The following is a 55374-nucleotide window of genomic DNA, read 5'->3' as shown; positions in this document are numbered from 1 at the left end:
CTCTATCCCCACTTACGCGCACCATCTGCGCCGGGCGGGGTATCAGACCTGTCTGTCTGGGAAGATGCATTTTGTCGGCCCCGACCAACTGCACGGCTTTGAAGAGCGCCTGACCACAGATATCTATCCGCCGGATTTTGGCTGGACGCCGGACTACCGCAAGCCGGGCGAACGGATTGAGTGGTGGTATCACAATATGGGCAGCGTCACCGGTGCGGGGGTGGCGGAGATTTCCAACCAGATGGAGTATGACGACGAGGTGGCCTATCACGCCACACGCAAGGTCTATGATCTGGCGCGGGGGCATGATGAGCGGCCCTGGTGTCTGACAGTCAGCTTCACCCACCCGCATGATCCCTATGTGGCGCGCAAGAAATATTGGGACCTTTATGAGGATTGCGCGCATCTGCTGCCGGAGGTGGGGCCGATCCCCTATGAAGAGCAGGATGCGCATTCCAAGCGGATCTTTGATGCCAATGACTGGCGCAGCTTTGACATCACCGAAGAGGATGTGCGCCGGTCTCGTCGGGCCTATTTTGCCAATATCAGCTATCTGGACGACAAGATTGGCGAGGTGATGGAGGCGCTGGAGGCGACCCGTCAGGAGGCTATCATCCTCTTTGTGAGTGACCACGGCGATATGCTTGGGGCGCGCGGGCTGTGGTTCAAGATGAGCTTTTATGAAGGCTCAAGCCGGGTGCCGATGATGGTGGCGGCGCCGCAGATGCAGCCGGGGCTGGTGACAACGCCAGTAAGCAATATCGACGTTTGCCCCACGCTATGTGATCTGGCGGGGGTGAGCATGGAGGAGGTCATGCCCTGGACCACAGGTGAAAGCCTGGTGCATCTGGGGCAGGGTGGCACGCGGGATACGCCGGTGGCGATGGAATATGCGGCAGAGGCCTCTTATGCGCCGATGGTGTCGCTGCGCTATGGCAAGTGGAAATACAACCGCTGTGCGCTCGACCCTGATCAGCTGTTTGATCTGGAGGCCGATCCTCATGAGCTGACAAATCTGGCCGAAGTGGCGGCCCATCAGGGCACGGTGCAGACATTGCGCGCCAAATCAGAGGCGCGTTGGGATCTGGCGGCGTTTGATGCGGCGGTGCGGGAAAGTCAGGCGCGGCGCTGGGTGGTTTATGAGGCGCTGCGGGAAGGCGGCTATTATCCGTGGGATTATCAGCCGCTGCAAAAAGCCTCTGAGCGCTATATGCGCAATCACATGGACCTGAATGTGGTGGAAGAAAATCAGCGGTTCCCGCGCGGAGAGTGAGGTGCTTTGGGTATTTTTGACCTGTAAGAAGCGGATGTGTCTTTGGCTTCTTACAGGTTTTCGATGCCTCGAAGGTGAATTGGAGCAGCCTAGAGAGCGCTGGTAAAGTGCCGCCTTCGGGTGACAGGTCAGGCGTTTGAGCGCAGCATCAGATCGGCGACTTCACGCGCTTCCTGACGGGCTTGGGCCGGGTTGAGTGGCGCATCTGATTGCGCGGCCTCAAGCCAGACCCCATCCATGTAGCATTGGAGTGCTTCGCGCATGGTTTCGCGGCGAGAATCCGGCACCAGTGCGCGCAGCTCGGCGCGGAAATGTGCATTCACCCGGGCGCGGTTGATGCGGTGCAGCCGTTGCAGAGAGGGCGCATAAGGCGCATTCGCCCAGAACTGCATCCAGATTGAGCATTGCTCGATGGTGAAAAGTCGATCCGAAAAGTTGGCGTCAATCACCGCCATCAGGCGCTCATGCGGAGTTTTGGCGGTGGCGTAACGCTCCAGCATGGCATCTTTCAGCTTGGAAAGCAGGCGGCGCATGGTGGCCTCCATCAGCTTTTCCTTGGAGCCGAAATAATAGTTGATCGAGGCGGCGGAAGCCCCGGCTTCGGCAGCGATTTCCGCCATGGTGACAACAGCATAGCCGCGTTTGTGCACCGCCGTGATGGTGGCGGTGATGAGTTCCTCATGTCGGATGTCGCGGATACGTGTTCGGCCCATGGTGCCACTTTAACGTGCTGGTGGGCGGGAGCAATGTTGTTGTTTCAATAAAAAAATGAAATGACCATTTAAAAAATGATCGAGCGGTGCTACGGTCGCGTCCAATTGAGATTCCGCGTGCCTGTCTGATCTGCGGGTGTGCCACCAAAGGAGCCAGCCATGCAGCTGCAACCAACCGCCAGTCATTTCATCAATGGGGCCTATGTGGAGGACACCGCAGGGGCGCAGATCGATATCATTTACCCGGCTACCGGTGAAGTGATTGGCAAGGTGCATGCGGCGACGCCGGCGATCATTGATCAGGCGTTGGAGAGCGCCAAGGCGGGGCAGAAGATCTGGGCGGCGATGACCGGTCGGGAGCGCGGCCGCATCATGACCCGCGCTGCGGCGATGATCATGGAACGCAACCACGAGCTTTCCGTGCTGGAGACCTATGATACTGGCAAGCCTTATCAGGAGACCATCGCGGTGGATGCCACCAGCGGTGCCGATGCGCTGGAATACTTTGGTGGAATGGCCGCAACCCTGACCGGTGAGCATATTCCGCTGGGCGAAGATTGGGTCTATACCGTGCGCGAACCGCTGGGCGTTTGTGTGGGCATTGGCGCGTGGAACTATCCGACACAGATTGCCTGCTGGAAAGGCGCGCCTGCTTTGGCCTGTGGCAATGCGATGGTGTTCAAGCCATCAGAAACCACCCCGATGTGTGCTTTGAAGGTGGCGGAAATCCTGCATGAGGCCGGTGTGCCTGCGGGGGTTTACAATGTCGTTCAGGGCATGGGCGAAGTGGGCGGCGCGCTGGTGAATGATCCGCGCGTGGACAAGGTGAGCCTGACCGGCTCTGTGCCCACCGGTAAGAAGGTCTATGCCGCCGCCGCGAGCCATATGAAGCACGTGACCATGGAGCTGGGCGGCAAGTCTCCGTTGATCATTTTTGATGATGCAGATGTGGAAAACGCTGTGGGCGGGGCCATTCTGGGCAACTTCTACAGTTCCGGTCAGGTCTGCTCCAACGGCACACGGGTGTTTGTGCAAAAGGGCATCAAAGAGAAATTCCTCGCCCGTCTGGCAGAGCGTCTGGGCACGGCGGTGATCGGCGATCCGTTGGATGAGGCCACCAGCTTTGGCCCGATGGTGTCTGAGCGTCAGATGAACATTGTGCTTGGTTATATGGGGAAAGGCCAAGAGGAAGGCGCACGGCTGGTGTGCGGCGGCAAGCGGATGGATCGCGAGGGCTTCTACCTTGAGCCCACCGTCTTTGCTGATGTCACTGATGAGATGACCATCGCGCGCGAAGAGATCTTTGGCCCGGTGATGTCGGTGCTGGATTTTGACGACGAGGAAGAGGTGATTGCGCGCGCCAATGCGACCGAGTTTGGACTGTCTGCCGGTGTGTTCACCTCTGATCTGACCCGTGGACACCGTGTGATTGGTCTGCTGGATGCGGGCAGCTGTTTCATCAACTCCTACAACGACGCCCCTGTGGAAGCGCCGTTTGGCGGAGTGAAAAACTCCGGCGTTGGGCGGGAGAACAGCAAAGAAGCGATCAATCACTACAGCCAGGTGAAATCGGTCTACGTGCGCATGGGCGACGTGGAAGCGCCTTACTAAACGCGGCCCGCGCGGACGCCCCTCTGTCGGAGAAGAATGACTATGCAGGCTGATTATGTGATCGTTGGAGCGGGCTCTGCGGGCTGCGCCATGGCGTATCGTCTGAGCGAGGCCGGGAAATCGGTGCTGGTGATTGAGCATGGTGGCACGGACGCCGGGCCGCTGATCCAGATGCCAGCGGCGCTGAGCTATCCGATGAACATGAGCCTGTATGACTGGGGCTACAAAACCCTGCCGGAGCCGCATCTGGGCGGGCGGACATTGGTGTGCCCGCGCGGCAAGGTGATTGGCGGGTCAAGCTCGATCAACGGCATGGTCTATGTGCGCGGGCATGCGGGTGACTATGACCATTGGGCCGAGAGTGGCGCGGATGGCTGGTCTTATGCGGATGTGCTGCCCTACTTCAAGCGCATGGAAAGCTGGCATGAAAGCGGGCAGGGGGGCGATCCGGACTGGCGCGGGGCCAATGGGCCGCTGCACATCAGCCGCGGGCCGCGCAACAACCCGCTGCATGCGGCTTTTGTCGAGGCGGGGCGTCAGGCGGGCTATCCCGTCACCGATGATTACAACGGTCAGCAGCAAGAGGGCTTTGGCCCGATGGATATGACCGTTTACAAGGGGCAGCGCTGGTCGGCGGCCAATGCTTACCTCAAGCCTGCGCTGAAACGGGAAAACTGTGATCTGGTGCGCGGCCTGGCGCGCAAGGTGGTGATGGAAAATGGCCGCGCCGTGGGCGTGGAGATTGAGCGTGGCGGCAAGGTGCAGGTGATCCGCGCCAATATCGAGGTTATCCTCTCGGCCAGCTCGCTCAACTCGCCAAAGCTGTTGATGCTGTCGGGGATCGGTCCGGCGGCGCATCTGGCGGAGCATGGCATTGAGGTGGTCGCAGACCGTGCCGGTGTGGGCCAGAACCTGCAGGACCACCTTGAGGTCTATATGCAGATGGCCTGCAAACAGCCGATCACTTTGTTCAAATACTGGAACCTGATTGGCAAAGGCCTCATTGGGGCGCAGTGGCTGTTCACCAAGAAAGGCCTTGGGGCGTCCAACCAGTTTGAGACTGCCGGATTTATCCGCTCGCGCGCGGGGATTTCCTATCCGGATATCCAGTATCACTTCCTGCCGATTGCGGTGCGTTATGACGGGCAGGCGGCGGCCGAAGGACATGGATTTCAGGCGCATGTGGGGCCGATGCGCTCGCCGTCGCGCGGCGAAGTCACGTTGTCCTCCTCTGATCCGAAGGCAGCGCCCAATATCTTCTTCAATTACATGTCGACGGAGCAGGACTGGGAGGATTTCCGCGCCTGTATCCGCCTGACGCGGGAGATTTTTGCACAAGAGGCGATGCAGCCGTTTGTGAAACATGAGATCCAGCCGGGTGCGGATTTGCAGAGCGATGATGAGATCGACAGCTTCATTCGCGAGCACGCGGAAAGCGCCTATCACCCCTGTGGCACCTGCAAGATGGGCCGCGCGGATGATCCGATGGCGGTGGTGGACAATGAGTGCCGCGTGATCGGGGTTGAGGGGCTGCGCGTGGCCGATAGCTCGATTTTCCCGCGCATCACCAACGGCAACCTCAACGGGCCGTCAATCATGACGGGGGAGAAAGCCTCGGATCACATTCTGGGGCGTCAGCTTGCGTCCTCAAATGCGGCGCCTTGGTTCCACCCTGAGTGGCAGGTGGCGCAGCGCTGAGGCTCTGAAAGCCCGTACACGCGGCTCTACCTTAGGTGACATGGCACGCGCGCTAAAAACTGCATTTGTCGTGCGGATTTGATCGGGGTCAAAGTTGGCCCCGATTCTCGTTGGTATGGTGCTGTCGGACCTAAGAAAAAGGAGCGAACAGCATGTCTAACACCCCACATGAGCTGGCCGAAGAATTCCCTGATTTTGCAGAGAAAATGAGCGCGCTGAAAGTGAGCGACAAGCATTTTGCAAAGCTCGCGGCGGACTATCATGAGATCAACCGCAAGGTGCACACTGCAGAAACCAACGTGGCGCCGCGCGAAGAGCTGGCTGAAGTGGATCTGCGCAAGCGTCGCGGTGCGCTGAAAGATGAGATTTACGCCTATCTGAAAGCCAACTGAGTTTTGGCCATCGCATAAAAAGCTACGCTCCGCCGGAGGGGACTCGGGCGGAGCGTATCCGTGTTTCATGACATATTAGGGCGCATTTCATGAAACACTGTGAACAAGGTGCTTGCCTTAGAACTTGAAGCGCACACCCAGGTTCACGGAGGTGTTGGACAGGTCGTCAGACACGCTGGCGGTGCCACCCGGGGAGGTGCGGGTGCCTGTGACGTCAAAGCCGCGGGTGTAGCGCACATCACCAAACAGAGCGACCTGATCGTTGATGTCATAGGAGGTGCCTGCGATCAGCTGGGCGGTGAAGACTTCGTCGTCGCCGCGGATGGTCACGCCGTTGCCGTAAGAGATGTCCTGATCAAAGAAGCCAACACCCACACCGGCACCGAAGTACGGGGTGAATTTGGAGCTGGTTTCCACGTCAACGATCAGGTTGCCGAGCAGGTAGGTTGCGGAGATGTCGCCAGCGGGGTTGGCTTCTGCACCGGCGCCGTTGCCGCTGAAGTCTACGGCGGTGACATCGTTGGAGCGGTAGGAGAGTTCGACTTCGCCGCGCAGGGAAAGGCCGTTGCCAAAGCTGGTGATGCCGCGGCCCACTGAGATGCCGACTGCCAGATCATCATCAAGATCGGAGCGCACGTTCTGGGTGCCGCCGCCGATGATGCCGGAGTGGTTGGCGTCATCCGCGAAGGAGTAGCCGAGGGAGCCCTGCACATACCAATCGTTGGCGAAGGCTGGAGCTGCGAGGGTTGTGGAGGCGAGCAGCGCTGCGCCGAGGAGAGAGCGGGTGAACATGAGACTGGCCCTTTGTCTTGCTAATCGTGTTGTTGTGTCGTGGGGCCAAGCTGCACAGCGCGGGGGCAACTGTCATTTCACAAGCTCAAAAGAAAATGTGTGACCGCGCCATTGAACAATTTTCAAACAGGGCGCGAGTTTTGGGAAATGCAACCATTTCAGAGGGTTGTGTGGTGCGCACGCGGCGCGTGTGGCTCACAGCGGGCTGGGTCGCCCCCTTGGGGTGCAACATGGCTCACGCTTTGGTGAGCGATGCGGCGGGTTTGGGCTGTGCCTTGGGTCAGCCCACGTCGTAGGGGAGCACATCGCGGCGGTTCTCGTCAATCGTCAGGCGGCGCTCCAGCGGCGGCACAGAGCGCTGATGGCAGTGTGTGCGTTCACAAATCCGACAGGAGATGCCGATCGGCTCAAAGGCCTGCGGGTTGTCGAGCTCCATATGGTCGGCATAGACTAGGGCGTCGGCGTGGCGGATCTCGCACCCAAGCGCGATGGCGTAGCGGCGCACGGGCGCGCCGAAGTGGCCGCCGGATTTGGAGACATCCCGCGCAAGGGAAATATAGCGGACGCCGTCTGGGGTTTCGGCCAGCTGGCGCAGGAAGTGGCCGGGGGTCTCAAAGGCGCGGTGGACGTTCCAGAGCGGGCAGGCGCCGCCGAAGCGGGCAAATTGCAAGCGTGTTGCGGAGTGGCGCTTGGTGATGGTGCCGGCCTGATCCACGCGCACAAAGAAGAAGGGGATGCCCTTGTTGCCAGGGCGCTGCAGGGTGGAGAGCCGGTGGGCGATCTGTTCGATGGAAGCGCCAAAGCGGTTGGCCAGCAGTTCCAGATCGTGGCGGGTGTCGCGGGCAGCCTCAAGGAAGGTGCCGTAGGGCATGAGGGCTGCGCCAGCGAAATAGTTGGCAAGGCCGATCTTGGCGATGGAGCGGGCGGCGTCGCTTTGGAAGCGGGCGAAATCCAGCGTGGCTTCAAGCAATGTGCCGTGCTGGAGCAGGGCGACCTGCAACAGAAGCTGGAAGGTCTGGGTTTCAGGCTGGGCGTAGCGTGAGATCTGCAGACGCTGGGTGTCGGCGTCAAAGGCGCGCAGGTGGTCGACATCGGTGAAGGACACGGCGATGCCAGCCTCCCGCAGCGCGGCAAGGGCGGCGGCGCGGACGCCGCCGTGTTCGACCGCTTGTTGGGCAAAACGCTCGGCGGCGTGGTCTACTGCGTCGATGTAGTTGTCACAGTAGTGGAAGAAGTCGCGAACCTCATCCCAGGGGCTCGACTGCATCTGCACGTCCTGACGTCCGAGCGCTTCGTCCAGAGAGGCGAGGCGTTCGTGGGTCTGCCGGTAAGCGCGGTGCAGCTCCAGAAAGGCGCGAGCCAGTGCGGGCGCATTTGAGGCGGCGAGGCGCAGATCTGCCAGCGGAGCGGAGGTTTCGGCAAGGACCGGATCCGCCAGCGCTTCGCGCATGTCAGAGACAAGGCGCTCGCTGTCTCCGGTGCTGAGCTCTGTCACGTCCAGCCCGAATTCTTGTGCGAGCGCGAGCACAACCGTGGTGGAGACCGGGCGGTTGTTGTTTTCCATCTGGTTCAAATAGGGCAGGGAGACGCCGAGTTTCTGGGCGAAGTCCTTTTGTGTGAGCGTCAGCCGCGTGCGGATTTCGCGTAGCTTTGCGCCTGCGTATAGCTTTTGCGTTGGCACAGTGGTCCTCCCGTGGTCCTCCGGTTTGCATAGCTGCAAAGATAGCTTTGCAAACCGCGCTGCGCCAGCGGGATTTTGCAGGGTGCGACGATGGGGCGGTGCAGGTTTGACGCGCAGAGGTGTGGCGCGCGCTCAGAGGCGCAGTTGCTTTTCGCGCAGCATCACAAGGGCGATGGCCAGGACAGCGCAGCCTGCGGTGGCCACCATCAGCCAGAGCAGCGGGAAGGCGCCGGTTTCCGGTGTCAGCAATGTGCCTGCCAGCGCCGAAAGCGCAGCGCCGCCGCCAATCATGATTGCACCGGTGAGGCCGGAGGCGGTGCCTGCCAGCTGCGGGCGTACCGACAGGGCGCCTGCGGTGGCGTTGGGGATGGCAAGGCCGTTGCCGATGCCCACAAAGCTCATGAAGCCAAAGAACACCTCGGCGGAGCCATAGCCCATGTAGAAGATCGACAGTGAGGTGGCGATGCCAAGGCCGCAGATCAGGCAGCCCGCCATAACCATGCGGTTCACGCCGATGCGCGCAGAGTAGCGGCCTGCCAGAAAGTTGCCGATGAAATAGCCCACTGCGGGCGCGCCGAAATATATGCCCATTTGTGAGGAAGTCATGCCAAAAAGTTCTGTGGCCACATAAGGCGCGCCGCCAAGGTAGGCAAAGAAGGCGCCGGAGGTGAAGCCATTGGCCAGCGAGTAGCCCCAGAAACGCGGGCTGGTCAGCAGCTCGGGATATTGGCGGACCTGTTCCCCGAGGCTGAGACCGCTGGCGGATTTGGTTTCACCGAGATCGCGGTAGGCCAGCCAGAAGATCGCCAGCCCCACAAGAAAGAGCATCCAGAAGCTGGCCTGCCAGCCAAAGGCCGCATCCAGCACGCCGCCAAGGGCGGGGCCAAGCATGGGCACCACGGTCATGCCCATGGTGACATAGCCGATCATGGAGGCCGCCTCATCCGTGGAGACCATATCGCGCACCACGGCGCGGGTCAGGACCATGGCGACAACCACCGCAGCCTGAAGCATGCGGAAGGTCAGGAAGGTGGCAGCATTGGGGGCAAAGATGCAGCCCAAAGTGGCCAGCAGAAAGATCACCATGCCACAGAGTATCACCGGGCGGCGGCCAAATTTGTCAGATATCGGCCCGACCACAATCTGCAGCACGCCGTTCACCGCGAGATAGACCGCGATGGAAAGCTGCATCACCGCATAATCCGTGCCGTAGTAGGTCGCCATGGAGGGCAGGCTTGGCAGGAAAATGTTCATGCACAGCGCAGAGACACCTGCCAGCAGGATCAAGGTGATGATGTTTGGTGGCGTGGTGCGGTCCAGAAAAGTGCCGCGGGTCTGGCTGTTCATGGGCTAAGAGGTAGGGGGGCACCCTTTCAATGTCCATGAAGAAATTTCAGATGTGAAGGATTTGCGGGTTTGCAATTCGCACCTGCTGGGTTTCATCTGGTTTGCAAATTTGCCGAATAAAGCTTTTGCCGCGGGGATGTCCTTCTTATGGTATCGTTCAACCGAGGTGTGCGCCTGTGTTTTCCGGTGGTCTGGCGGCAAAAGCCAAGCAGTCGGGGTGGTGCGCAAGAGAGATCATGAGGGACTGCCATGAAAGATATTTTGCAGCAATTGGAAGAGCGTCGTGAGGTTGCACGCCTTGGCGGCGGTCAGCGCCGGATCGACAGTCAGCACGCCAAAGGCAAGCTGACCGCGCGGGAACGGATCGAGCTTCTGCTGGATGAAGACAGCTTTGAAGAGTTTGACATGTTCAAAACCCATCGCTGCACCGAGTTCGGCATGGAGAAAGACAAACCCGCAGGCGACGGTGTGATCACCGGCTGGGGGACTATTAACGGCCGTATGGTCTATGTCTTTTCTCAGGACTTCACGGTGTTTGGCGGCTCGCTGTCTGAAACCCACGCGCAGAAGATCTGCAAAATTCAGGACATGGCGGTGCAGAACGGTGCGCCGATCATTGGTCTGAACGATTCCGGCGGGGCGCGTATTCAGGAGGGGGTGGACTCTCTGGCGGGCTATGCCGAGGTGTTCCAGCGCAATGTGATGGCCTCCGGTGTGGTGCCGCAGATCAGCGTGATCATGGGCCCCTGTGCCGGTGGCGCGGTGTACTCGCCTGCGATGACCGACTTCATCTTTATGGTCAAAGACACCTCTTATATGTTTGTGACCGGCCCGGACGTGGTAAAAACCGTGACCAATGAGGTTGTGACCGCAGAAGAGCTGGGGGGCGCAAGCACCCACACTAAGAAATCCTCTGTTGCGGATGGCGCGTTTGAAAACGACGTGGAAGCGCTCGCCGAAGTGCGCCGTCTGGTCGACTTCCTGCCGCTCAACAACCGCGAAAAGCCGCCTGTGCGCCCGTTCTTTGACGAGCCGGGTCGGATCGAGAAAAGCCTTGATACGCTGATCCCGGACAATCCGAACACGCCTTATGACATGAAAGAGCTGATCCATAAGGTGGCGGACGAAGGCGATTTCTACGAGATTCAGGAAGACTACGCCAAGAACATCATCACGGGTTTCATGCGTCTGGAAGGTCAGACCGTGGGCGTGGTGGCGAACCAGCCGATGGTGCTGGCGGGCTGTCTAGACATCGACAGCTCCCGCAAGGCGGCACGGTTTGTGCGCTTCTGTGACTGCTTTGAAATTCCGATCCTGACGCTGGTGGACGTGCCGGGCTTCCTGCCGGGCACCACACAGGAATATGGCGGCGTGATCAAACACGGTGCAAAGCTGCTGTTTGCTTATGGTGAAGCGACCGTGCCGAAGGTGACTGTGATCACCCGTAAGGCCTATGGCGGTGCCTATGACGTGATGTCCTCCAAGCACCTGCGCGGCGATTTCAACTATGCCTGGCCCACGGCGGAAATCGCGGTGATGGGCGCGAAAGGCGCCACCGAGATCATCCATCGTGCGGATCTGAACGATCCGGAGAAGATCGCGGCGCACACCAAGGATTATGAAGACCGGTTTGCGACCCCGTTTGTGGCCGCAGAGCGTGGCTTTATTGACGAGGTGATCATGCCGCAGAGCACACGCAAACGCGTGAGCCGGGCCTTCGCGAGCCTGCGCAATAAGCAGCAGAAAAATCCTTGGAAAAAGCACGACAACATTCCGTTGTAATGCGCTAGAAGTGGATTCATTGAAAATCCATACAGGGAAAAGTTGAATATGAGATCGCTTATCTTTGCTTCTTGCGCATTGCTTTCATTGCCGGTTGCGGCGCAGAGCCAATCCTGCCGGGGCGTGCAGGCGTTTGATCTTGGCGGTGGCACCAAAGGCTGTGTCGTCACCATTGAGGAGAGCGCCATCGTCACCACGCGTTCGCGTGATGACGGTGCCAGCACCCAAACCCGTCGAGCGGCGCAACCTTTGGTGGCTGCGGCGATGACTGGGCCGGTGCCGGGCAAGCGAAGCGTTGTGAAAAAGCAGATGGTTGCGATGTGCAAAGCCACACAAGGCAAAGTACGTGAGCAATTCTCTGACGCAAAATACAACCGGGTCATCTTGTACATGGATTGGCGCGATGCTGGCGGCGAACTGTATGGCGGCTTTTCGACAGATACCTGCCGTGGTTTCAGGTTCTTTGATGGCTGATAGTGCGCGCGCATATCTCCCCAGTGTTGGGCAGGCCTCGGCAATGGAGTGCGCGCGCGCTCTTTGGGGGCGGGCACAATGTGTCCGTTCCTGCGAAGGGACGGTTTGATCATGACTGAGCTCTTCAAAAACCAAGCTTTCACCATTTCCCATGCCGATGACGGAAAGTTCGTCGGGCAGGGGCTGCGGGCGTTTTTTGAGTATCGGGATCTCGGAATCAAGGACGGCACCCAAGGCGAGTTTGGCGCGCATGTCATTCGGGCGGTGCCGGGGATGGAGAGCCCGGGGGCTTGGCACAGCCATGAGCTGGATTTCCAGATGGTTTATGTGACCAAAGGCTGGGTGGTGTTTGAGTATGAGGGGCAGGGCGAGCATGTGCTGCGCGAAGGCTCCTGCGTGCTGCAGCCGCCGGGCATCAAGCATCGCGAAGTGCGTCATAGCGATGATATTGAGCTGATCGAGATCATCAGCCCAGCAGACTTTGACACCTCTGATGAGGAGGCGCCCGCATGAGCAAGGCGCGCTGGCATATTCTGCGCGAGGGCGACCGGCTGACGGTTGCGCGGCGTGTGCCTGTGCGCTGGGATCTGGCGGTGCAGACCACGCTGCCGGATGCCGGTCGGCTGCGGATTGCCCAGCAGGTGCGTCAGGACATGTGGCGGGCGCTGCAGGATCTGCGCGGCTTTGCGCCGGTGGTGCAGGTGACGCGTGTGGATGGCATGCTGCAGGTCAAGGCTGGTGGTGCAGTGGCTGGTGCGGTGGCGCGCGAAAAGCTGGAAGCCGAGATTTCTGAGGTGCTGAACTGCCCCAAGCGCCGCGCGCGTTGGCTGCGCCACGCGCAACACAAAAGGGTGGCGGCATGACTGATTTCCACCCAAATCCTTGGATTGTGAAAAAAAGTTCCGCGTTGAGCGTATTTTTTGGAGCTTTTGTTAAAAAACTGTGTAAGCCTGCGACTCACGTTGTTTTTGCCGCATTTGGAGGGCCCCTTTTGGGTGCAGCGGCCACAGCTGGAGTTTTGGAGGAGGCTCCAGCTGTGCCCTCCGGCAACGTTGTTTCCCTACATGAAGTGCTGTTTGAGACCCGTGCGGACACCAGCCGTGTCGCGCGGTTTCGCTATGTCATGCCTGTGATGCAGCAGGGGGTGACCTTTGCGGAGATCGAAGGGGACTTCTTTCACCTGTGCAATGGCGTCGCGGTGCCGTATCTGGCGGTTTCCGAAGAAAAAGTCGATCAGGTGATCATATCCATGGCGGACAGAGAAACAGAATTCGGCGTGATGACCCATCTCGCCCAGCAATATTTTGAAGCTTTCAGCGTGCAAGACGGCATCTGTATCTGGGAGGGCTTCTGATGGCGCTACTAGATATTGTTGCGGATTTTACGGCACAGCGCGACGTTGCGGCAAAGTGGCCACATCGCATGAACGCCGACTGCTATCCCTATCTTTTTACAACGCAATCCCATAATCTCCGCGCATGTCGCAACAACGCGGCAGTGAGGCAGGCAGGGTGCACACGCCCTGTCCATACTGAAAACGATAAGTGGAGAAACAGATGTCCAAGAGCATCAAGTCATTCCTCGCGATTGGCCTTGTGGCCCTCGTGGCGGCCTGCGGCCAAGACGAACCGATTGAAGAGTTCGTTGTGGTTGATCCAGAGCCGATCTCAACCGAGCCAGCCTACACTGGCAAATACAAGTAAGGCGCACAGCCTTTCGATTCGCACGACTCGTGAGCAGGCCGCGCGGCCTGCTTGCACCACACAACAGGTGATGCGGATACCGCTCCCTCAGCAGAAGGGAGCGCTGGCATGATCAAGCATCGCGGCTTCCCCGGGCGTCTTCCGGGTTCAGATTTTCAATTCACCATCCGGCGCGCAAATCCACGTGGCGTGACTCCGATCACCCGCAGAGAGCGTTTCAAGGATCGCAAACCGGCTGACCGGCGCGCGGACACGGCCTTTATGGCCGCGCTTTGGGAGCATTTCGGAGATCAGCCCTTTGAGCGCGGCAATCTGGATGCCGGGCGTCTGAGCTGGCTTTTCGGGCGCGAGGTGATCGCGGTGGACGATCCGTTTGATCCGGAGAGCTATGACGCGCTTTTGGTGATTGATGAGGCCGTGGCACGGGCCTCTTTCCCGGACGCGTTTGAAGACGACTACTGATGCACCAGCCGGGCGCACATATCACGTTGCCCCCAATGGGTATGGCCCCACCTGCCGCTGTTGGCGGGCAGGGCCATGGCTTCGCTTTAGAAGTTCAGCTGCACAGCCAGCTGGATACGGTCGGAGTCAAATGTGCGCCCGGTGGCCACATCGTTGCGTTCCCCGATGAAGTATTCCGCGCTGAAGGTCAGATCATCCGTCACCTTGTAAAAGGCGTTGAGGTGGATGGTTTCCAGCTCGTCAAAGGCGAGGGTGCCTGTGGATGTGGCGAGGTCGTAATCCTCGCGGCCGTAGGCGATGCCCACGTTCCAGCGCTCGCCAATGTCCTGACGGAATTCCAGCGTGTAGCCGGAGACGTCATTGGCCTGCCCGCCGACAGCCGCGTTGCCTGCACCGATGAGCAGCGGGCCGAGGGCTTCGCCGTCAACATAGGTGGCCTGGAAGAGACCGCCCGCCCAGGGACGTACCGCGCCGGAGAGGGTGAAGCCGCTCTGGTCGATGTCCTGTCCACCGGTGCGCACGGTGCCAGCAAGGCCTGCCACGCGGGCGCTGAAGAGGTCGGTGTCATAAGACAGGGCCGAGGTGAAGGTCGGGTCATCAGAGGTGGTGTTGTTTTCCTCGATGGAGGCGCTGAAGGTCAGGGCGTCCCAGCTGTGGGTGTAGCGGATCTGCGGCACACGGGCGAAGGCGATGCCGACGGGGCCGTTGAATTCCACCGTGGTGGGGTATTGGCTCAGCGGCATGAAGTTGGTCCAGTCCTGACCGATCAGCCAGTTGTCGCCCAACTGAACGCTAGCGTGGCGCAGGCGCAGCTCTGCGGTGCCACCGGAGCCGAACAAGTCCAGCTCAAGGCGGCCAGAGACATTACCGATGCCGGTGTCAGTGTTGGTGCGGAAGCCGAGACGGGATTGCCGCGCGGTGGCGCCAAAGCTACCGTCGGTGGCGTTGGCTGGCTCCCCGATGGCATTCGGGAAGGCCGTGTCGCCCTGCCGGAAGTCGGTGTCATAGTAGAAGTCGGCTTTAAGGTAGCCGTAGATGTCGACGCTGGTGCCGCCAATGCTGAAGTCGCCGCCGCCGGTGCTGGCCGGTTCGCTGCCGGCCTCAAGCGCCTCGACGCGGGCGCGCAGCGCGTCAAGCTCGGACTGCGTGCCTTGATCCTGGGCCTGCGCGAGAGTGCCGGTCGTCCCTATGGTCAATGCCGCGACAGTCAAGAGTTTATGTCTGGGTTTGCTCATGTGGCTGGTCCTTTCAATGACGTGCAACACCCCATGCGTTTCACGGGTTTGCGAATTGTCGAAATGACGTCGCCGCGAGCCAGCGTGAGCAAAAATTCAGTGCTTTGTGACAGTTTTGTGAAGATGTGCTCTGCAGGGTCCTTACGTAAGGGTAAGGTATTGAAAATGCAGACCACGCTATTGTTGGCCCTTTGTGATCGCCGCCCTCTTGAAACTGCACTTGTGTACCAAATGGTTCCTAATTTTCGCGTGTTTGTGAAGGCAGTTGATCGCCAGTCCTCGCAGTGCCTGCCAAATACGGTCGGCGGGAAGTTGCCTTGGGGTGAGCGGATTGAGCAGGATGCGGCCTACGGTGGCACGTCGGGGCAGAATGCGCTTTGGTTCCCAAAATTTGGTGTCATCATGATTTCCGTGGGATGCGCCGTTCTGGCGGGTTCCTGTAACAGTGTATTCCGTTACCCTTCCCCTTCCGGGTGGTTCTGTCGTGTCCCTTCAGAATCACCCGTTTTTTCGGTTCAGACCTCGTCAGAGGCAGGCCAGAAAAACGCGGGACCGCAGGCTGTCAAAGAGCTGCGCAGCGGGCAGACGGATGCAGGCAGAAACGCAGAGGGCATAAGACCCTCACAGGTATCGGAAACTCAGCAATGCGTATCAAAGCAGCAATTCTCGGCGTCTGTGCGCTCACCGCGCTTGGCGCCTGTGGCGACACCCTTGGCGAACAGGCGCTCATCGGCGCGGGCGCAGGCACTGCGGCCTCTGCGGTCGTGGGCGGCAGCCTCGCCGCTGGCGCGGTCATCGGCAGCGCAGCCAACGTCGTTTATTGTAAAGAATTCTCCAACAAGTGCTGATGAAGCGCGGGCGGCGGCAGCTGTCGCAGCCCCGGCATCAGTTCTGAGATATTCGGCTGCCCGTCAGCCGAACCCGAAAACGAAGCCATCCACCCGTTTGCGCGGGCGGGTGGCTTTTTTGTTGCCAAACCAGACCGCGCAAGCGGCCTGACAAGACCAAAAGGACGAGACGATGTTCGACAAGATCCTGATTGCCAACCGGGGCGAGATTGCCTGCCGTGTGATCAAATCTGCCCGCAAGATGGGCATCAAGACGGTGGCGATTTACTCTGACGCCGACAAGCAGGCGCTGCATGTGCAGATGGCGGATGAAGCGGTGCATATTGGCCCGCCGCCCGCCAACCAATCCTACATCGTGATCGACAAGGTCATGGACGCCATCAAAAAGACCGGCGTGCAGGCGGTGCATCCTGGCTATGGCTTCCTGTCGGAAAACGCGAAATTTGCCGAGGCGCTGGAAGCGGCTGGCGTGGCCTTCATCGGCCCCCCTAAAGGGGCAATCGAGGCGATGGGGGACAAGATTACCTCCAAAAAGATCGCCCAAGACGCCAATGTGTCCACCGTGCCGGGCTATATGGGCCTGATCGAGGATGCGGATGAGGCCGTGAAGATCTCCAACGAGATCGGCTATCCAGTGATGATCAAAGCCTCCGCTGGTGGCGGCGGCAAAGGCATGCGGATCGCGTGGAACGATGAGGAAGCGCGCGAGGGGTTCCAATCGTCCAAGAACGAGGCGGCCAACAGCTTTGGTGATGACCGTATCTTCATCGAGAAGTTCGTGACCCAGCCGCGTCACATTGAAATTCAGGTGCTGTGTGATGCGCATGGCAACGGTGTGTATCTGGGCGAGCGCGAATGCTCGATCCAGCGCCGGAACCAGAAGGTTGTGGAAGAGGCGCCAAGCCCATTCCTTGATGAAGCCACCCGTAAGGCGATGGGCGAGCAATCTGTCGCGCTGGCCAAGGCGGTGGGCTATGCCTCTGCCGGGACCGTGGAATTCATCGTGGATGGCGACAAGAACTTCTACTTCCTTGAGATGAACACCCGTTTGCAGGTGGAACACCCTGTGACCGAGCTGATCACCGGTGTGGACCTTGTGGAACAGATGATCCGTGTCGCCAATGGTGAGCCGCTGACCATCACGCAAGAAGATGTGAAACTGCAGGGCTGGGCGATTGAGAACCGCCTTTATGCAGAAGATCCCTATCGCAACTTCCTGCCGTCCATTGGCCGTCTGACCCGCTACCGCCCACCGGCGGAGACCAAAGCCTATACCCCGGGCACCCAACCTGGGGATGCTGGGGATGAGGTCGTGCGCAATGATACTGGCGTCTATGAAGGCGGCGAGATCAGCATGTATTATGACCCGATGATCGCCAAGCTCTGCACATGGGCCCCGACCCGCGACGCGGCGATTGAGGCGATGCGTGTGGCGCTGGACAGCTTTGAAGTCGAAGGCATTGGCCACAACCTGCCGTTCCTGAGCGCGGTGATGGATCACCCGATCTTCATCAAAGGCGATATGACCACAGCCTTCATTGAAGAGCAGTATCCGGAAGGCTTTGACGGCGTGGAGCTGCCAGAGGCGCAGCTCAAGCGCGTGGCGGCGGCTGCGGCGGCGATGTATCGCGTGGCAGAGATCCGTCGCACCCGTGTGTCGGGCCGCATGGACAACCACGAGCGCCGTGTGGGCAAGAAGTGGGTTGTCTCTCTGCAGGGGCATGATTTTGCCGTGAAGGTGAAGGCCGACAAGGAAGGCTCCACCGTCAAGTTTGAGGATGGCAGCAAGCTGCGTGTGGCCTCTGACTGGACACCGGGTGACCAGCTGGCAGAGGTCGATGTGGATGGCCGTCTGGTGCTGAAGGTTGGCAAGATCTCCGGTGGGTTCCGTCTGCGGACCCGTGGCGCGGATCTGAAGGTGCATGTGCGCACGCCGCGTCAGGCCGAGCTGGCCAAGCTGATGCCGGAGAAGCTGCCGCCGGACACCTCCAAGATGCTCTTGTGCCCAATGCCGGGTCTGATCGTGAATGTCGACGTGGAAGTGGGTGACGAAGTGCAGGAAGGTCAGGCGCTGTGCACGGTGGAAGCCATGAAGATGGAAAACATCCTGCGGGCCGAGAAGAAGGCCGTGGTCAGCAAGATCAACGCAGCTGCGGGCGACAGCCTTGCGGTGGATGATGTGATCATCGAATTCGAATGATCTGATCCAGACAATGGCTCGTCCGGCTTGGATGTCGGGCGGGCTCTCACCGCCGAAACCATAGGAGCCCGCCATGACCGGAGACGCATTGCAGATTGCAAAGACGACCCAAATTGGCCCGTTTGACACCGGGCGGCTGGCCTATGGGTGCTGGCGGTTTGCAGGGTCTACAGCGGCAGAGGCGGCGCAGAAGGTGCACGCGGCGCTGGAGATTGGCGCCAACCTTGTGGACACGGCGGCGATTTATGGATTTGGCGCCGAAGGCTTTGGCGCTGCAGAAGAGGTGCTTGGTGCTGTCTACCGCGCGGAAAAAGATCTGCGCGCACGCACGGTGCTGGTGACCAAAGCGGGCATTCACCCGCCTGTGCCTTACGACAGCCGCGCGTCCAACCTGATTGCGAGCTGTGAAGGCTCACTCGCGCGGCTTGGCACCGACACCATCGACGTTTTCCTGATCCATCGTCCGGACCTGCTGGCCTCGTTTGAGGAGGTGGCGGACGCGCTGACGAAGCTGCGCCAGGCGGGCAAAATCCGGGAAGCGGGGGTGAGCAATTTCACCCACACACAGATCCGGGCGCTGCAGAGCAAGCTGGATTTTCCGCTGGTCGCGAGCCAGCCGGAGTTTTCACCGCTGGCGATTGATCCGCTGGAAGACGGCACACTGGATATTGCGCAAGAGCTGAACCTTGCGGTGATGGCTTGGTCGCCGCTTGGCGGAGGCCGTTTGACGGCGGCGCATCAGCCGGAAGCGGGCACGCAGGAGGCCCGCGTGCTGACTGTGCTGGAGGGGATTGCCATACGCGAATCCGTGGGCGTGGACCATGCGGCGCTGGCCTGGGTTCTGGCGCATCCGAGCAATCTTATCGCGCTGATCGGCACCCAGAATGTGGCGCGGATCAAAGACAGCGCCAAGGTGTTTGACGTGCGTCTGAGCCGTCAGGACTGGTATGATGTGCTGGTCGCCGCACGCGGGAAAGCGATGCCGTGAGACCGGCCGCCGGGCATATCACGCCGCGCGCAGAGGCGCACGTTCACGGCTGGCGACGGTCGCGGATTTCCTGCTGGCGCAGCGGGTTTTTGTCGATGCTGGCAGAGATTTCGCGCACCGACCACGGCAGCGGTTTGCGGAAATACACAATGCCGTCCTTGCCGACAAAGGCCATCATGAAGCCGCGCGGGCGCAGTTTCTGGCGCAGTGGGGATTTGGCCGCCGGATCGGTGTCGGTGAAGACAATCACGTCGCGCTCAAGCAAAGCTTCAGGGCGCGCATTGATGAGCTCCATCTGCTGGATGAAGCGCGGATCGCGCTCGGTGTCGGCAAATACGACGATCAGCCGATTCACCCAGCGGAAATCCTCGAGCTTTGCATCAAGGCCTGAGCGCACAAGTTGTGGTGCATTTTCGGTGTTTTCTGCGCCGGGGGCGGTTGGGGCTTCGGTGGCCTGTGCCGCAACGCCGGTGGCTGACAGAAAGGCAATTAGAACAAGGGCTAAGCGGTGTGTCATTCTCTCTCCTGCTGCGCCCAATATAAGCGTGCTGACCCACAATACGATCCCTAACCGTAAAATGGGTCAAATTTTACAGTCGATTAGCAAGATATCCATGGGTGTCTGTGCATGATGGCGGTCTCTGTATATCCGGCCGCCCCTGCGGGTATGGCCTTTAGCAAGGTGCGCGCAGCCATGGACGTCATCCTACATGTCGGGGCCCATCTCTCTGGGGTTTCCACACTCGCAAGCTATCTCAATCGCAACCGCCGGTCGCTTCAGGCCCGTGGTTTGGCGGTCTGGACTACAGAACACACCCGCAAGGGCCTGTTTGACGGGGTCACTCTGCGATCCGGTCTGCATGGCGTGGAACGACGCCGTGCACGTGGGGCCGGGCGGGTGCAATTGCGGTCTGCCATGCTTGAGCGTGACAAGGTCAAGGATCTGATGGTGCTTGAGCCGGACATGCTGGGCAGCATGGAAAACAACCTCGCCGCAGAGCGGCTCTACCCTGCGGCGGGGGAGCGGGTGGCGCGGGTTGTGCATGCTTTTGGCGGACGTGTGAAGCGCGTGATCATCGGCATTCGCGCGCTTGAAGACTATTGGGGAGGGGCTTTGGCGCACGGGTTGCGCTGGGGGCGGGACCTGCCGGATGAGGCAAAGCTGGAGCGACTGGTCACACAGCCGCGCAGTTGGCGCAAAGTGGTGCTGGATCTGGCCTGCGCCGCGCCGGATGCTGAAATTCTGGTGATCCCCTATGAGCGTTTGGGCGCACGGCCTGAGGTCGTGCTGGGATATGCGGTCAGCGGACGTTTTGAGGCGCCGACCAACTTCCGCCTGAACGGTCTGGCTCAGGTGCCGAAACTGCCTGAACTGAGAGAGATCCTGCGGGACCGCGGGGAGTCACCTGACGCACTGCCCAATGGGATGGGGCGCTGGCATCCGTTTGATGCCTTCAAGGTTGATATTTTGAGAGAAATTTACGTCGAAGATCTGGCCTGGCTGCGCGCCGGGGCGGATGGACTGGCGTATCTGATTGAAGACAGCGCACCGGAGAGGGCTGGCAGTGCCAGCCGCTTTGGCTAGCAAAAACGAAGACGAGGATGACGTCGATGACAGACACCAAGAAATGGGCCGAACTGGCGGAAAAAGAGCTGCGTGGAAAACCGCTTGAGGATTTGACGTGGAAAACGCTCGAAGGCATTGATGTCAAACCGCTCTACACGGAAGAAGACACGCAGGATCTGCCGCATATGGGCAGCCTACCGGGCTTTGGACCATTCACACGCGGCCCCAAGGCGACCATGTATGCCGGCCGCCCCTGGACCATCCGCCAATATGCGGGCTTCTCCACGGCAGAAGAATCCAACGCCTTTTACCGCCGTAACCTCGCCGCTGGTCAGCAGGGTGTGTCTGTGGCTTTTGATCTGGCGACACACCGCGGCTATGACAGCGACCATGAGCGCGTGGTGGGTGACGTGGGTAAGGCCGGTGTGGCGATTGATTCCGTTGAGGACATGAAGATCCTGTTTGACGGCATTCCGCTGGACAAGGTCTCTGTGTCGATGACCATGAACGGCGCTGTTATTCCGATCCTTGCGAACTTCATTGTGGCCGGTGAAGAGCAGGGCCATGACAAGAGCCTGCTGGCGGGCACCATTCAGAACGACATTCTGAAAGAGTTCATGGTGCGCAACACCTATATCTATCCGCCTGAGCCAAGCATGCGGATCATCTCTGACATCATCGAATACACCTCCAACGAGATGCCGAAGTTCAACAGCATTTCGATTTCCGGCTACCACATGCAGGAAGCGGGTGCGAACCTCGTGCAGGAGCTGGCCTACACGCTGGCGGACGGGCGCGAATATGTGCGCGCGGCGATGGATGCGGGCATGGATGTGGACAAATTCGCAGGCCGCCTGAGCTTCTTCTTTGCGATTGGCATGAACTTCTTCATGGAGATCGCCAAGCTGCGTGCGGCACGCACGATCTGGCACAAGATCATGACCGAGTTTGGTGCGAAATCCGAACGCTCCAAGATGCTGCGGACCCATTGCCAGACCTCTGGTGTGAGCCTGCAGGAGCAGGATCCTTACAACAACGTGATCCGCACCGCCTATGAGGCGATGAGCGCGGTTCTGGGCGGCACCCAGTCGCTGCACACCAACGCGCTGGATGAAGCCATCGCGCTGCCGACCGATTTCTCCGCACGCATTGCGCGCAACACCCAGCTGGTGCTGCAGGAAGAGACCGGCGTGACCAATGTGGTCGATCCGCTGGCGGGTTCTTACTACATCGAGAGCCTGACCAATGAGCTGATCGAGAAGGCCTGGGCGCTGATCGAAGAGGTCGAGGAGATGGGCGGCATGACCAAGGCGGTGGCCAGCGGTATGCCGAAGCTGCGCATCGAGGAAAGCGCTGCGACCCGTCAGGCGATGATCGACAAGGGCGACGAGGTGATCGTTGGGGTCAACAAATACCGCAAGGAGCAGGAAGACCCGATCGACATTCTCGATGTGGACAACGTTGCGGTGCGCGAAAGCCAGATCGCCCGTCTGGAGCGCATCCGGGCAGAGCGTGACAGCGCCGCTTGTGACGCCGCACTTGAGAACCTGACAAAAGTGGCGAAGGAAGGCGGCAACCTCTTGGCCGCAGCAGTGGAAGCCGCGCGTGCCCGCGCCTCGGTAGGAGAGATCAGCATGGCAATGGAGAAGGAATTCGGCCGTCACCGCGCTGAAGTGAAGACGCTCGCCGGTGTCTACGGCGCGGCCTATGAGGGCGATGAAGGCTTTGCGGCCATTCAGAAATCCATCGAGGATTTTGCCGAAGAAGAGGGCCGCCGTCCGCGTCTGCTGGTGGTGAAGATGGGGCAGGATGGCCATGACCGTGGTGCAAAAGTGATTGCGACCGCCTTTGCCGACATCGGCTTTGACGTGGATGTGGGCCCATTGTTCCAGACGCCGGCGGAAGCGGCGCAGGACGCGGTGGACAACGACGTGCATGTGGTTGGGATTTCCTCGCAGGCAGCAGGCCACAAGACTTTGGCGCCGCAGCTGATCGAAGCGCTGAAGGAGAAAGACGCGGAGGACATCATCGTGATCTGCGGTGGCGTTATTCCGCAGCAGGATTATGAGTTCCTGCAGAATGCCGGTGTGAAAGCGATCTTTGGTCCGGGCACCAACATTCCGGAAGCGGCGCAGAACATTCTGGAGCTGATCCGCGACGCCCGTAAGTAAGCGGGGCTTGGCGGTGCGGGGGGCAGCCCCCGCGCGCAGGTTTAGACGGGGGGCAGCCCCCGTACGCAGATTTAAACGGGGGCCAGCCCCCGTGCCCCGGGAGATTTCGGGCAAGAGGAAGGGGCGCGGTTTCGCGCCTCTTTTTGCGTTGTGGTGGCGCGCGCTTTGGGCTTTGGTGGCGCCAAAGCAGGAGGGTGTGATGCTGAGATTGGATCATTTGGCCGTGGCCGCAGAAACGCTGGCAGAAGCGGTGGCGCATGTGGAAGAGGCGCTGGGCATCAAAATGGGGCCGGGTGGCGAGCACGCGCATTTTGGCACGCACAATCAACTGATTGGTCTGGCGGATGGGCTCTATCTGGAAGCGATTGCCGCCAATCCGGCTGCAGAGGCGCTGCCCTATCCGCGGTGGTTTGATCTGGACCGTCTAGAAGGCGGGCCGCGTCTGGGGAACTGGATTTGCCGCAGTGATGATCTGGACGGCGAGTTGGCGCGTCTGGGCGTGGATGCGGGCAAGCCGATTGCCCTGTCGCGCGGGGATCTGAAATGGCGGATGGCGGTGCCGGATAGTGGCGTGCTGCCGTTTGACAACCGCTTTCCCGCGCTCATTCAGTGGGATGTGACGGTGACACCGGCGGAGCTTTTGCCCGCCTCCGGCGTGGCGCTGACACGTCTGGAAGTGGCGAATCCGGAGGCGACAGCGCTTGCGGAGATGGTGGGCTTGCAGGACGCGCGTGTGGTGTTTGTGGACGGGCCTTCCGAGTTGCGCGCAACCTTTGAGACACCGCATGGCACGCGGGTGCTGCGATGACGCTGCGCAGAGCCGACGCGTTAGATGCCGAGGCGGTGGCGGCGATTTGGAATGCCGAGATCCGCGAGGGTGTGAGCACCTTCACCACGGTTGAGAAGACTTCAAGGCAGGTGCGCGCGGCGATTGAGGCCGAGGCGGCAGCGTTCTTTGTGGCGGAGCGGGCAGGGCAGATTGTGGGCTTTGCCACCTATGGCGCGTTTCGCGGTGGGCCGGGCTATGCGCGCACGGTGGAGCATACTGTCTATCTAACACCTTCGGCGCGCGGGCAGGGCCTTGGGCGCACTTTGCTGGAGCAGCTTGAGGATGCAGCAAAAGTGGCCGGGCATCATGTGATGGTGGCCGGTGTGGGGAGTGAAAACGCCGCAGGCATCGCATTTCACAAAATCATGGGATTTCAGGAGGTTGGACGGCTTCCTGAGGTGGGGCGCAAGTTTGATCGCTGGATGGATCTGGTCTTGCTGCAAAAAATGCTGTGATGCAGCACTGGCATTTGACGGCAGAGAGGATAGGTTAGGAATATGTCTATTTGGTCCCGCATCAGCCAAGCTTTGTCCGCCCTCAGCCAGGGGGAATCCCTCGCGGAGGTTTTTGAACAGTTGCGCGCGCCGCCGGAGCGCTCTGTGGCTTTCACTATTGCGGTGATTGCGCTGGGGGCGAAGATGGCCAAAGCCGACGGTTTGGTGACTCGTGATGAGGTGACCGCCTTTCGCGAAGTCTTTCAGATTGCCCCCAAAGATGAGGCCAAGGCGGCCAAGGTTTTTAACATGGCGCGTCAGGACGTGGCGGGGTTTGAGGAATATGCCCATCGCATCAAAGGCATGTTTGGTGCGGTGCGCGGGCGGCCCGGAGATTTGATGGAAGGGCTGTTCCATATCGCCGTGGCCGATGGGGAGTATCACCCCAATGAGGATATCTTCCTCAGCCGCGTTGCGGAAATCCTCGGCATGGATGACCATTGCTTCAAAGCTTTGCGGGCGCGCTATGTGCCGGATGCGGAGCCTGATCCTTATAGCGTGTTGGGGGTGGACCCGGAGACGCCAATAGAGGATATTAGAAAGGCCTGGCGACAACTTGTGCGCGACACCCATCCGGACAGCATGATTGCGCGGGGCGTGCCTGAAGAAGCGGTGAAAATCGCTGAAAAACGTATGATTGATATCAACAGAGCCTGGGATCAGATCAACGAGGCCGCGTGATGCGCATCGCCACATACAATGTGGAGTGGTTTTCGAGCCTCTTTGATGAGGACAACAGTCTTTTGCGCGATGACGAGGCATCCGGGCGGCAAGGCGTGAGCCGGGCGGCGCAGATTGAGGCGCTGGGGCGTGTGTTCACCGAGATGGATGCGGATGCGGTGATGGTGGTGGAAGCGCCCGATCAGGGGAGGCGGAGAGACACCGTTGCGGCGCTGGAGCACTTTGCCGGACAGTTTCAGTTGCGCGCGCGCAAGGCGATCATGGGCTTTGCCAACACCACACAGCAGGAAATCGCCTTACTGTTTGATCCGGCGGCTCTGGTGCCGATGCATGACCCGCGCGGGGCGGAAGCCGGACCGGAGGGCGCGGTGGGCGCGCCTCGGTTTGACGGGGCCATGCGGATTGATCTGGATGTGGATGCGCGGGAGGATCTGGTGCGGTTTTCAAAGCCGCCGCTGGAGCTCGACGTGACCACGGCCAAGGGCCGCACCTTCCGCATGATCGGGGCGCATCTGAAATCCAAGGCTCCCCATGGCGCGCGCGGGGAGGATGAGGTCATGCGCATCTCCATTGCCAACCGGCGCAAGCAGTTGGCGCAGGCGATCTGGCTCAGGCGGCGGATCGAAGAGGATCTGGCAGCGGGCGATGATGTGATCCTGCTCGGCGATTTGAACGACGGGCCGGGGCTTGATGAGTTTGAACATCTGTTTGGTTATTCCTCGGTGGAGATCCTGATTGGGCCGGAGGATGGCGCGCGTATGTTTGACCCGCATGCGCAGGATGCGCTGCGCCACCCGTTGGCGGCACAGGCCAGCACGGCGCGGTTTCATATTGAGCGGCAGGGGCGCTATTTGTCGGCCTTGCTGGATTACGTGATGATTTCGGAAGGGCTGCGCAATGCGCGGCCAAAATGGCGCATTTGGCATCCGTTTGAAGATCATGCTTGTTGGCAGAATGCCCCGCTGCGCGAGGCTTTGCTGGCGGCGTCAGACCACTTTCCCGTGGTGCTGGACATCGATCTCTGAGCGGGGCGGCGCAGGAAGGAAGACCATGAAACAGAGATTTTTGGCTGCGAGCCTATGCGTGGCTGTGAGCCTTTCGGGAAGCGCGGGCTGGGCTGAGGAAGAAGCCGAGGGGCGCAGCCTGATGGAAGAGGGCGCGCTGTTGTTTTTCAAAGGCTTGCAGGAAGAAATGGCACCCGCGCTGGAAGGGTTGCAATCTTTCATGGAAGACGCAGGGCCGAGCATTCAGGCCTTTATGCTGGAGATGGGTCCCAAGCTGGGGGAGGTGTTTTCGCAGGTGCAGGACTGGAGCCAGTATCATGCGCCGGAGATGTTGCCCAATGGGGACATCATTCTGCGCAAGAAGGTGCCCGAGGTCATCACGCCGGAAGACGAGGGTGATGTGGGCGAAAGCAGTGAGGATGGCGCGATAGAGCTGTGAGTGCGCACGCCTGGCGCGCACCCATGGGCATAAACGCGATCTGATCAGTCGCGCACTTTCACGGTTGGGGCGGCCCCCAGCGTGTTGCAAAGCGCGTTGAAACGGGATTCTGCAACCTCGCCATACAGCGCGCCGGTGCTGGTGGGCAGACGCAGGTGCAGCTCTGCCTTCTTTGGGTAGTATTTCAGGCTGCCCATATTCTCGCTGTCGCTTTGCCAGAGCATCGCGCCAAATCGCATGGATTTGCCGATGACTTCGGCCTGATGGCGCTGTTTGTCACTCAGCAGGCGGGCAAGCTCTTCAAAGCGGGTGCCTTCAGCCTTGTTGCGGTAGCGGTGCAGCAGGGAAAGGCCGAGGAACACTCGTTCGCTGTGTTTCAACCCGCCGAGGTTTGCGCGGGTGGTGCTGTCAAACACGGTTTCAGCGCGGTAGTCGGGATGGGCGCGCCAGCTGACGTCATGCAGCAGACAGGCGGCTTTGATCAGGCGGTGCTGTTCCGGCTTGGCCGCGTTGAACAGCGGCTGGATGAAGCGGTAGAGCGCTTTGCCAAAGCCGGGGATGCGGGCGTCTTTGACTTCCATGAAGCGGCAGGCCTCAATCAGCGGATCGCGCTGGCGGATACGCTCGGGCATCTGCTCATAGAGCACGCCTTCGCGGATGCCGTAGGAGCTGATGGCGATGTCATGCGGCTTAAAGCGGCGCAGCACGCCTTTGAGCACTTCGATGGCCAGTGGGACCAGGTCCATACGGGAGCTGGAAATGCCGCAGCGCGCGCGCAGCTCGTCCGGGTCCTGAGATTGGATATATTTGGCGGTTTCGCGCACCGAAGTGGCGGTCATACGGTATTCGTGCAGCACTTTGAGCGGGTAGTTCTGCCGCTCCATGTCGATGCGGGCGATGGCCCGCCAGCTGCCACCCACGAGGAACAGGCGGTTTCGCTGGTTGCCCATCTGGTTGTAGAGCTGGTCGAGCGTGTCGTTGATGAAAGCGCGGCGGCCCTTTTTGCCGCCTTTGACATCGCGCAGCTTGAGCGGGCCAAGCGGGGAGGTCACGCGGCGGCCCACCTGACCGTCGTTGATTTCCGCAAGCTCCATCGAAGCGCCGCCAATGTCACAGATCAGTCCGTAAGCGCCGGGCCAGCCGGTGAGCACACCTTGCGCGGAGAGGCGGGCCTCTTCTGCGCCGTCGATCACGTGAATCATCACGCCGGTCTGCTCCAGCACCTCGGCACAGAAGGCCTGTCCGTCGCTGGCTTCGCGCACGGCGGCTGTGGCCACGGCTGTGAGGCCAGAGACCCGCATGGTGCGCGCAATCTGGGCAAAGCGGGCGATGGCCGAGAGCGCACGCTCGCGCCCTTTGGGGTTCAGCCTGCCGGTCTCGGCAATGCCAGCGCCCAAGGCACACATGATTTTTTCGTTGTAAAAATAGGCCGGGCTGCGGGCGGCCCCGTCAAAGACCACCAGTCGGACGGAGTTGGATCCCACATCCACCACGCCAACGCGAGACAGGGCTCGGGCTTCGGGATCTTCAAAGATGGGGCGTTCAAACAGGCTGTGATCCTGTTTCGGGTCATTGGGCATAGGCGTCTGGTCCGGCCAAAAAAGTCGCGTGGTTCTGCATCATTACTGTGCGCCACGCGGCTTTTTCGGTCAATCAGACGATGAGGTCAATCATCCGTATGGGTCAGTTTTGGCACATCTGATGCGCCAGCCGATCCGCGGCCCGAAAGGGAGGGGTTTTCCATGAAGAAACGGTGGCAGTTGAAGGCAAATGCGCCCTCAGGCACCGGCAGACGTGCAAAGCTACCGTCGGGTTTCATCACCCAGCTTTGCGCCACATCCGCAAGGTTGGCAGCCAGAACCTGACTCATGATTTGCGCTTTCACCGTGGCGTTTTTGACCTCGACCAGCGTTTCCACACGGCGTTTGAGGTTGCGGCCCATCCAGTCGGCCGAGGACATAAAGACGCGGGCCTTCTTGTTCGGAAGCTCCTGACCATTGGCAAAACACATCACGCGGGAGTGCTCCAGAAAGCGGCCGACGACGGATTTGACGCGGATGTTGTCAGAGAGCCCTTCGATGCCGGGACGCAGACAGCAGATGCCGCGCACCACGAGTGAGATCTTCACACCGGCCTGAGAGGCCTCATAGAGCGCGTCGATCACCTCCGCATCCACCAGCGAATTCATCTTGGCCCAGATCGCGGCAGGCTTGCCTGCGCGGGCATTTTCCGCCTCTGCGCCGATCATTTCCAGAAGACGGGGCTTCAGCGTGATCGGGGAGATCGCCAGATTGTCGAGCTTTTCCGGTTCCACATAGCCGGACAGGAAGTTGAACACCTTGTTGGCGTCGCGTCCCAGATCTGCGTCGCAGGTGAAAAGGCTCACATCTGTGTAAATTTTGGCGGTGATCGGGTGGTAGTTGCCGGTGCCATAGTGGGTGTAGGTGACGAGCCTGTCACCCTCGCGCCGCACCACGGTGGAGATCTTGGCGTGGGTTTTGAGATCCAAGAAGCCATAGACCACATGGGCGCCTGCGCGCTCCAGCCGGCGGGATTGGCGGATGTTGGCGGCTTCGTCAAAGCGCGCCTTCAGCTCCACCAGTGCGGTGACGGATTTGCCGTCCTCGGCGGCCTCACAAAGGGCGCTCACGATGGGGGAGTTTTTTGACGTCCGATAGAGCGTCTGTTTGATCGCCACCACATTGGGATCATGGGCGGCCTGCTGCAGGAAACGCACCACCATGTCAAAGGTCTCATAGGGGTGGTGCAGCAGCATGTCTTTCTGGCGGATCGCGGCAAACATATCGCCGTCAAAATCCTGCACTCGCTCCGGCACACGTGGTGTGAACGAGGGCCAGAGCAGATCCGGGCGCTCATCCACCACCAGTTCCTTGAGGTCGGCGAGGCCAATCATGCCCGCGATATCAACCACCTCATCGCCGCGCACTTCGAGCTCATCCATGATGAGTTTCTTAAGCGAGGCAGGGGCGTCTGCGGTGATCTTGAGGCGGACAACTTCGCCGCGGCGGCGGCGTTTCAGGGCCACCTCAAATTCGCGCACGAGGTCTTCGGCCTCGTCTTCGACCTCAAGGTCGCTGTCGCGCAATACGCGGAAGGCGCAGTGGCCTTTGACCTTGTAGCCGGGGAACACGCTGTCCAGATGCAGGATCAGCAGCTCTTCGAGCGGCAGGGCACGGACGGTGTTGCCCTCAGAGGGCAGGAAGACAAAGCGGTCGATCTGATGCGGGATCGGCAACAGGGCCTGAAGGGGGCGTTTGTTTTTCTTGCGCTCAAGCTGCAACGCCAGAGAAAAGCCGGTGTTGGGGATGAAGGGGAACGGGTGCGCCGGGTCGATGGCCAGAGGCGAGAGCACCGGGAACACGCGGTTCATGAAGATATCGGCGAGGAAGGTCTGGTCGTCTTCGGAAAGAGCCTCGCGGTCCAGAATGTGGATGTCTTTGTCTTCGAGCGCCTCGCGCAACTCGTTGAACATGCGCTGCTGTTCCTGCAGCAGGTTGCGGGCGTCTTCGTTGATCAGAACAAGCTGCTCTGCCGGGGAGTGGCCATCCTGGGCGGGGCTGGTGTGGCCTTCGCGCACAAGCTCGCGCAGACCGGCCACGCGCACGGTGTAAAATTCATCGAGGTTGGTGGCGGAAATCGACAGAAAGCGCAGGCGCTCCAAGAGCGGCACACGCGGGTTTTCGCTTTCTTCCAGCACGCGCCAGTTAAAGCCGAGCCAGCTCAGCTCACGATTGTAGAAACGGTCCGGCCCGGAGATGTCCAGATCAGGCATCGCGGTGGCGGCGGGGAAGTCGGATTTCAGAAAGTCAGCTTGGGTCATGCGGCTCTCATGCCATTGGCAGGTAACGAGAAGATGACTTTAGGGCGGATTTTGAGGAGGGTCCAGCGCAGGGGCGGTAGATGGCCGGGAAAGCGGGTGACGTTAGCGTGTCAGCGGCTCTTTGAAGCTATGCTGACACTCAACTGGCCCAATTTGTCACCATCAGCTGCGCTGGAAGATCCGTTTGGCTTTGATCAGTGGCTCAATGTAGATGCCATAAACGGTGCGGTAGTCCTGTGTTTCTTCGCCAATGCCGAAGTCCAGCTCTTCGCGCCCTTTGGGGACATAGAGCGTGCCGCCCATACGATCCCAGATCGCCAAGCCGCCCCCCATGTTTTTGTCCCAATGCTTGGGGTCGCTGGAGTGGTGGATCTGATGCATGGCGGGTGAAATCAGCCATTTCTCAATGCGCGGGCCGTAGCTGACCCAGGCTGGGCTGTGGCGCAGGACACCGCCGATGAGGTTTGAGCCGAAGAAGATCACATTTGCGCCGCCAAGCTGATAGACGGTGAGCTGATCCCCGAAAAGGCCCACGAACACCCCATTCACCAGCGCAGCAGCGCTGATCGTGCCGGTCAGGAAGAACACGGCGTCCAGCGGGTGATGGCGCTCGGCAGTGGCGAAGTTCAGATGTTCGGCGGAGTGGTGGATCTTGTGGAACTCCCAGAGTACCGGGATTTTGTGCTGCAGATAGTGCAGCCACCAGCGCATGAAGTCATTCACCACATAGAGCGAGACGGTCAGTGCCACGGCGACCCAGATTGAGCCGCTTTCGGATTGGAGATCTGCGCCAAAGGATTTCACGCCGCTGGCGACGATGGCACTCAGGCTCCAAAGCTTTTTGAGGAGCCAGTCAAAGGCCAGAACCATAATGATCGGGTTTGCGATCAGAATGATGTAGTCGATGAAAGCGGAACGCGAGCCCCAGACCTCCTTTTTAAAGAACACCGAGTGGAATTTGCGGTCATCTCCGCCCACGCGATGGGCGCATACGGCGATGGCCATGCCGCAGAGGACATAGACCCAGAAATGCCGCAGGTTTGCGTTGTGGGTTATTCCCGTGATTTTGGACAAGGCCAGTTGGGCCAGTTCGGTGATATCCATTCGCGCCCCCGCGTATGCAAATTGTTCAGTTAGAACGAATGATGCCTAAAAGTGTCTGCATTATGGCTGTCATCGTGTTTTTGGGTGGCGCGGGTGGTTTTGGGGGAGCCCCAACGGGGCGATGCCGCTTTGTGAAACAGGTTTGGCGCTTGGGCGGTGTGCGTCAACCCGCCTGATCGCGATCGTATTCCATGCGGTGTTGCCGGACCTCGGACATTTGCTCGTGCGACCAGAACACCAGCGGTTTGAGAAGCTCCAGCAGGGTGCGGCCCAGTGGGGTGAGCTCATAAGACACGGCAACCGGCGGGCCGGGGTCGACGGAGCGGGTGATATAGCCGTCACGCTGCAAGCCGCGCAGGTTTTCGGTCAGCACGCTTTGGGTGACATCACCAATGCAACGTTTGAGGCTGCCGAACCGCTTGGGTTCATCCTCCAGTGCCATGATGATGATCATGCGCCATTTGCCGGTCACGTTGGAGAGGACCGAACGAATGGAGCAGTTTGAAGCTTCCGCTTTGTTGGCAACGCCGATTGGTAGCATGTGAGGCTCTGGTATCGTTTCAAAACTAACCTGAACAGTAGCGCAGCGTGGGGCTGAATGCAAACTCCCTTTTCTATCTTGGTATGTTTGACCATACCAGGTCAGTTCAAGGTACGTAATTGCTATGAGGTAGGGATTTGATACCAAGCTTGCACAGAGACGAAACAGACACGAATCAGAGGATCAAATCATGTCACCGAAAGAACTTGTTCTCGCGCTTTTCACTGCTGCATTTACAGATCATGACCCTGAGGCCGCCCGCGCGCTGGTCACCGCAGATTACATTCAACACAATCCGCAGGTGCCGACCGGTGCCGAGGGGCTGAAGGGGCTGGTGCCGCTTGTGGAGCAGTCGGGCATGAGCGTCACAACCCACCGTGTCATCTCGGAAGGGGATCTGGTTGTGTTGCACAGCACCTTTGACAATGCCGATGCCTTTGGCGCGCCAAGTCTGGCGGCATTTGATGTGTTTCGGGTGGAGGATGGCAAGGTTGCCGAGCATTGGGACAACCTTCAGCCCATTCCGGAAACCACAATGTCAGGTCGGGGCATGACGGATGGCCCGACCGAGGTGACCGATCTGGATCGCACCGAGGAAAACAAGGCGTTGGTGCTTGGCTTTGTGCGGGACGTGCTGGGCGGCGCGGCGCCGGAAAAAGCGCCGATGTATTCCGAGGTCTACATGCAGCATAATCCGCAGCTGGCGGATGGGATTGACGGGTTGATTGCGGGCACCAAAGCCTGGGCCGAGCAGGGCTTTGTAATCACCAAGTTTGAACCGCAGATTGTGGTGGCGGAAGGCAACTTTGTTTTTGTGGCCTCAGATGCCACTGTTAGCGATCAGCCGTGGGCTTTCTTTGATCTGTGGCGGGTTGAGGATGGCAAGATTGTTGAGCACTGGGATGTGGTGTCTCCAACACCTGCGCAGATGGTGCATGACAACGGCAAATTCTAAGGACAGGCAGTCACTGGCGCGCCGATGTGTATTGGCGCGCCTTTGGGGCAGGTGTTTCAGTCCTGCTCCAGCACCCGTTTCGCCAGCACTTTGGTGATCGGGCGCTTTTCGCTGAGGGAGAGCTGGTCCACGGCTTCGACCACGCGGGCCACACCTGCAAAGGAGCGGTCCATATGTTTGGCGATGTAGCTCAGCACATCAGGGGTTGGCATCAGTTGGCGGTCGCCGAACTGTTTGGCCATCACCGCCATCAGAAGCATGTCATCGGGTTGATCCAATGTCGCCACCGTGGTGCCCTGCATCCGGCTTAGGAGATCGGGCAGGGTGAGGCCCCATTGCAATGGGGTGCCAAGCCCTGTGAGCAGGAGCGTGTTGCCCTCTGCCAAGGTCAGGTTGTGCAGGTGAAACAGCGCGGTCTGGGCCTCGGGATTGTCTGCGATCAGATGCACATCTTCCACGGCCACAGGGGTTTTGGCGAGTGCGGGCACGTCGTCTTTGTGAAGGCTCGTCGCGCTGACAATCTGCGCTTCGGCCAGGGCGGCCCACACATGGGTCAGATGGGTCTTGCCTGAGCCCAAAGGCCCTGACAGCACAAGTTTGCCACCCGCCCAATTGGGCCAGAGGTCGACAAGCCCCAGAGCCATGGCGTTGGCGGGGCTGACAAAGAAATCATCACGCCCAAGCGCTGCCCGGACGGGCAGATCAAAATTTAGCTGTTCAGCCATTGTCGTTTATTCAGCGTCCTGTGCGCCTTCGCTCTGCGAAGCGCTGTGCCCGTAGTAGAGTTTTGAGGACATGTATTGGCCTGTGGCGAAACGTGCAAGCACACCGATGGCAGCGGCGACCGGAACAGCGACCAGCATGCCGACAAATCCGAAGAGCGCGCCAAAGACGGACAGCGCCAGAAGCAGCCAGACCGGGTGCAGGCCCACCGATTTGCCAACCAGCTTGGGGGTCAGGATGTTGCCTTCCACCACCTGTCCGATGGCAAAGATGATGCCGACCAGACCGACTTGCAGCCAGTCGCCCCAGAATTGAAACAGCGCCAGACCAATGGCGAGCGCGCCCCCAATCAGAGCGCCAAGGTAAGGGATAAAGGTCACAAGGCCCGCGATGGAGCCAACCACGAGGCCAAATTGCAGCCCTACGACCATCAGGGCGACGGCGTAGTAGGTGCCTAGGATCAGACAGACGGTGCCCATGCCGCGCACAAATGAAGCCAGTGTTTTGTCGATGTCGCTGGCAAGACGGCGAATGATCGGCGCGTGATCACGGGGCAGCAGCCCGTCGACCTCGGCCACCATCCGGTCCCAATCGAGCAGAAGATAAAAGGCCACCACCGGCGCGATCACCAGAAGGGTCACCACATTGAGCACAGACATGGCGGAGCTGAGCGCGGTCTGCAAAAACGCGCCGCCGCGTTCTTTGAGAACCGCTCCAAGCTGCTGCAGGGTCTGGTGCATGACCGAGTCCGGTTGCTGCATGCTGGGGAATTTGGCGGCTACAAAGGCGCGCACCTGTTGCACCACTTCGGGCAGGGTCTCCACAAGCGCGATGAACTGCTGGATCAGGGTTGGCACCACAGCGAGCACCAAAACCGCAAAGACCAGAAGCCCCACCAGCGTAATCAGCGCGGTGGCGGCAGCCCGAGAAAGGCCACTGTTTTCAAGGCGGTCGGCAACCGGATCCAGGAAATAGGCAATCGCGCCGCCCAGCACGAAGGGCAGCAACACATGCCCGAGCGCCCAAAGCAACAGGGCAGATACCAGAACAAAAATACCCCAGAACTGAAATTGCTTTTTGGCGGGAAGGGCCATGTAACCGATGCTCCAAGTTGACTTAACTGGGCACAGTCATCGCCGAAGCGGCCCTAGGTTGCAAGCATAAGTGGTTTTCCTGCCCTTGCCAAAACGGCGGGGCAGGTTGTGGCTTATGCGTGGAGGCGGAACGGCTCAAGCACCGACAGCAAATCAATTCTTTTCAGAGGCTTGGCCAGACAATCGTCAAAGCCTGCGTCAAGATAGCTTTGCACCTGTTCGGGGAAGGCATTTGCCGTCACAGCCACCAGTTTGGTGCATCCGGCGGAGACACCGGAGGCAGGATCTGTGCGCAGGGCCTGAGCGATCTGATCGCCGCTGAAATCGGGCATCTGAATGTCGACAAACAGGAAGTCAAAGCGCGTGTCGCGCGCCTGTTGCAGCGCGGTGGCGCCGTTGGTGGCGGTTTTTACCGATGCGCCCATGCTCTCCAGCATCTTTGACAGCACAAGGCGGTTGACCGAGCTGTCGTCCGCGACCAGTGCCTCTTTGCCCGCATAGGCATTGTGCAGGATTTCCGGCGAGATCTTTTGCTCGTCCTGCGCATCGGTGATCGGCATTGGCAGGGTCACATGGAATGTTGTGCCTTCGCCCAGTTTGCTCTCTACCTCGATCTCGCCGCCCATGAGGTCGACCAGTTTTTTGACAATGGACAGGCCAAGACCGGTGCCGCCTTTGCGGCGCGCCACAGAGGCGGTGGCCTGTGTGTAGGGTTGGAACAGGCGGCTCAGCTGTTTCTCATCCATGCCGCTGCCGGTGTCTGAAATACTGAAACGCAAGCCGGTTGGCAGGGTGTGCAGGGTGATGCCCACAGCGCCGCTGTCGGTGAATTTGATGGCGTTGCTGATGAGGTTGCCCAGAATTTGACGCAGGCGGAATTCATCCCCCAAGCGCAACAAATCGGTGCAGGCGCCTTGCTCCTCATAGGTCAAAGACAGCGCTTTGGCCTCAGAGCTGCCCCGATAAAGCGCCATCACCGCATGTGTGGTTTCAGCGGCGGAGAAGGGGAGCTCCTCCAGCGTGAGTTCGCCGGCGTCAATTTTGCTGAGGTCCAGCGAGTCATTGAGGATGCGCAGCAGACCCATGGACGAGGTCTCAATAGAGCTGAGCAGATCCACACATTCGCTGTTTTTGGGTTTGTCGCTGGCATATTCATTCAGCATGTCCACCGAGCCAATGATGCCATTGAGCGGCGTGCGGATTTCATGGGCCATATGGGCCAGAAATGTTTCGCGTGCCTCTGCGGCCCGCTGTGCAAGCGCTTCGGCTTCCTTGGCTTCGACCAGCGCAGCTTTGAGGGCGATCTGCTCGTTCACGCAACGCGCGATCTGCTGCAGCGTGCGCTGATCTTCCGCGCTCCAATCCCGCGGCTCGGGCGTGGCCGCGCAGAGGGCGCCAATCGGTGTGCCATCGGGCAGGTGGATGGGCATCCCAAGATAGCCGATCACATTAAGATCTTTGATGGCGCCGTTGAATTTGAGCACAGGGTGATCGCGGGCGTCTGAGACAACCAGCGGCGCGTTGCTGGCGCGTACATGCTGACAGAACGAATGGCTGAGCGGTGTCTGGCGCGCCTCGGCATAGGCCGGAGGCAAGCCGACATGGCTTTTGAAATATTGCCGGTCTTCGCTGGGCTGCACGATAGAAACCAGAGCAACGGGCGCACCGAGCACGCGGCTCGCCAAGGAGCTCAGGTTGTCGAAGGCCTGTTCTTCTGCCGCGTCTACAAGCTCAAGCGCCTGTAGGGTGCGGTCGTCAGCCGGCGACATATTGGATGCCGGTTTCACAGGAATGTTCATCTTCTAGCTCATGCGTTCGCGGTTTAGACTGGGCGGTTGCCCGATGCGCCCAAAAAACCAAAGGGCGCAGCCAGTTGTGCAAAGACCCGACTTCGTAATCTCAGTGCAGCCTGCGGTCTACGCATATATCTAGTGCGTTTAGCGTTAATCCAAGGTGAAATTTCATACGTAACTCCCCTTATTTAATACAAACTTTACCTATTGAGCGGTTGTTCGCCCGCGCCTGAGGTCGATCGGCGAACTTGCGCTCTCGACGCGCGCGCCAAATTATTTTTTCGTGAGCGGGCCTGGTCTCCTCCCACTTGGTTGGTTGCGAACAGGGGGAACGTCCGGTGGGATATCTCTGGCTATATGCGGGCTTGGCTTGCCTCGCGGCAAGCTTTGGGCTAGCCCATGGCGAACGCTGACATACGCGCGCCCAGAGCTATGAGTGGGCCGCCCCATTGGAGAGAAAACCGCAGATGCGCCTGTCCCGCTATTTCCTGCCTGTGTTGAAAGAAACGCCTGCTGAAGCGCAGATTGTGAGCCACCGCCTGATGTTGCGCGCTGGTATGATCAAGCAATCCAGCGCCGGGATTTACTCCTGGCTGCCGCTGGGCTTCAAAGTGCTGCGCAAGATCGAGAACATCGTGCATGAAGAGCAGGTGCGCGCGGGCCACATTCCAATGCAGATGCCAACACTGCAGTCGGCGGACCTCTGGAAAGAGAGCGGCCGTTATGACGCTTATGGCGAAGAGATGCTGCGCATCAAAGACCGCCATGACCGCGACATTCTTTATACGCCAACCGCAGAAGAGCTGATCACCGATATCTTCCGTTCCAATGTGAGCTCTTACAAAGATCTGCCGCTGACCATGTATCAGATCCAGTGGAAGTTCCGCGACGAGATCCGCCCGCGTTTCGGCGTGATGCGGGGCCGCGAATTCTACATGAAAGACGGCTACAACTTTGACCTCACCAAAGAGGACGCGCTGCACGCCTATAACCGCCATCTGGTGAGCTATCTGCGCACCTATGAGCGGATGGGGCTTCAGGCGATCCCGATGCGTGCGGATGGTGGCCCGATTGGCGGCGACTACACCCACGAATTCCTCGTGCTGGCGGAAACCGGTGAGTCTGAGGTGTTCTATGACAGCGCGGTGACCGATCTGACCTTTGGCGATCGTGAGATCGACTATGACAGCGTAGCGCAGTGTCAGGGCGTGCTGGAGGAGTTCACCTCCAAATACGCGCGCACCGATGAGACCCATGACGAGGCGCTGTTCAACGAGATCCCGCAAGAGCGCCGCCGTGTGGCGCGCGGCATCGAGGTGGGGCAGATTTTCTACTTCGGCACCAAATACTCTGACGCGCTGAACGCGCAGGTGCAGACCGCTGAAGGCGAAAAAGTCTCTGTGCATATGGGCAGCCACGGCATCGGTGTGAGCCGCCTGCTGGGCGCCATCATCGAGGCGAGCCATGATGACAAGGGCATCATCTGGCCCGAAGGTGTGACCCCGTTCCATGCGGGCATCGTGAACCTCAAGCAGGGTGACGCAGAAGCCGATGCCGCCTGTGAAGCGCTTGAAAAAGCGCTGATCGCAGCGGGTCTGGAGCCGCTTTATGACGACCGCAAGGAGCGTGCGGGCGGCAAGTTTGCCACCATGGACCTGATTGGTTTGCCATGGCGCATCACCGTTGGCCCACGTGGTCTGAAGAACGGTGTGGTCGAGCTGACCAGCCGCCGCACCGGGGAGAGTGAAGAGCTGTCCCCAGAAGCGGCCGTGGCCAAGCTGATCGAGATCTACGCCGATCACCGTGTGGTTGGGCTGTAAACACAGCTGATAAAATGTGCGCCTTGCGGCGCGCTTGATTTTGAAAACCCCCGCAAGTCTGCGGGGGGGGGTTGTTGCCTCCGGCGGGGATATTTGGCGCAAGAGGAAAGGCTCCGTTTTGCGCTCAGTGTTGCCGATGGCAGCGCGCTGCCGGGTTGACCCTGTGAAAGGGGGCTCATAGGGTCGCGCTCAACCAAAAACCGGAGCAGACATGGCAGGCAGAACCGCCCCTTTTTCCCGATTTGAGTGGATGATCGCTTGGCGTTATCTGCGCGCGCGGCGCGCCGAAGGCGGCGTGAGTGTGATGACCTGGATCAGCCTGATTGGCATCACGCTGGCGGTGTTTGCGCTGATAGCCACGCTGGCGGTGCGCGCGGGCTTTCGGGCAGAGTTTGTTGACACGATTTTGGGCGCGAATGCCCATGCAACCATCTATCAGCGTGGGGAAATTTCGGACACCGGGCAGATTGATCGCACCCTTCACGACTTTGACGAGATGGCGGCGCGCCTGCGGGCGGTGCCCGGGGTGACACGTGCGGCTCCACTAGTCAAAGGACAGGTGATGGCGAATATGCGCAGCCGCAATGCGGGCGTGGAGGTCTTTGGCATGCGGGCTGAGGATCTGGCGGAGCTGCCGCGGATTGCCGATCCGGAGACCAGCGATGGGGATCTGGCCCGCTTTGGCGAGGGCATCGCCATTGGTTCCGGCGTGGCGCGCGAGCTGGGGGCGCTGGTGGGCGACCGGATCAAGATTATTTCGCCCAACGGGGTGAAAACCGCCTTTGGCACCTCCCCGCGGGTGAGCAGCTATGAGGTGGTCTATATCTTCTCCGCCGGGCGCTATGACATTGATCGCACTCGGGTTTATCTGCCATTTGAGGCGGCGCAGACCTTCTTTGATCGCGATGGTGTTGCCGATGAGATCGAGGTGATGGTGGCTGATCCGGAACACGTGGGCGACATGGCTGTTCCGCTGTTGCAGGCGGGCGGCGACAGGGCGCTGGTCTGGACCTGGCAGCAGGCTTCGGGGGGCTTTCTGAATGCATTGGAAGTAGAGGACAATGTGATGTTTGTGATCCTCTCGGTGCTCGTGCTGATCGCGACCATGAACATCGTTTCGGGCCTTGTGATGCTGGTGAAAAACAAGGGGCGCGACATTGGTATTCTACGCACCATGGGGCTGACCGAAGGCTCTGTTCTGAGGGTGTTTTTCATCTGCGGGGCCTTCACCGGAGTGATTGGTACGGTGATGGGCGTGCTGCTGGGCTGCCTGTTTGCGATCTACATCGATCCGATTTTTTCCTTTGTAAACGTACTGTTGGGCGGTGAGGCCTGGGATCCGTCGATTCGCAATATCTATCACCTGCCGGCGCGGTTGCAGATGGAGGATGTGATAAGCGCGGTGAGCCTGTCGCTAGGACTGTCCTTCATTGTGACGATCTTTCCGGCGCGGCGGGCAGCGCGGATGAACCCCGTGGAGGCGCTGCGCTATGAATGATGTTGCGCTGAAACTTGAGGGCGTAGAAAAGCGCTATAACAAGGGCTTAGCCGGTGAAATCCATGTCCTGCGCGGGGCGGAGCTGCGCCTGAAGGCGGGCGAGATGGTGGCGCTTGTGGCCCCGTCAGGCGCGGGGAAGTCCACGCTTCTGCATATGGCGGGATTGCTTGACACACCGGACGCGGGGACGGTGGAAATTGGCGGGCAGATGCTCTCTGGTAAGTCTGACCGGCAGCGCACAAAGGCGCGGCGGCAGGACATCGGTTTTGTCTATCAGTTTCACCATTTGTTGCCAGAATTCAGTGCCCTAGAGAATATCGCTTTGCCGCAGATGGCCAATGGGGTGGCAAAAGGGGCCGCCTCAGAGCGCGGGCGGGCCTTGCTGGAAACCGTAGGCGTGGCACATCGGGCGGATCACCGGCCAGCGGAGCTGTCTGGCGGGGAGCAGCAGCGGGTGGCGTTTTGTCGGGCGCTGGCCAATAAGCCACGGATTTTGTTGGCAGATGAGCCGACAGGGAACCTTGACCCAACCACCAGCGATCAGGTGTTTGACGCGTTGATGACGCTTGTGCGGGAGACCGGGCTGGCGGCATTGGTGGCGACGCATAATATGGAGCTGGCGGCGCGGATGGACCGTGTGGTGCGGCTTGAAAACGGGCTGCTGGTTGACGGCTGAATTTCTCGGCTGAGGCGGGTGTTGCGTGAGAGGTTAGTGGGCCCGATTGGCCCTGTTTGAAACGTCGGTAACGCGGCTGTATTGCGGCGGTTCAATATCTTGGGGCAGGGGCGTTTGTGAACGCAAGGGGCGTTGCGTCGCATGCTGGCCTTGGCCCCAGAACAAGCCGAAGGCGCTGGTGCAGCGCCCGACCGTCCGCAGGGCGGGCGCTTTGGCGACGGGGCGCGGCAGCTTGATGAAACAGGATGTGTTTGGTCGGCATAAGCGGACAGGTTGCCAACTGGGTGCGCCCACCCCCGGTCGGGCTTTGGGCAGGGGCGCGTTTATACGCTCATTGCCAGCACGCGGCTGATTTCGGTGAGGCTGCGGCCGGATTGCTCCATCCAGATGTTGAAGGCCTCCTGCACCTTTTTCATCGCGCCTTTGGAAGTGGGCTGTTTGTCCACCACGCCTTCGGCGATCAGGCGGGCGACCACGTCGCGGGATAGGATGAAGCTGTCTTTGCCCAAGAAGCGCAGCGCATATTGACCGGTGTTGCCACCGATGCGGGAGCCGCCTTTTTTCATAAATTCGAGCAGGCCGACATAGTCGGTTGCGGCCCAGCCGCCGAGCACCACCCCCGCGCCGCCCTCTGCGCGCAGGGATTGGATGAAGTGGGCGTTCTCGATCACGGTGCGGATTTTGGGGCCGTTGCGCACGATGTCTGAGTTGGACATCAGGCGGTCCATATCCTCGTCATGCAGAAAGGCGCAGCGGTCCACATCAAATCCATGGAAGGCGGCCTCAAAGCCCTCCCATTTGTTCTCGATGACCTGCCAGTTGAAGCCCGCTTGAAACACGCCTTTGGTGAATTGGGCAAGCCAGCGGTCCTCTGGGATATGCGCAAGCTCTTCGGCGGATTTGGGTTTGGTCAGTTGGGCCTCAAGCGCGGCAGGGCCGCCTTTGCGGTCGGCGGTGATGGCGAAGATCTCGTCGAAGGGGCGCATGGGGTGGTCCTTTGGGTGGCGTTGATCTTCAGAACATTGTTCCGATTTCTTGGATGAGTGCCAGAGGTTTGTCTGCGCAGTTTCTCAAGTGGTTTGATCAGAATTGCACAAGGTTTATTGCTGAGCCGCCGCGCGCGGACTGAGGGGGGAGCGAAGCGCCCGCGTTTTGCTGGAGGCAAACCTCGGGGTTGACGGGGGCGGCTCACCTCGCGGGAGCTTGCTGGGCAAGCCCCTGTCGGTCGGCGGGGCGCTGCCAAAGCGCAGCTTTGGCTTAAGAGGGGGCTTTGCGATTGCGAAAGGCGACGAAGATTTTGATGAAGTGGGGCAAGAGGGGTTATTGCGCTTATGGATAAGCTTTCGCACTCGGCGAAACGTTGCCCTTGCAAGCGATCCCTGACGGGTTAGCTTCTCATCAAGATAGCACAACGTATCGGAAGGCGGCTGACTTGAATTTTGCTTTTGGGCGAACACTGCTTTGTGCTGTTGCTATAAAGACGATGTTCTGCGCAGCGGCTATTGCCGAAAACCAGCCGTCTCAATCGGTCTTGGACATCGCTTTCTCCGCAAACGAGGTGAGAGACACCGCGCGACTGATGGAGATCGTTGAGGCGGAGCCAGCGATATTGAAGCAGAAAAACGCGAACGGTGTCAGCCTCTTAGAAGCTATCTACCTGCACTATAACGACGATTTGGTTGCTCAGAGTCATCTCGAATTTCTGGAGGCTTTTTGGGAAAGCGCTTGGTTCGGGCAGGAATTCGACACGGAGGAGCTGTTTGACTTGGCTCTCGGGGCTCTTAGGGGAGTGGATCAGCAATTGTCCGATATCGCGCTTACTCCTGGTATGCGGGTTCATGACGATCGCGCGCCGTTTATCAAATTGCTTACAAAAACTGCTGATGCGGTATTTCCTTCAACGTCGCTGCGTAGCCAGACTGGCTTAGAGATCATCCTTGCGGTTTGCGACAAACGTCATTTTGCAGTTGGTCAGGAGAATTTTGTTGGATCACATCTGACTTCTGTCGTGACGAGTGGCTTGTCTGAGATGCATCGCGCCTTTGCGGTTTCTTATCGCCAGACAGGCGTACTTTCGCGAGATTGTGTTGATGTCTTTCTGAGCTAGTTTTGCTGAACGAGATAAGTGGTGGTTGGCGCAGCCTCGCCACTTCCGCGCACGAACCGAGGGGGGGGGAGCGAAGCGCCCGCCCCGTGGGGGCGGTTCGGGCGCTGCCAAAGCGGAGCTTTGGCTTAGGGGCGCATTCGAACGAGGCTGATCAATAACCTCCTACGTTGTGCTTTCGGCCCCCACCTTTACCCCGCTTTAACTCAAAAATACTTAGGTGGCCTTGCAGCCCTCCGAGCCCACCACTAAGAGTCTCTTGGTAGGGTCCGACGGTCGGGCCGAAGCGATCAACAGGCAGGCGATATGAAAGACCCTTTTGAGACTTATATGAACACCCTTGTGCCCATGGTTGTGGAACAGACCAGCCGTGGTGAGCGCGCCTATGATATTTTCTCGCGCCTGCTGAAAGAGCGCATCATCTTCCTCAACGGTCCAGTGCATGACGGCATGTCTAGCCTGATCGTGGCGCAGCTTCTGCACCTTGAGGCGGAAAACCCCTCCAAAGAAATCAGCATGTACATCAACAGCCCCGGCGGCGTGGTGACTTCCGGTCTGTCGATCTATGACACCATGCAGTATATCAAGCCGAAGGTGAGCACGCTGGTGATCGGCCAGGCGGCCTCCATGGGCTCCCTGCTGCTGACCGCTGGTGAAGCGGGCATGCGTTTCTCTCTGCCGAACTCGCGCGTGATGGTGCACCAGCCATCTGGCGGCTATCAGGGTCAGGCGACGGACATCATGATCCACGCCGAAGAAACCCTGAAGCTGAAGAAGCGTCTCAATGAAATTTACGTGAAGCACACCGGCCGCACCTATGAAGAGGTGGAGCAAGGGCTTGAGCGCGACAACTTCATGAGCCCGGAAGAGGCCAAAGACTGGGGCCTGATCGACGAAATCGTCGAAAATCGCGCCAAAGGCGACGACGAAGAGAATTGAAAATAAGTGCCCGGTGACGCGTGGTCGCCATCGGGCACTTTCGCATTGTACCCCGTTTGCGCCTGTCCTAAGCTGGCTGAAACGCGGGGGCCTCACAGAACTGAGGCCGAGGTTTTGGGCCTGAAAGGGAAGACATGTCGAACACATCCGGTGGTGACAGCAAGAACACTCTCTACTGCAGCTTCTGCGGCAAGAGTCAGCACGAAGTGCGCAAACTGATTGCGGGTCCAACCGTTTTCATCTGTGATGAATGTGTCGAACTTTGCATGGACATCATCCGCGAAGAGACCAAGGCCAGCGGGCTGAAGGCCTCAGAGGGTGTGCCAACACCGCGCGAGATCTGCGACGTGCTGGACGACTATGTGATTGGTCAGGCCGTTGCCAAGCGGGTGCTGTCTGTGGCGGTGCACAACCACTACAAACGCCTCAACCACGCCCAGAAGGGTGGCGACATTGAACTGGCGAAATCCAACATCCTGCTGATCGGCCCAACCGGCTGCGGCAAGACCCTGCTGGCGCAGACGCTGGCGCGCATTCTGGATGTGCCATTCACCATGGCGGATGCGACCACACTGACCGAAGCCGGTTACGTGGGCGAGGATGTCGAGAACATCATTCTGAAGCTTCTGCAGGCGTCGGAATATAACGTGGAGCGTGCGCAGCGCGGCATCGTCTATATCGACGAGGTCGACAAGATCACGCGCAAATCCGAGAACCCGTCGATCACCCGTGACGTGTCTGGCGAAGGGGTGCAGCAGGCGCTTCTGAAGCTGATGGAAGGCACCGTGGCAAGCGTGCCTCCGCAGGGTGGCCGCAAGCATCCGCAGCAGGAGTTCCTGCAGGTGGACACCACCAACATCCTGTTCATCTGTGGCGGCGCATTTGCCGGTCTGGACCGGATCATTGCGCAACGCGGCAAAGGCTCTGCGATGGGCTTTGGCGCCGATGTGCGCGACAATGATGAGCGCGGTGTCGGCGAGATCTTCCAGGATCTGGAGCCGGAAGATCTGCTGAAATTTGGTCTGATCCCGGAATTTGTCGGCCGTCTGCCGGTTCTGGCAACGCTGGAAGATCTGGATGAAGACGCGCTGGTGATCATTCTGACACAGCCCAAGAACGCGCTGGTGAAACAGTATCAGCGTCTGTTTGAGCTGGAAGATGTGCAGCTGACCTTCACCGATGAAGCGCTGAAAGCGATTGCGCGCCGCGCGATTGAGCGCAAGACTGGTGCCCGTGGCCTGCGCTCTATCCTCGAAGAGATCCTGCTCGACACCATGTTTGAGCTGCCGGGTCAGGAGAGCGTGACCGAGGTTGTGGTGAACGAAGAAGCCGCAACCACTCAGGCCGCGCCGCTGATGATCCACGGCGAAGCAGAGAAAGAGCCAGCCTCTGCGGGGTAAGGCTTTCTGCGGATAGAGTTTGAAAGGGCGCTCCGGTTGGGGCGCCTTTTTCTTTGGCAGCGATGTGAAGCGCTGAGGGCAGGGGCTTTGCCCCTCTGCGCGCGGGGCGCGCATTCACCCCAGGATATTTGGCGAATGAGAAGGCGCAGCGCACGCAAATGTGAGCAGGGGCTGGTTGCCTTTGCGGGTGCGGCACCCAATATCGGGCGCGCTAACAAAGGACCTGTTCAAATGCCCAAAGCCGTACTCTATCGCATGGATCTGCCCAACTATACCTGTGGCTATGGCACCGCTGCGCGTGACCTGCTCAAGCGGGAGAAGTTTGAGATTGAGGAACATGTGCTGCGCACACGGCGGGAGACGGATGCGTTCAAAGACAAGCATCACATCACCACCACGCCTCTGATTTTCATTGATGGGGTCAAGATTGGCGGGTTTACCGATCTGAAGAAGCATCTGCAGGGGCAAAAGCCGAAGTCCAAACGTTTTTGGAAGCGCTGAGCTTTAGGGTGGGCGCTGCGTTTTGAGGTCGGGCTGCGGCAGGCTGGACCATTGACAGTTCCCCTCTACCGGAGGATGTCTGACCTGAACAAATATTCAGGAGCGCATCATGGGCGTACGTCACATTTCCACCGGATCCCCCTTTGAAGAAAAAATTGGCTATTCCCGTGCGGTTGTGGCCGATGGCTGGGTCTTTGTGTCCGGCACCACGGGCTATGATTATGAGACCATGACCCTGCCTGAGGATGTGGTGGATCAGTGCCGCAACACGCTGGCGACCATCGGTAAGGCGCTTGAGGCGGCGGGCAGCAGCCTCGATGATGTGGTGCGGGTGAACTATATCCTGCCCGACGGCAGCGATTTTGAGAAATGTTGGCCGGTGACCAGTGAGGTCTTTGCCAAGGCCAAGCCGGCGGCGACAATGATCATTGCGGATCTCATGGAAGAGGCCATGAAGATCGAGATCGAAGTCACCGCGCGCGTGGCCTCCTAAATCGCTGTCCGCAGCCTTCAGCGAAAGCGCTTTGACATGACCTCTCATATTGCCACGGATCGTGCGGCCAATCGGCTGGGCAGCCTGTTTATGGTCGCGGCCATGGCTGGTTTTGCGGTGGAGGATGCCTTTTTGAAGGCGGCCGCTCAGAGCCTGCCGATCGCGCAGGTGATGGTGTTGTTTGGGGCGGGCGGGGCCATGGTGTTTGCCCTGTGGCTGCGCGCCAAAGGGCAGCCGTTGGCCCCCAAGGAGGTGCTGTCGCGCCCGATGCAGGTGCGGGTGTTCTTTGAGATTTTTGGGCGGCTGTTTTTTACCCTGTCGCTGGCGCTGACGCCGCTGTCCTCAACCACAGTGATCTTGCAGGCCACGCCGATTGTGGTGGTGGCCTTTGCGGCGCTGGTGCTGGGCGAACGTGTCGGTTGGCGGCGCTGGTTGGCAATTGTGATCGGATTGCTGGGCGTTGTGCTGGTGGTGCGGCCTGGCGGGGACAGTTTCACCCTGCTGTCGCTACTGGCGGTTGGCGGGATGCTGGGCTTTGCCGCACGTGATCTGGCCAGCCGGGCGGCGCCTGCGAGCCTTGGGACGGCTGTTTTGGGGCTCTATGGGTTTCTGGCGATTGTGCTGGCCGGAGCGCTTTATGGGGCGCTGTGGGAGCAGCAGCCGTTTCACACCCCGCAGCCCAATGCGCTTCTGGCGGTTGCGGCGGCGGTGGCTTGTGGCGTCTTTGCCTATAGCGCGCTGATGCGGGCGATGCGCACCGGGGAGGTCTCTGCGGTGACCCCGTTCCGCTACAGCCGTTTGCTGTTTGGCGTGGCACTCGGGGTGATTGTGTTTGGTGAAGGGCTCGACGCGATGATGATCGCAGGCAGCCTGCTGATCGTGCTCTCAGGGCTTGTGATCCTCTGGCGCGGGAAGCGGTGAGGTTCAGGCGCTGAGAGAGCGGGTGATCTCTGCCCTCCGGTTTTCCTGAAGGGTTTGAAAGCCGTACCCGAGGTCGCCTTGCTCGTCCGCAGGCCGTTTGGCGAGCCAGTCGCGGGTCTGGCGTACCGACAAAGTGGGGCGGCAGGTGTCTGCGTAGGCGTTGCTGTCACCAATGTGGGCGCTCAGTGAGCTGCGGTTTTCCTCAGACAGCGCGGCGAGGGCCATGGGGCCGGGAAAGAAGCTTTCGGTCGCAAGCCCTTCGGACAAAATCACCGCGTGGCTTGGCAGCAGAATATGAAAATACTCCACCTCCTGCCATTCAGAGAGCACCCGGATGCCAGCCAGAGAGGTCAGCGCCTTGGCCGGGGCAAAGATCTCGGCGTCCTGTTGGCGGATCAGCACCCGGTGCTGGGGGGAGACAATCAGATCGCGAAACGGCAGATCGCAGCCGAGCGCACCCGCTGAAATGAGGATCGGGTGGAGCTTTGAGGTTGCAGGCAGCGCCTTATGGGTGGAGGTCGCCCATTGCACGGGTTGGGGGCCGTGATCAAAGGTCAGAACCAGATCGCCGGGGCAGAGATCCTGAACTTTGCGGGGGACTGCTGGGGTGGCGATATGGGTGTTTGCGGCAAAGCAGGGCACGCCATCCACATCTTTGAAGTCGCTGTATTTGCTGTCCCCGTAGTTGCTGCCCATGACTTTGACGTATTTGGCACCATCCACAAGCGAGCCGTCGGTGGCAAATCCCCAGACATCAGAAGTGTTCCCGCCTTTTGAGAATACGGTAAGTTTGATCTGAGGGCCTGTTGGAAAGCCGTAGGCATCGAGCTTTTGCACATAGATGTGGGACTCAGATTCCACCTTGGTGCCATCTGCGATCAAGCCCTTACCGTCGACGATGACGTGGTTGTCCGCGGCGTTGTCGTTGAACATGGAGGAGTCGCTGCTGGTGTCCTCCAGTGAAATCATGAAATCCTTATAGCCGCCGGTGAATTGAAATACGGTGCCATCCGGGGTCGAGGAGTTGTTGATGATGGAGCTGCCTGCGGTGCCAAATGGGCTGTCGGAGGTGATCTTCAGCGCCTGACTGTCGCTGGCCATGAATTTGCGCATTACCATGAGATCATCCTTTGTGGGCTGTTTGCACCAGCGTTAAAGGAAACTCCCTTACATACCTTTGATGGTTCGCATTTTACGCATTTGGCCGTTTCTTGCTGAGATGCGTCGGGTTTCCCATACTCCTAGGTCAAGAAGATTGACAACGCGCAGGCGGTGGCCTTTGGTGAAGGGAGAATGCGTTTCAACTCTGACGGGAGCGGCGGGGACCTATGGCGGAAACAGCTTCACAAGGCGGCCATGAGGGCGGCAGCGTCCTGAAATCAGCCATCCCGATCTTGCGGATGTTTGATGAGGCCCATGCGCGGGCTTTCTATCTGGATTTTCTGGGTTTTTCCAAAGATTGGGAACATCGTCATGATGTGGACTTCCCGCTTTATATGCAGATTTCCCGACAGAACTGTCTGTTGCATTTGACCGAGCATTTTGGCGATGCGACCCCTGGAAGCGGCTGCTTTGTGCCGATGGAGGGCGTGGAGGCGTTTCATGCGGAGCTTGTTGCGCGCAATCCGGAAAACCTGCGGTTGGGGCTTGAGACCATGCCCTGGGGCCAGCAGGTGAAAGTGACCGATCCCTTTGGCAACAAGCTGACATTTTGCGAGCAAAACGCGCAGGCGCAGTGACCGCGCGCACGGCCTGTTCGCGATCTCTTTACCAAGGGGCTCTGCGGACTGGACCTTTGAGGGCAAATGGTCCATATGGAACATGTATTTGCGGAGACTCCCATGGGCATTCTGAGCACAATCAACAACGTATTGACCTGGTGGAACGGCGCCACGCTGAACACCAAACTCTATACGATGCGCAAAGGCATCAAAGTTGGGGAAGATGCTGAAGGCAATGTCTATTACCGCAACGCCAATGATTCAAAACGCTGGGTGATCTACAACGGTGAAGCCGAAGCCAGCCGCGTGGGCTCGGATTGGCATGGATGGCTGCACCGAACCTTTGACGAGGTGCCCTCGGAAAAACCATTGGCGCATAAAACGTGGGAAATCCCACATCAGGAAAATGTGACCGGCTCGGCTTTGGCCTATGCGCCGGCAGGATCGATCAGAGCCACGGGCAAAGCTCCGGTAGAGCGCTCTGATTATGAGGCTTGGAGCCCGGAGTAATTAGCCCATGTCGGCGGTACGTACTGAGACTTTTGTAGGCGCGGCTGTGGTCGCGGTGGCAGCAGGCTTTCTGCTGTATGGCGCGCAGTTTTCCAATGTGGGGGGCGATACGGGCGGCTATGGGCTGAACGCATCTTTCCGCTCCATTGAGGGCATCAGCGTGGGCACGGATGTGCGGCTGGCCGGTGTGAAGATCGGCACAGTGACCGATGTGCAGCTGGACCCGGCCACCTTCCGCGCGACGGCGAATTTCAACGTCGCCAATGGCATTGAACTGCCCGATGACAGTGCGGTTGTGATTTCCTCCGAGGGGCTGCTGGGCGGCAATTTTGTGGAGATTCTGCCGGGCGGCTCGCCGTTCAACTTTGAGGCCGGTGACGAGATTGAGGACACGCAAGGCTCTGTCAGCCTGATCTCGCTGTTGCTGAAGTTTGTCAGCGGCAGCGGAGAGAGCTGAGATGCGCAGGGCGGCAACGGCGCTTGCGCTGACAGCGGGTTTGGCTGCTGCGCCCGCGCTGGCGCAGGAGATCATCATCGAGACGCTTGATATTGCGCCGCTGCGCTATGAGCCGCTTGAAATCCCTCTGGGCGATGTGACCAGCGAAACGGTTGTGGCCGCCTCGGTGGGCGAGGGGGCAATGCTGCGGGGGCTGGACAAGCTCACCGGGCAAGTGGCTGATTTTGAACTGCAAAACGGCTATAGCGTCAATTTTGGCACCCTGCGTGTGGATATGGCGCAATGCCGTCACCCCAGCGAGAACGCCACTGGTGAAGCCTATGCCTTTATCTCGGTCTTTGAGGATCAGGGGGCAGGGGCAAATCTGTTTCAGGGCTGGATGATTGCCAGCTCTCCGGCGCTGAGCGCGCTGGATCACCCGCGTTATGACGTCTGGGTCTTGCGCTGCAAAGTGGCTGAGGCCAGCACCTCTGAGGCTGACGGCAGCGAGTGAGCGGTGATGTCAGCGTCCTGTCGCTGCGCCCATGTGAGCATCCGGTGATAATCTGCGCGGGGCACCTCTATGGCGCCCAGTGAGGCGAGGTGCTCTGTCAGAAACTGCGTGTCAAACAGCGTGAAGCCGCAGCGGCGCAGATGTTCGATCAGAAAGGCGAGCGCCACTTTGGAGGCGTCTGTGGCGCGGGAGAACATGCTTTCCCCAAAGAAAGCGGCGCCAAGGGTCACGCCATAGATGCCACCAACCAAGCGGGAGCCGTCCCAGACCTCCAGAGAATGCGCCTGTTCCCGCTGGTGCAGATCGACATAGAGCTGGTGGATCTGTGCGTTGATCCAAGTCTCATCGCGATCGGCGCAGCCATAAAGCACCCCCTCAAAATCCGCGTTCAGGGACACGTCATAGGCGCCCCGCCGGATGCGGCGGGCCAAGCTGCGGGAGATGTGGAAACCATCGAGGGGAAAAATACCGCGGCGGATCGGATCCACCCAGAAGATGTCCGGGTCATCGCGGTTTTCGGACATGGGGAACACCCCCATGCCATAGGCGCGCATCAAGAGGTCCGGTGTGACCTCGCTCATGATGCGCGCCCAAGCAGGATCAGCCCTCCGCCATATTGGCGTCGAGCCACTTCTCCAACCAGTGAATGTTGTATTCGCCGGTGTGGATGTCTTTTTCCTGAAGCAGCATGTGGAAGAGCGGCGTCGTGGTTTCGATGCCGTCGATGATCAGCTCACCCAGAGCGCGGTCCAGACGCGCGAGCGCCTCTGCCCGGTCGCGGCCATGCACGATCAGCTTGCCGATCAGGCTGTCGTAATATGGCGGGATGGAGTAGCCGTCATAAAGCGCGCTGTCCATGCGCACGCCAAGGCCGCCGGGCGCGTGGTAGGCTGTGATTTTGCCGGGACGCGGGGCGAAATCCGGCAGCTTCTCAGCGTTGATACGCACCTCAATCGCGTGGCCGTTGATCTCCAGATCATCCTGGCCAAAGGACATGGGCTCGCCTGCGGCCACGAGGATTTGCTCGCGCACAAGGTCCACACCAAAGATGCCTTCGGTCACCGGGTGTTCCACCTGCAGACGGGTGTTCATTTCGATGAAATAGAACTCGCCGTTTTCATAGAGGAACTCGATGGTGCCCGCGCCGATGTAGTTGATCTTGGCAACCGCATCCGCACAGATTTTCCCGATGCGCGCGCGCTCTTCCGGTGTGATGGAAGGGCCGGGGGCCTCTTCAAACACCTTCTGGTGACGACGCTGCAGGGAGCAGTCCCGCTCGCCCAGATGCACCGCATTGCCCTTGCCGTCACCAAACACCTGAATTTCGATGTGGCGCGGGGTGGTGAGGTACTTCTCGATATAAACTTCATCGTTGCCAAAGGCGGCTTTGCCCTCGGCCCGTGCGGTCATAAAGGCGCTTTCCATGTCCGCGGCGGTTTGCGCCACTTTCATGCCGCGACCGCCCCCACCGGCGGTGGCTTTGATGATGACCGGATAGCCCATCTCTTCGCCAAGCTTCTTGGCTGCGGCCAGATCCGGCACGCCGCCGTCAGAGCCGGGCACGCAAGGCACGCCGAGTTTGATCATCGTGTCTTTGGCGGTGATCTTGTCGCCCATGACACGGATGTGCTCGGCGGTTGGGCCGATGAAGGTCAGGTCGTGATCTTCGACGATCTGCACGAAGTTTGCGTTCTCAGACAGGAAGCCATAGCCCGGGTGGATCGCCTGAGCGCCGGTGACTTCGCAGGCCGCGATGATGGAGGCCATGTTCAGATAGCTGTCTGTGCCCGGCGCAGGGCCGATACAGATCGCCTCATCCGCCATCCGCACGTGCATCGCATCCGCGTCGGCGGTGGAGTGCACCGCGACCGATTTGATGCCCATTTCGCGGCACGCACGGATCACGCGCAGGGCGATTTCTCCGCGGTTGGCGATCAGGATTTTGTCAAACATTACAGAACCCTTATTCGATGATCACCAGCGGCGCGCCGTATTCCACGGTGTCGCCATCTGCCACCAGAATGCGCTTCACGGTGCCGGATTTGGTGGCCGGGATATGGTTCATGGTTTTCATCGCTTCCACGATCAGCAGGGTGTCGCCTTCGCTGACGGTCTGACCGACGCTGATGAAGGAGGCCGCGCCGGGTTCCGGCTGCAGGTACACGGTGCCAACCATGGGCGAGGTCACAGCGCCCGGGTGACTTGCTGGATCTGCTTCTGCTGCGGCCGGGGCGGCGGCTGCCGCAGGGGCTGCCGGTGCGGCGGCTGGGGCTGCGGCTGCGGGGGCAGCGACGGCGACTTGGGCCGGTGCGGCAACCACTTGGGTCTGGCGGCTGACACGCACGTTCAGGCTGTCGTCCTCGCCATATTCGCGCATGACTTCCAGCTCGGTCAGGTCGTTTTCGCGCAGGAGCTCTGCCAGTGCAGAGATGAAGGCCACATCGGAGTCGTGATTTTTCTTGCTCATTTCCGTTTTCTATCCTCTTCGCGCAAAGCGCGGTTGAGTCTTATTCTGGTTTCCCTTGCGGCGCTTATAGAGAAAAAGCACCCTGTAGGAAAGCTGAACTGGACTTTCAGATGGGGGGAAAAGACGTTGTTTTCCAGCCTTGAACGGGCTTTTGTGGCCAATTTTACGCGCAGCGCTGTCCTCAGATGTCAACGCAGCGATGTCGGTGTGCGGTGACTCGGTGACGTGGGGTCACAATTTGACCTGCCAATCGGGGGTGTGCGCCGCAGATGTCGGGCAGTGTTGGCCTGTGCCGGGCAACGCAGCTGAGAGGCAAGAGCCGGCGCAGAGGGCGCTAGAGCGGCATGCCGGCAAGTTTCGCCACCAGTTCGGCCAGCTTGCGCGCGCCAAATTTGCGCAGCAGGCGGGCGCGATATTCCTCCACCGTGCGATAAGACAGATCCAGCTCCAGACCGATTTCCTTGGAGGTCATGCCGCGGCAGGTGAGGATGGCCACTTCGCGCTCGCGCTGGGTGAGCTCGACCACGGGGCGGTCCTCAGACAGGTCTGCAAAGGACCAGACGCTTTTCTGAAACGGGTTGTCGGGCGAGGTGGACTGGCCGCGCACACGGCACCAGAACAGCGTGCCATCGCTGCGGCGCATCACGCGCTCGTCGCTGTAGCGGCCGGTATCGGCAATGGCGGAATAGACCCGTTCGCCGATGGTGCGGTAGTCTTCCTGAGAGGCGTAGAACTCGGCAATGGAGCGTGCTGCGCAGGCCTCAGCAGGTAGGCCAAACATCTCGCCAAAGCGCAGATTTGCGCGCGAAATGATGCGGTTCTGAAGAATGCAGAGCCCGACGGGGGCGTGATCAAAGGCCAGTGCGTGAAGTTCCATGGGGCGCAGTGATGGCACAGGTGTGGGGAAAGGGGAAGGGGGCGTTAGGGCTTGGTTGTGCGGTGTATTTCAGGTTTGGGTTTTGAACAAAAAAAAGAGGCCGATCAATCGCCTCCGTCGCCGTCTCCATCGCTGTCCCACGCACCGCCCGCTGCGGAGGGGTCAGTGTAAGAGCTTCTTTCGCCGCCATGCCATTCTATCCAGACGTAGAGGCCGTCTTCTTGTCGTCGCAGGGATTTTCTCCGAACCCGGTTTTGATAAAGCGAGAAGGCGATGAAAGTGATCATCAAGGCGCCTTGAAAAATGTGAGATACCCAGCCGGTATCCGCACTGTAGCTCAGCATAAGCTGTTTCCATCTGTTGTTTCGGAAGGTCAGACGAGAGCGCGTAGGGAAGCTTTGGCGAGGTCAGAGCTGTCCAACCTCTTTTGATCTTAGCAACCTGTAGTATCGAAACACGTCTCATGTCTGTCTCAATTGTAAGACGCGCAATGTAACGATTGCATGACAGGTGGCGAAGCAACGTGATTGACCAGGTCCACCGTAGGAAAAACGCCCTGCCAGAAGCTGGCAGGGCGTTGAGATCTTTGTAAAGTCGCGTACCGCTTAGTTGACCAGGTTGGCCTCGGTGGCGGCGCGGAACTCTTCTTCGGTGACGCCCTCGGCCAGCTCGACAAGCTTCAGGCCGCCTTCAACCACATCGAGCACACCGAGGTTGGTGATGATGCGGTCGACCACGCCTTTGCCGGTGAGCGGCAGGGTGCATTCTTTCAGCACCTTGGACTGGCCGTGTTTGTTGGCGTGATCCATCACCACCACCACGCGGCCAACGCCAGCCACCAGATCCATCGCGCCGCCCATGCCTTTGACCAGCTTGCCGGGGATCATCCAGTTGGCCAGATCACCGTTTTCCGCCACTTCCATCGCGCCGAGGATGGCCATGGCGATTTTGCCGCCACGGATCATCGCAAAGCTCTGCGCGCTGTCAAAATAAGCGGTTTGCGGCAGCTCGGTGATGGTCTGTTTGCCGGCGTTGATCAGGTCTGCGTCCTCATCTCCCTCAACAGGGAAGGGGCCCATGCCGAGCATGCCGTTTTCAGATTGCAGTGTGACTTCAACACCTTCCGGGATGTAGTTGGACACCAGCGTCGGGATGCCGATGCCGAGGTTCACATACCAGCCGTCTTGCAGTTCCTGTGCGGCGCGTGCCGCCATTTGATTGCGATCCCAAGCCATTGTTATGCCTCCTCGCGCGGGCGCACGGTGCGCTGTTCGATGCGTTTTTCGTGGTCGCCCTGAATGATGCGGTGCACATAGATGCCGGGCAGGTGGATCGCGTCCGGATCCAGCGAGCCGGTGGGCACGATTTCCTCAACCTCGGCGATGCAGATCTTGCCGCAGGTGGCCGCGGGCGCGTTGAAATTGCGCGCGGTTTTGCGGAACACCAGATTGCCGGTTTCATCGGCTTTCCAGGCTTTCACAATGGCCAGATCGGCAAAGATGCCCTCTTCCATGATGTAGTCTTCCATCGCGCCATCCGGCCCGGTGGGGAACTGCTTTTCCAGCTTGCCTTCGGCAATCACGGTGCCCACGCCGGTCTTGGTGAAAAAGCCCGGAATACCCGCACCACCGGCGCGCATGCGCTCGGCCAGCGTGCCCTGCGGGTTGAATTCCAGCTCCAGCTCGCCGGAGAGATACTGGCGCATGAATTCCGCGTTTTCCCCCACATAGGAGCTGATCATTTTCTTGACCTGTTTGGTCTGCAGCAGGATGCCGATGCCAAAATCATCAACGCCTGCGTTGTTGGAGGCAAAGGTCAGATCTTTGACGCCGCTGTCTTTGATGGCGTCGAGCAGAAGCTCGGGAATGCCGCAGAGGCCAAAGCCGCCTGAGGCGATGAACATGCCGTCAGACAGCACGCCCTCAAGCGCGTCTGCGGCATTGGCATATACCTTTTTCATGGGTGTCTCTCTCCCTAGGGTCAGCAAATTGCGCAAAGTTGTGACGGGGCGTCACAGGGGAGTCAACGACCGCAGGGGCAAAGGCGTATTACTACGGGGGGG

The 55374-nt window shown here is 59.7% G+C and carries 58 protein-coding genes (1 of these 58 only partly in view); 36 read left to right on the top strand and 22 right to left on the bottom strand.

From position 1 onward, the window contains the following. On the top strand, nt 1-1273 hold the 3' portion of the coding sequence (betC, locus tag J7412_RS20300) for a choline-sulfatase (RefSeq protein ID WP_209063908.1). It extends 236 nt beyond the left edge of the window; only the last 1273 of its 1509 coding nucleotides appear in the window; its start codon lies off the left edge, out of view; it ends in the stop codon at nt 1271-1273. A 128-nt stretch (nt 1274-1401) separates the two neighbouring features. Here betC and betI read toward each other — a convergent pair whose 3' ends face one another. After that, nucleotides 1402-1986: a transcriptional regulator BetI gene (betI, locus tag J7412_RS20295; protein ID WP_209063905.1), complete on the bottom strand. Its 585-nt coding sequence runs from the start codon at nt 1984-1986 to the stop codon at nt 1402-1404. 159 nt (nt 1987-2145) lie between these two features. On the opposite strand from betI, the gene betB reads away from it, so the two are divergent. From betB to J7412_RS20280, 3 genes are all read left to right on the top strand, one after another. Next, nucleotides 2146-3597 (top strand): betaine-aldehyde dehydrogenase, encoded by a 1452-nt coding sequence (betB, locus tag J7412_RS20290; RefSeq protein ID WP_209081138.1) that lies wholly within the window; start codon nt 2146-2148, stop codon nt 3595-3597. 42 nt (nt 3598-3639) lie between these two features. Continuing rightward, nucleotides 3640-5295: a choline dehydrogenase gene (betA, locus tag J7412_RS20285; protein ID WP_209081129.1), complete on the top strand. Its 1656-nt coding sequence runs from the start codon at nt 3640-3642 to the stop codon at nt 5293-5295. Between the two features lie 152 nt (nt 5296-5447). Continuing rightward, entirely contained in the window at nt 5448-5687 is a 240-nt protein-coding gene (locus tag J7412_RS20280; protein ID WP_209081126.1) for a DUF465 domain-containing protein, read from the top strand. A gap of 117 nt (nt 5688-5804) precedes the next feature. Here the strand turns inward: J7412_RS20280 and J7412_RS20275 are convergent, their stop codons facing one another. The 3 genes from J7412_RS20275 to J7412_RS20265 form a co-directional block, all read right to left on the bottom strand. Beyond that, nucleotides 5805-6479, bottom strand: a complete 675-nt coding sequence (locus J7412_RS20275; protein WP_209081124.1) for an outer membrane beta-barrel protein — start codon at nt 6477-6479, stop codon at nt 5805-5807. A gap of 280 nt (nt 6480-6759) precedes the next feature. Next, nucleotides 6760-8160 carry a helix-turn-helix transcriptional regulator gene (locus J7412_RS20270; RefSeq protein WP_209081122.1) on the bottom strand — a complete coding sequence of 467 codons (1401 nt, stop codon included), beginning with the start codon at nt 8158-8160 and terminating at the stop codon, nt 6760-6762. A 132-nt stretch (nt 8161-8292) separates the two neighbouring features. After that, complete coding sequence (locus tag J7412_RS20265; RefSeq protein WP_209063898.1) at nt 8293-9507, bottom strand: multidrug effflux MFS transporter; 1215 nt, start codon at nt 9505-9507, stop codon at nt 8293-8295. Nucleotides 9508-9756: 249 nt separating this feature from the next. Between J7412_RS20265 and J7412_RS20260 the strand changes: the two genes are divergently transcribed. The 7 genes from J7412_RS20260 to J7412_RS20230 all read left to right on the top strand — a co-directional run bounded on the left by J7412_RS20260 (nt 9757) and on the right by J7412_RS20230 (nt 13928). Continuing rightward, nucleotides 9757-11289, top strand: a complete 1533-nt coding sequence (locus J7412_RS20260; RefSeq protein WP_209081120.1) for an acyl-CoA carboxylase subunit beta — start codon at nt 9757-9759, stop codon at nt 11287-11289. Between the two features lie 48 nt (nt 11290-11337). Beyond that, the gene (locus tag J7412_RS20255) at nt 11338-11763 is read left to right on the top strand and encodes a hypothetical protein (RefSeq protein WP_209063895.1); all 426 of its coding nucleotides are present in this window, start codon (nt 11338-11340) and stop codon (nt 11761-11763) included. Between the two features lie 111 nt (nt 11764-11874). Beyond that, nucleotides 11875-12276: a cupin domain-containing protein gene (locus J7412_RS20250; protein ID WP_209081118.1), complete on the top strand. Its 402-nt coding sequence runs from the start codon at nt 11875-11877 to the stop codon at nt 12274-12276. Beyond that, the gene (locus J7412_RS20245; protein WP_209063890.1) at nt 12273-12626 is read left to right on the top strand and encodes a hypothetical protein; all 354 of its coding nucleotides are present in this window, start codon (nt 12273-12275) and stop codon (nt 12624-12626) included. The genes J7412_RS20250 and J7412_RS20245 overlap by 4 nt, the downstream gene beginning before the upstream one ends. Further along, a complete protein-coding gene (locus tag J7412_RS20240; protein WP_209081116.1) occupies nt 12623-13117 on the top strand; it encodes a DUF6497 family protein in 495 nt (164 codons plus the stop codon). Before J7412_RS20245 ends, J7412_RS20240 begins: the two co-directional genes overlap by 4 nt. Nucleotides 13118-13319: 202 nt before the next feature. Then, nucleotides 13320-13466 (top strand): hypothetical protein, encoded by a 147-nt coding sequence (locus J7412_RS20235; protein WP_209063885.1) that lies wholly within the window; start codon nt 13320-13322, stop codon nt 13464-13466. A gap of 108 nt (nt 13467-13574) precedes the next feature. After that, nucleotides 13575-13928 carry a hypothetical protein gene (locus J7412_RS20230; RefSeq protein ID WP_209081114.1) on the top strand — a complete coding sequence of 118 codons (354 nt, stop codon included), beginning with the start codon at nt 13575-13577 and terminating at the stop codon, nt 13926-13928. Between the two features lie 86 nt (nt 13929-14014). On the opposite strand, the gene J7412_RS20225 is transcribed toward J7412_RS20230, so the two are convergent. Continuing rightward, the gene (locus J7412_RS20225; RefSeq protein ID WP_209081112.1) at nt 14015-15163 is read right to left on the bottom strand and encodes a DcaP family trimeric outer membrane transporter; all 1149 of its coding nucleotides are present in this window, start codon (nt 15161-15163) and stop codon (nt 14015-14017) included. A 644-nt stretch (nt 15164-15807) separates the two neighbouring features. Between J7412_RS20225 and J7412_RS20220 the strand changes: the two genes are divergently transcribed. From J7412_RS20220 to J7412_RS20210, 3 genes are all read left to right on the top strand, one after another. After that, the gene (locus tag J7412_RS20220) at nt 15808-16011 is read left to right on the top strand and encodes a hypothetical protein (RefSeq protein WP_209081110.1); all 204 of its coding nucleotides are present in this window, start codon (nt 15808-15810) and stop codon (nt 16009-16011) included. 172 nt (nt 16012-16183) lie between these two features. Further along, a complete protein-coding gene (locus J7412_RS20215; RefSeq protein WP_209081108.1) occupies nt 16184-18211 on the top strand; it encodes an acetyl/propionyl/methylcrotonyl-CoA carboxylase subunit alpha in 2028 nt (675 codons plus the stop codon). Nucleotides 18212-18284: 73 nt separating this feature from the next. Then, nucleotides 18285-19199: an aldo/keto reductase gene (locus tag J7412_RS20210; protein WP_209081100.1), complete on the top strand. Its 915-nt coding sequence runs from the start codon at nt 18285-18287 to the stop codon at nt 19197-19199. A gap of 43 nt (nt 19200-19242) precedes the next feature. Here the strand turns inward: J7412_RS20210 and J7412_RS20205 are convergent, their stop codons facing one another. After that, nucleotides 19243-19716 (bottom strand): DUF4174 domain-containing protein, encoded by a 474-nt coding sequence (locus J7412_RS20205; protein ID WP_209081098.1) that lies wholly within the window; start codon nt 19714-19716, stop codon nt 19243-19245. 111 nt (nt 19717-19827) lie between these two features. Between J7412_RS20205 and J7412_RS20200 the strand changes: the two genes are divergently transcribed. The 7 genes from J7412_RS20200 (at nt 19828) to J7412_RS20170 (ending at nt 26384) form a co-directional block, all read left to right on the top strand. After that, a complete protein-coding gene (locus tag J7412_RS20200; protein WP_209063871.1) occupies nt 19828-20784 on the top strand; it encodes a hypothetical protein in 957 nt (318 codons plus the stop codon). Nucleotides 20785-20801: 17 nt separating this feature from the next. Then, nucleotides 20802-22937, top strand: coding sequence for a methylmalonyl-CoA mutase (gene scpA / locus J7412_RS20195; RefSeq protein WP_209063869.1), 2136 nt, complete (start codon nt 20802-20804; stop codon nt 22935-22937). A gap of 199 nt (nt 22938-23136) precedes the next feature. Continuing rightward, a complete protein-coding gene (locus J7412_RS20190; protein WP_209081090.1) occupies nt 23137-23745 on the top strand; it encodes a VOC family protein in 609 nt (202 codons plus the stop codon). Continuing rightward, the gene (locus tag J7412_RS20185) at nt 23742-24221 is read left to right on the top strand and encodes a GNAT family N-acetyltransferase (protein WP_209081088.1); all 480 of its coding nucleotides are present in this window, start codon (nt 23742-23744) and stop codon (nt 24219-24221) included. The genes J7412_RS20190 and J7412_RS20185 overlap by 4 nt, the downstream gene beginning before the upstream one ends. Nucleotides 24222-24263: 42 nt before the next feature. Beyond that, nucleotides 24264-24941, top strand: coding sequence for a molecular chaperone DjiA (locus J7412_RS20180; RefSeq protein ID WP_209063862.1), 678 nt, complete (start codon nt 24264-24266; stop codon nt 24939-24941). Then, nucleotides 24941-25966, top strand: a complete 1026-nt coding sequence (locus tag J7412_RS20175; RefSeq protein WP_209081086.1) for an endonuclease/exonuclease/phosphatase family protein — start codon at nt 24941-24943, stop codon at nt 25964-25966. Before J7412_RS20180 ends, J7412_RS20175 begins: the two co-directional genes overlap by 1 nt. 25 nt (nt 25967-25991) lie before the next feature. After that, nucleotides 25992-26384, top strand: coding sequence for a hypothetical protein (locus tag J7412_RS20170; RefSeq protein ID WP_209081084.1), 393 nt, complete (start codon nt 25992-25994; stop codon nt 26382-26384). 44 nt (nt 26385-26428) lie between these two features. On the opposite strand, the gene J7412_RS20165 is transcribed toward J7412_RS20170, so the two are convergent. The 4 genes from J7412_RS20165 to J7412_RS20150 form a co-directional block, all read right to left on the bottom strand. Next, nucleotides 26429-27964, bottom strand: a complete 1536-nt coding sequence (locus J7412_RS20165) for a Ppx/GppA family phosphatase (RefSeq protein ID WP_209081076.1) — start codon at nt 27962-27964, stop codon at nt 26429-26431. A gap of 86 nt (nt 27965-28050) precedes the next feature. Beyond that, nucleotides 28051-30225 (bottom strand): RNA degradosome polyphosphate kinase, encoded by a 2175-nt coding sequence (locus J7412_RS20160; RefSeq protein WP_209081063.1) that lies wholly within the window; start codon nt 30223-30225, stop codon nt 28051-28053. A 162-nt stretch (nt 30226-30387) separates the two neighbouring features. Next, nucleotides 30388-31329, bottom strand: a complete 942-nt coding sequence (locus J7412_RS20155) for a sterol desaturase family protein (RefSeq protein WP_209081061.1) — start codon at nt 31327-31329, stop codon at nt 30388-30390. A gap of 163 nt (nt 31330-31492) precedes the next feature. Then, nucleotides 31493-31870, bottom strand: coding sequence for a helix-turn-helix domain-containing protein (locus J7412_RS20150; RefSeq protein ID WP_209063850.1), 378 nt, complete (start codon nt 31868-31870; stop codon nt 31493-31495). 190 nt (nt 31871-32060) lie between these two features. Between J7412_RS20150 and J7412_RS20145 the strand changes: the two genes are divergently transcribed. Then, nucleotides 32061-32825 carry a nuclear transport factor 2 family protein gene (locus J7412_RS20145; protein WP_209081060.1) on the top strand — a complete coding sequence of 255 codons (765 nt, stop codon included), beginning with the start codon at nt 32061-32063 and terminating at the stop codon, nt 32823-32825. A 56-nt stretch (nt 32826-32881) separates the two neighbouring features. Here the strand turns inward: J7412_RS20145 and J7412_RS20140 are convergent, their stop codons facing one another. From J7412_RS20140 to J7412_RS20130, 3 genes are all read right to left on the bottom strand, one after another. Further along, nucleotides 32882-33550, bottom strand: coding sequence for a DnaA/Hda family protein (locus J7412_RS20140; protein WP_209063846.1), 669 nt, complete (start codon nt 33548-33550; stop codon nt 32882-32884). Nucleotides 33551-33556: 6 nt separating this feature from the next. Next, entirely contained in the window at nt 33557-34642 is a 1086-nt protein-coding gene (locus J7412_RS20135) for an AI-2E family transporter (protein WP_209081058.1), read from the bottom strand. A 113-nt stretch (nt 34643-34755) separates the two neighbouring features. Beyond that, the gene (locus J7412_RS20130; protein WP_209081056.1) at nt 34756-36441 is read right to left on the bottom strand and encodes an ATP-binding protein; all 1686 of its coding nucleotides are present in this window, start codon (nt 36439-36441) and stop codon (nt 34756-34758) included. Between the two features lie 461 nt (nt 36442-36902). On the opposite strand from J7412_RS20130, the gene proS reads away from it, so the two are divergent. From proS to J7412_RS22065, 4 genes are all read left to right on the top strand, one after another. After that, a complete protein-coding gene (gene proS, locus J7412_RS20125; RefSeq protein WP_209081054.1) occupies nt 36903-38255 on the top strand; it encodes a proline--tRNA ligase in 1353 nt (450 codons plus the stop codon). Between the two features lie 211 nt (nt 38256-38466). Beyond that, nucleotides 38467-39753: a lipoprotein-releasing ABC transporter permease subunit gene (locus tag J7412_RS20120; protein ID WP_247744030.1), complete on the top strand. Its 1287-nt coding sequence runs from the start codon at nt 38467-38469 to the stop codon at nt 39751-39753. Continuing rightward, nucleotides 39746-40429 (top strand): ABC transporter ATP-binding protein, encoded by a 684-nt coding sequence (locus J7412_RS20115; RefSeq protein ID WP_209081052.1) that lies wholly within the window; start codon nt 39746-39748, stop codon nt 40427-40429. Before J7412_RS20120 ends, J7412_RS20115 begins: the two co-directional genes overlap by 8 nt. Nucleotides 40430-40570: 141 nt before the next feature. Continuing rightward, on the top strand, nt 40571-40693 hold the full coding sequence (locus J7412_RS22065) for a hypothetical protein (protein WP_280637756.1): 123 nt from the start codon (nt 40571-40573) through the stop codon (nt 40691-40693). Nucleotides 40694-40752: 59 nt separating this feature from the next. Here the strand turns inward: J7412_RS22065 and J7412_RS20110 are convergent, their stop codons facing one another. Next, a complete protein-coding gene (locus tag J7412_RS20110; RefSeq protein ID WP_209081050.1) occupies nt 40753-41415 on the bottom strand; it encodes a DNA-3-methyladenine glycosylase I in 663 nt (220 codons plus the stop codon). Between the two features lie 446 nt (nt 41416-41861). Between J7412_RS20110 and J7412_RS20105 the strand changes: the two genes are divergently transcribed. From J7412_RS20105 to J7412_RS20080, 6 genes are all read left to right on the top strand, one after another. Further along, a complete protein-coding gene (locus J7412_RS20105; protein ID WP_209081048.1) occupies nt 41862-42536 on the top strand; it encodes a hypothetical protein in 675 nt (224 codons plus the stop codon). 303 nt (nt 42537-42839) lie between these two features. Continuing rightward, entirely contained in the window at nt 42840-43472 is a 633-nt protein-coding gene (locus J7412_RS20100) for an ATP-dependent Clp protease proteolytic subunit (protein ID WP_209063822.1), read from the top strand. A 134-nt stretch (nt 43473-43606) separates the two neighbouring features. After that, entirely contained in the window at nt 43607-44872 is a 1266-nt protein-coding gene (gene clpX, locus J7412_RS20095) for an ATP-dependent Clp protease ATP-binding subunit ClpX (protein WP_209063820.1), read from the top strand. 231 nt (nt 44873-45103) lie between these two features. Continuing rightward, entirely contained in the window at nt 45104-45373 is a 270-nt protein-coding gene (locus J7412_RS20090; protein WP_209081046.1) for a glutaredoxin, read from the top strand. A 109-nt stretch (nt 45374-45482) separates the two neighbouring features. Then, the gene (locus J7412_RS20085; protein ID WP_209063814.1) at nt 45483-45866 is read left to right on the top strand and encodes a RidA family protein; all 384 of its coding nucleotides are present in this window, start codon (nt 45483-45485) and stop codon (nt 45864-45866) included. Between the two features lie 36 nt (nt 45867-45902). After that, a complete protein-coding gene (locus J7412_RS20080) occupies nt 45903-46787 on the top strand; it encodes a DMT family transporter (protein WP_209081044.1) in 885 nt (294 codons plus the stop codon). 3 nt (nt 46788-46790) lie between these two features. Here the strand turns inward: J7412_RS20080 and J7412_RS20075 are convergent, their stop codons facing one another. Next, the gene (locus J7412_RS20075; RefSeq protein ID WP_209081042.1) at nt 46791-47906 is read right to left on the bottom strand and encodes a Hint domain-containing protein; all 1116 of its coding nucleotides are present in this window, start codon (nt 47904-47906) and stop codon (nt 46791-46793) included. A gap of 209 nt (nt 47907-48115) precedes the next feature. On the opposite strand from J7412_RS20075, the gene J7412_RS20070 reads away from it, so the two are divergent. The 4 genes from J7412_RS20070 to J7412_RS20055 all read left to right on the top strand — a co-directional run bounded on the left by J7412_RS20070 (nt 48116) and on the right by J7412_RS20055 (nt 49968). Next, complete coding sequence (locus J7412_RS20070; RefSeq protein ID WP_209081041.1) at nt 48116-48526, top strand: glyoxalase superfamily protein; 411 nt, start codon at nt 48116-48118, stop codon at nt 48524-48526. Nucleotides 48527-48628: 102 nt separating this feature from the next. Next, complete coding sequence (locus J7412_RS20065) at nt 48629-49018, top strand: NADH:ubiquinone oxidoreductase subunit NDUFA12 (RefSeq protein ID WP_209081033.1); 390 nt, start codon at nt 48629-48631, stop codon at nt 49016-49018. A 7-nt stretch (nt 49019-49025) separates the two neighbouring features. Beyond that, a complete protein-coding gene (mlaD, locus tag J7412_RS20060; protein ID WP_209081031.1) occupies nt 49026-49475 on the top strand; it encodes an outer membrane lipid asymmetry maintenance protein MlaD in 450 nt (149 codons plus the stop codon). 1 nt (nt 49476) lies between these two features. Next, a complete protein-coding gene (locus J7412_RS20055) occupies nt 49477-49968 on the top strand; it encodes a DUF2155 domain-containing protein (protein WP_209081029.1) in 492 nt (163 codons plus the stop codon). Here J7412_RS20055 and aat read toward each other — a convergent pair. From aat to J7412_RS20020, 7 genes are all read right to left on the bottom strand, one after another. Continuing rightward, complete coding sequence (gene aat / locus J7412_RS20050; protein ID WP_209081027.1) at nt 49899-50549, bottom strand: leucyl/phenylalanyl-tRNA--protein transferase; 651 nt, start codon at nt 50547-50549, stop codon at nt 49899-49901. The two genes, J7412_RS20055 and aat, sit on opposite strands and share 70 nt — an antisense overlap. A gap of 19 nt (nt 50550-50568) precedes the next feature. Beyond that, the gene (gene accC / locus J7412_RS20045) at nt 50569-51921 is read right to left on the bottom strand and encodes an acetyl-CoA carboxylase biotin carboxylase subunit (RefSeq protein ID WP_209063796.1); all 1353 of its coding nucleotides are present in this window, start codon (nt 51919-51921) and stop codon (nt 50569-50571) included. Between the two features lie 10 nt (nt 51922-51931). Continuing rightward, on the bottom strand, nt 51932-52435 hold the full coding sequence (gene accB / locus J7412_RS20040; RefSeq protein WP_209081025.1) for an acetyl-CoA carboxylase biotin carboxyl carrier protein: 504 nt from the start codon (nt 52433-52435) through the stop codon (nt 51932-51934). Between the two features lie 334 nt (nt 52436-52769). Continuing rightward, nucleotides 52770-53312: a helix-turn-helix transcriptional regulator gene (locus tag J7412_RS20035; protein WP_209081017.1), complete on the bottom strand. Its 543-nt coding sequence runs from the start codon at nt 53310-53312 to the stop codon at nt 52770-52772. A 104-nt stretch (nt 53313-53416) separates the two neighbouring features. Beyond that, complete coding sequence (locus J7412_RS20030) at nt 53417-53656, bottom strand: hypothetical protein (protein WP_209081015.1); 240 nt, start codon at nt 53654-53656, stop codon at nt 53417-53419. A 261-nt stretch (nt 53657-53917) separates the two neighbouring features. Further along, complete coding sequence (locus J7412_RS20025; protein ID WP_209081013.1) at nt 53918-54547, bottom strand: CoA transferase subunit B; 630 nt, start codon at nt 54545-54547, stop codon at nt 53918-53920. A 2-nt stretch (nt 54548-54549) separates the two neighbouring features. Continuing rightward, nucleotides 54550-55272, bottom strand: coding sequence for a CoA transferase subunit A (locus J7412_RS20020; protein WP_209081011.1), 723 nt, complete (start codon nt 55270-55272; stop codon nt 54550-54552). Nucleotides 55273-55374 lie beyond the last annotated feature (102 nt).

Source organism: Shimia sp. R9_3 (genome assembly GCF_017743755.1).
Classification (GTDB): Bacteria; Pseudomonadota; Alphaproteobacteria; order Rhodobacterales; family Rhodobacteraceae; genus Shimia.
This window is presented reverse-complemented; position numbering and strand designations above follow the sequence as displayed.

Excerpts from the sequence above, each read along its gene's own strand:
- betB (WP_209081138.1), top strand. The coding sequence starts at position 2,146 with ATGCAGCTGCAACCAACCGCCAGTCATTTCATCAATGGGGCCTATGTG.
- J7412_RS20280 (WP_209081126.1), top strand. The coding sequence starts at position 5,448 with ATGTCTAACACCCCACATGAGCTGGCCGAAGAATTCCCTGATTTTGCA.
- J7412_RS20055 (WP_209081029.1), top strand. The coding sequence starts at position 49,477 with ATGCGCAGGGCGGCAACGGCGCTTGCGCTGACAGCGGGTTTGGCTGCT.
- J7412_RS20220 (WP_209081110.1), top strand. The coding sequence starts at position 15,808 with ATGCGTATCAAAGCAGCAATTCTCGGCGTCTGTGCGCTCACCGCGCTT.
- proS (WP_209081054.1), top strand. The coding sequence starts at position 36,903 with ATGCGCCTGTCCCGCTATTTCCTGCCTGTGTTGAAAGAAACGCCTGCT.
- J7412_RS20215 (WP_209081108.1), top strand. The coding sequence starts at position 16,184 with ATGTTCGACAAGATCCTGATTGCCAACCGGGGCGAGATTGCCTGCCGT.
- J7412_RS20240 (WP_209081116.1), top strand. The coding sequence starts at position 12,623 with ATGACTGATTTCCACCCAAATCCTTGGATTGTGAAAAAAAGTTCCGCG.
- J7412_RS20085 (WP_209063814.1), top strand. The coding sequence starts at position 45,483 with ATGGGCGTACGTCACATTTCCACCGGATCCCCCTTTGAAGAAAAAATT.
- J7412_RS20030 (WP_209081015.1), bottom strand. The coding sequence starts at position 53,656 with ATGCTGAGCTACAGTGCGGATACCGGCTGGGTATCTCACATTTTTCAA.
- J7412_RS20190 (WP_209081090.1), top strand. The coding sequence starts at position 23,137 with ATGCTGAGATTGGATCATTTGGCCGTGGCCGCAGAAACGCTGGCAGAA.
- scpA (WP_209063869.1), top strand. The coding sequence starts at position 20,802 with ATGACGTCGATGACAGACACCAAGAAATGGGCCGAACTGGCGGAAAAA.
- J7412_RS20145 (WP_209081060.1), top strand. The coding sequence starts at position 32,061 with ATGTCACCGAAAGAACTTGTTCTCGCGCTTTTCACTGCTGCATTTACA.
- accC (WP_209063796.1), bottom strand. The coding sequence starts at position 51,921 with ATGTTTGACAAAATCCTGATCGCCAACCGCGGAGAAATCGCCCTGCGC.
- J7412_RS20070 (WP_209081041.1), top strand. The coding sequence starts at position 48,116 with ATGGCGGAAACAGCTTCACAAGGCGGCCATGAGGGCGGCAGCGTCCTG.
- J7412_RS20035 (WP_209081017.1), bottom strand. The coding sequence starts at position 53,312 with ATGGAACTTCACGCACTGGCCTTTGATCACGCCCCCGTCGGGCTCTGC.
- clpX (WP_209063820.1), top strand. The coding sequence starts at position 43,607 with ATGTCGAACACATCCGGTGGTGACAGCAAGAACACTCTCTACTGCAGC.
- J7412_RS20185 (WP_209081088.1), top strand. The coding sequence starts at position 23,742 with ATGACGCTGCGCAGAGCCGACGCGTTAGATGCCGAGGCGGTGGCGGCG.
- J7412_RS20115 (WP_209081052.1), top strand. The coding sequence starts at position 39,746 with ATGAATGATGTTGCGCTGAAACTTGAGGGCGTAGAAAAGCGCTATAAC.
- J7412_RS20160 (WP_209081063.1), bottom strand. The coding sequence starts at position 30,225 with ATGACCCAAGCTGACTTTCTGAAATCCGACTTCCCCGCCGCCACCGCG.
- J7412_RS20180 (WP_209063862.1), top strand. The coding sequence starts at position 24,264 with ATGTCTATTTGGTCCCGCATCAGCCAAGCTTTGTCCGCCCTCAGCCAG.
- J7412_RS20245 (WP_209063890.1), top strand. The coding sequence starts at position 12,273 with ATGAGCAAGGCGCGCTGGCATATTCTGCGCGAGGGCGACCGGCTGACG.
- J7412_RS20255 (WP_209063895.1), top strand. The coding sequence starts at position 11,338 with ATGAGATCGCTTATCTTTGCTTCTTGCGCATTGCTTTCATTGCCGGTT.
- betA (WP_209081129.1), top strand. The coding sequence starts at position 3,640 with ATGCAGGCTGATTATGTGATCGTTGGAGCGGGCTCTGCGGGCTGCGCC.
- mlaD (WP_209081031.1), top strand. The coding sequence starts at position 49,026 with ATGTCGGCGGTACGTACTGAGACTTTTGTAGGCGCGGCTGTGGTCGCG.
- accB (WP_209081025.1), bottom strand. The coding sequence starts at position 52,435 with ATGAGCAAGAAAAATCACGACTCCGATGTGGCCTTCATCTCTGCACTG.
- J7412_RS20225 (WP_209081112.1), bottom strand. The coding sequence starts at position 15,163 with ATGAGCAAACCCAGACATAAACTCTTGACTGTCGCGGCATTGACCATA.
- J7412_RS20135 (WP_209081058.1), bottom strand. The coding sequence starts at position 34,642 with ATGGCCCTTCCCGCCAAAAAGCAATTTCAGTTCTGGGGTATTTTTGTT.
- J7412_RS20130 (WP_209081056.1), bottom strand. The coding sequence starts at position 36,441 with ATGAACATTCCTGTGAAACCGGCATCCAATATGTCGCCGGCTGACGAC.
- J7412_RS20075 (WP_209081042.1), bottom strand. The coding sequence starts at position 47,906 with ATGGTAATGCGCAAATTCATGGCCAGCGACAGTCAGGCGCTGAAGATC.
- J7412_RS20230 (WP_209081114.1), top strand. The coding sequence starts at position 13,575 with ATGATCAAGCATCGCGGCTTCCCCGGGCGTCTTCCGGGTTCAGATTTT.
- J7412_RS20200 (WP_209063871.1), top strand. The coding sequence starts at position 19,828 with ATGATGGCGGTCTCTGTATATCCGGCCGCCCCTGCGGGTATGGCCTTT.
- J7412_RS20170 (WP_209081084.1), top strand. The coding sequence starts at position 25,992 with ATGAAACAGAGATTTTTGGCTGCGAGCCTATGCGTGGCTGTGAGCCTT.
- J7412_RS20120 (WP_247744030.1), top strand. The coding sequence starts at position 38,467 with ATGGCAGGCAGAACCGCCCCTTTTTCCCGATTTGAGTGGATGATCGCT.
- aat (WP_209081027.1), bottom strand. The coding sequence starts at position 50,549 with ATGAGCGAGGTCACACCGGACCTCTTGATGCGCGCCTATGGCATGGGG.
- J7412_RS20110 (WP_209081050.1), bottom strand. The coding sequence starts at position 41,415 with ATGCGCCCCTTCGACGAGATCTTCGCCATCACCGCCGACCGCAAAGGC.
- J7412_RS20235 (WP_209063885.1), top strand. The coding sequence starts at position 13,320 with ATGTCCAAGAGCATCAAGTCATTCCTCGCGATTGGCCTTGTGGCCCTC.
- J7412_RS20100 (WP_209063822.1), top strand. The coding sequence starts at position 42,840 with ATGAAAGACCCTTTTGAGACTTATATGAACACCCTTGTGCCCATGGTT.
- J7412_RS20250 (WP_209081118.1), top strand. The coding sequence starts at position 11,875 with ATGACTGAGCTCTTCAAAAACCAAGCTTTCACCATTTCCCATGCCGAT.
- J7412_RS20205 (WP_209081098.1), bottom strand. The coding sequence starts at position 19,716 with ATGACACACCGCTTAGCCCTTGTTCTAATTGCCTTTCTGTCAGCCACC.
- J7412_RS20175 (WP_209081086.1), top strand. The coding sequence starts at position 24,941 with ATGCGCATCGCCACATACAATGTGGAGTGGTTTTCGAGCCTCTTTGAT.
- J7412_RS20140 (WP_209063846.1), bottom strand. The coding sequence starts at position 33,550 with ATGGCTGAACAGCTAAATTTTGATCTGCCCGTCCGGGCAGCGCTTGGG.
- J7412_RS20065 (WP_209081033.1), top strand. The coding sequence starts at position 48,629 with ATGGGCATTCTGAGCACAATCAACAACGTATTGACCTGGTGGAACGGC.
- J7412_RS20150 (WP_209063850.1), bottom strand. The coding sequence starts at position 31,870 with ATGCTACCAATCGGCGTTGCCAACAAAGCGGAAGCTTCAAACTGCTCC.
- J7412_RS20155 (WP_209081061.1), bottom strand. The coding sequence starts at position 31,329 with ATGGATATCACCGAACTGGCCCAACTGGCCTTGTCCAAAATCACGGGA.
- J7412_RS20275 (WP_209081124.1), bottom strand. The coding sequence starts at position 6,479 with ATGTTCACCCGCTCTCTCCTCGGCGCAGCGCTGCTCGCCTCCACAACC.
- J7412_RS20265 (WP_209063898.1), bottom strand. The coding sequence starts at position 9,507 with ATGAACAGCCAGACCCGCGGCACTTTTCTGGACCGCACCACGCCACCA.
- J7412_RS22065 (WP_280637756.1), top strand. The coding sequence starts at position 40,571 with ATGCTGGCCTTGGCCCCAGAACAAGCCGAAGGCGCTGGTGCAGCGCCC.
- J7412_RS20020 (WP_209081011.1), bottom strand. The coding sequence starts at position 55,272 with ATGAAAAAGGTATATGCCAATGCCGCAGACGCGCTTGAGGGCGTGCTG.
- J7412_RS20260 (WP_209081120.1), top strand. The coding sequence starts at position 9,757 with ATGAAAGATATTTTGCAGCAATTGGAAGAGCGTCGTGAGGTTGCACGC.
- J7412_RS20165 (WP_209081076.1), bottom strand. The coding sequence starts at position 27,964 with ATGCCCAATGACCCGAAACAGGATCACAGCCTGTTTGAACGCCCCATC.
- betI (WP_209063905.1), bottom strand. The coding sequence starts at position 1,986 with ATGGGCCGAACACGTATCCGCGACATCCGACATGAGGAACTCATCACC.
- J7412_RS20025 (WP_209081013.1), bottom strand. The coding sequence starts at position 54,547 with ATGGCTTGGGATCGCAATCAAATGGCGGCACGCGCCGCACAGGAACTG.
- J7412_RS20210 (WP_209081100.1), top strand. The coding sequence starts at position 18,285 with ATGACCGGAGACGCATTGCAGATTGCAAAGACGACCCAAATTGGCCCG.
- J7412_RS20090 (WP_209081046.1), top strand. The coding sequence starts at position 45,104 with ATGCCCAAAGCCGTACTCTATCGCATGGATCTGCCCAACTATACCTGT.
- J7412_RS20080 (WP_209081044.1), top strand. The coding sequence starts at position 45,903 with ATGACCTCTCATATTGCCACGGATCGTGCGGCCAATCGGCTGGGCAGC.